General features: G+C 59.5%; 53 protein-coding genes and 1 pseudogene (2 of these 54 cut by a window edge). 20 read left to right on the plus strand and 34 right to left on the minus strand.

Translation table 11 applies throughout. The features are described 5' to 3' along the window. Window positions 1–732, plus strand: partial view of a DeoR/GlpR family DNA-binding transcription regulator gene (locus tag ACF8EF_RS09220; RefSeq protein WP_003253204.1) — the 3' portion only. The gene continues 45 nt to the left of window position 1, outside the view; 732 of the gene's 777 nt are visible here — the last part of the coding sequence; its start codon lies off the left edge, out of view; it ends in the stop codon at window positions 730–732. A 3-nt stretch (window positions 733–735) separates the two neighbouring features. Continuing rightward, window positions 736–2,571 (plus strand): glutamine--fructose-6-phosphate transaminase (isomerizing), encoded by a 1,836-nt coding sequence (gene glmS, locus ACF8EF_RS09225; RefSeq protein WP_010955884.1) that lies wholly within the window; start codon window positions 736–738, stop codon window positions 2,569–2,571. 107 nt (window positions 2,572–2,678) lie between these two features. Here glmS and ACF8EF_RS09230 read toward each other — a convergent pair whose 3' ends face one another. From ACF8EF_RS09230 to ACF8EF_RS09290, 13 genes and pseudogenes are all read right to left on the minus strand, one after another. Continuing rightward, on the minus strand, window positions 2,679–3,302 hold the full coding sequence (locus ACF8EF_RS09230; RefSeq protein ID WP_392461466.1) for a class I SAM-dependent methyltransferase: 624 nt from the start codon (window positions 3,300–3,302) through the stop codon (window positions 2,679–2,681). Window positions 3,303–3,363: 61 nt separating this feature from the next. Further along, window positions 3,364–4,265 (minus strand): annotated as a pseudogene (gene tnpC, locus ACF8EF_RS09235) (IS66 family transposase); the annotation flags it as partial. Window positions 4,266–4,306: 41 nt separating this feature from the next. Further along, a complete protein-coding gene (locus ACF8EF_RS09240; RefSeq protein ID WP_392461468.1) occupies window positions 4,307–4,747 on the minus strand; it encodes a hypothetical protein in 441 nt (146 codons plus the stop codon). Window positions 4,748–4,824: 77 nt separating this feature from the next. Further along, window positions 4,825–6,465: a phytoene desaturase family protein gene (locus ACF8EF_RS09245; protein WP_392461470.1), complete on the minus strand. Its 1,641-nt coding sequence runs from the start codon at window positions 6,463–6,465 to the stop codon at window positions 4,825–4,827. Window positions 6,466–6,486: 21 nt separating this feature from the next. Next, on the minus strand, window positions 6,487–6,858 hold the full coding sequence (fdxA, locus tag ACF8EF_RS09250; RefSeq protein WP_252459809.1) for a ferredoxin FdxA: 372 nt from the start codon (window positions 6,856–6,858) through the stop codon (window positions 6,487–6,489). A 40-nt stretch (window positions 6,859–6,898) separates the two neighbouring features. Continuing rightward, window positions 6,899–8,404, minus strand: coding sequence for an NAD(P)/FAD-dependent oxidoreductase (locus ACF8EF_RS09255; RefSeq protein ID WP_176682950.1), 1,506 nt, complete (start codon window positions 8,402–8,404; stop codon window positions 6,899–6,901). Window positions 8,405–8,447: 43 nt separating this feature from the next. Beyond that, window positions 8,448–9,203, minus strand: a complete 756-nt coding sequence (locus tag ACF8EF_RS09260; RefSeq protein ID WP_176682949.1) for an SDR family NAD(P)-dependent oxidoreductase — start codon at window positions 9,201–9,203, stop codon at window positions 8,448–8,450. A gap of 31 nt (window positions 9,204–9,234) precedes the next feature. After that, a complete protein-coding gene (locus ACF8EF_RS09265; protein ID WP_176682948.1) occupies window positions 9,235–10,074 on the minus strand; it encodes an alpha/beta hydrolase in 840 nt (279 codons plus the stop codon). Continuing rightward, entirely contained in the window at window positions 10,071–11,594 is a 1,524-nt protein-coding gene (locus ACF8EF_RS09270) for an NAD(P)/FAD-dependent oxidoreductase (protein WP_339442812.1), read from the minus strand. The genes ACF8EF_RS09265 and ACF8EF_RS09270 overlap by 4 nt, the downstream gene beginning before the upstream one ends. Continuing rightward, window positions 11,591–12,490, minus strand: coding sequence for a diiron oxygenase (locus ACF8EF_RS09275; RefSeq protein ID WP_176682946.1), 900 nt, complete (start codon window positions 12,488–12,490; stop codon window positions 11,591–11,593). Before ACF8EF_RS09275 ends, ACF8EF_RS09270 begins: the two co-directional genes overlap by 4 nt. Window positions 12,491–12,522: 32 nt before the next feature. Continuing rightward, window positions 12,523–12,789, minus strand: coding sequence for an acyl carrier protein (locus ACF8EF_RS09280; protein ID WP_176682945.1), 267 nt, complete (start codon window positions 12,787–12,789; stop codon window positions 12,523–12,525). Further along, entirely contained in the window at window positions 12,786–13,592 is an 807-nt protein-coding gene (locus ACF8EF_RS09285) for a MaoC/PaaZ C-terminal domain-containing protein (protein WP_209969059.1), read from the minus strand. The genes ACF8EF_RS09280 and ACF8EF_RS09285 overlap by 4 nt, the downstream gene beginning before the upstream one ends. Window positions 13,593–13,594: 2 nt before the next feature. Beyond that, window positions 13,595–14,863: a beta-ketoacyl-[acyl-carrier-protein] synthase family protein gene (locus ACF8EF_RS09290; RefSeq protein WP_176682943.1), complete on the minus strand. Its 1,269-nt coding sequence runs from the start codon at window positions 14,861–14,863 to the stop codon at window positions 13,595–13,597. 364 nt (window positions 14,864–15,227) lie between these two features. On the opposite strand from ACF8EF_RS09290, the gene ACF8EF_RS09295 reads away from it, so the two are divergent. Beyond that, entirely contained in the window at window positions 15,228–15,896 is a 669-nt protein-coding gene (locus ACF8EF_RS09295; RefSeq protein ID WP_176682942.1) for an acyl-homoserine-lactone synthase, read from the plus strand. On the opposite strand, the gene ACF8EF_RS09300 is transcribed toward ACF8EF_RS09295, so the two are convergent. The 3 genes from ACF8EF_RS09300 to lpdA form a co-directional block, all read right to left on the minus strand. After that, window positions 15,897–16,619, minus strand: coding sequence for a LuxR family transcriptional regulator (locus tag ACF8EF_RS09300; protein ID WP_209969062.1), 723 nt, complete (start codon window positions 16,617–16,619; stop codon window positions 15,897–15,899). A 260-nt stretch (window positions 16,620–16,879) separates the two neighbouring features. Further along, window positions 16,880–17,488: a LysE family translocator gene (locus tag ACF8EF_RS09305; protein ID WP_392461472.1), complete on the minus strand. Its 609-nt coding sequence runs from the start codon at window positions 17,486–17,488 to the stop codon at window positions 16,880–16,882. A 268-nt stretch (window positions 17,489–17,756) separates the two neighbouring features. Beyond that, on the minus strand, window positions 17,757–19,157 hold the full coding sequence (lpdA, locus tag ACF8EF_RS09310; protein ID WP_176682939.1) for a dihydrolipoyl dehydrogenase: 1,401 nt from the start codon (window positions 19,155–19,157) through the stop codon (window positions 17,757–17,759). 207 nt (window positions 19,158–19,364) lie between these two features. On the opposite strand from lpdA, the gene cfaB reads away from it, so the two are divergent. Continuing rightward, window positions 19,365–20,549: a C17 cyclopropane fatty acid synthase CfaB gene (gene cfaB / locus ACF8EF_RS09315; protein WP_021785301.1), complete on the plus strand. Its 1,185-nt coding sequence runs from the start codon at window positions 19,365–19,367 to the stop codon at window positions 20,547–20,549. Window positions 20,550–20,632: 83 nt separating this feature from the next. On the opposite strand, the gene cls is transcribed toward cfaB, so the two are convergent. After that, a complete protein-coding gene (cls, locus tag ACF8EF_RS09320; protein ID WP_392461474.1) occupies window positions 20,633–22,072 on the minus strand; it encodes a cardiolipin synthase in 1,440 nt (479 codons plus the stop codon). Between the two features lie 132 nt (window positions 22,073–22,204). Between cls and ACF8EF_RS09325 the strand changes: the two genes are divergently transcribed. After that, on the plus strand, window positions 22,205–22,732 hold the full coding sequence (locus ACF8EF_RS09325; protein WP_176682936.1) for a DUF3617 domain-containing protein: 528 nt from the start codon (window positions 22,205–22,207) through the stop codon (window positions 22,730–22,732). Window positions 22,733–22,944: 212 nt separating this feature from the next. Here the strand turns inward: ACF8EF_RS09325 and ACF8EF_RS09330 are convergent, their stop codons facing one another. Beyond that, window positions 22,945–23,325, minus strand: coding sequence for a glutamine synthetase (locus tag ACF8EF_RS09330; RefSeq protein ID WP_176682935.1), 381 nt, complete (start codon window positions 23,323–23,325; stop codon window positions 22,945–22,947). A gap of 114 nt (window positions 23,326–23,439) precedes the next feature. Here ACF8EF_RS09330 and zigA point away from each other — a divergent pair, with 114 nt between their 5' ends. Genes zigA through ACF8EF_RS09345 form a run of 3 tightly spaced genes read left to right on the plus strand, consistent with a single transcriptional unit; the run spans window position 23,440 to window position 26,283 of the window. Next, a complete protein-coding gene (gene zigA, locus ACF8EF_RS09335) occupies window positions 23,440–24,648 on the plus strand; it encodes a zinc metallochaperone GTPase ZigA (protein WP_176682934.1) in 1,209 nt (402 codons plus the stop codon). Further along, on the plus strand, window positions 24,645–25,271 hold the full coding sequence (locus ACF8EF_RS09340; protein WP_176682933.1) for a DUF1826 domain-containing protein: 627 nt from the start codon (window positions 24,645–24,647) through the stop codon (window positions 25,269–25,271). Before zigA ends, ACF8EF_RS09340 begins: the two co-directional genes overlap by 4 nt. A 40-nt stretch (window positions 25,272–25,311) precedes the next feature. Beyond that, complete coding sequence (locus ACF8EF_RS09345; protein WP_392461476.1) at window positions 25,312–26,283, plus strand: CobW family GTP-binding protein; 972 nt, start codon at window positions 25,312–25,314, stop codon at window positions 26,281–26,283. Here the strand turns inward: ACF8EF_RS09345 and ACF8EF_RS09350 are convergent, their stop codons facing one another. Continuing rightward, complete coding sequence (locus tag ACF8EF_RS09350) at window positions 26,284–26,676, minus strand: DUF3301 domain-containing protein (RefSeq protein WP_176682931.1); 393 nt, start codon at window positions 26,674–26,676, stop codon at window positions 26,284–26,286. A 120-nt stretch (window positions 26,677–26,796) separates the two neighbouring features. Here ACF8EF_RS09350 and pdxY point away from each other — a divergent pair, with 120 nt between their 5' ends. Continuing rightward, the gene (pdxY, locus tag ACF8EF_RS09355; RefSeq protein ID WP_176682930.1) at window positions 26,797–27,669 is read left to right on the plus strand and encodes a pyridoxal kinase PdxY; all 873 of its coding nucleotides are present in this window, start codon (window positions 26,797–26,799) and stop codon (window positions 27,667–27,669) included. Here the strand turns inward: pdxY and ACF8EF_RS09360 are convergent. Beyond that, window positions 27,666–28,151 carry an acyl-CoA thioesterase gene (locus tag ACF8EF_RS09360; RefSeq protein WP_003253263.1) on the minus strand — a complete coding sequence of 162 codons (486 nt, stop codon included), beginning with the start codon at window positions 28,149–28,151 and terminating at the stop codon, window positions 27,666–27,668. The two genes, pdxY and ACF8EF_RS09360, sit on opposite strands and share 4 nt — an antisense overlap. Window positions 28,152–28,488: 337 nt before the next feature. Here ACF8EF_RS09360 and ACF8EF_RS09365 point away from each other — a divergent pair, with 337 nt between their 5' ends. Then, window positions 28,489–30,249 (plus strand): cation:proton antiporter, encoded by a 1,761-nt coding sequence (locus tag ACF8EF_RS09365; protein WP_176682929.1) that lies wholly within the window; start codon window positions 28,489–28,491, stop codon window positions 30,247–30,249. A gap of 161 nt (window positions 30,250–30,410) precedes the next feature. On the opposite strand, the gene ACF8EF_RS09370 is transcribed toward ACF8EF_RS09365, so the two are convergent. From ACF8EF_RS09370 to zwf, 4 genes are all read right to left on the minus strand, one after another. Then, window positions 30,411–30,818 carry an SMI1/KNR4 family protein gene (locus ACF8EF_RS09370; RefSeq protein ID WP_176682928.1) on the minus strand — a complete coding sequence of 136 codons (408 nt, stop codon included), beginning with the start codon at window positions 30,816–30,818 and terminating at the stop codon, window positions 30,411–30,413. 114 nt (window positions 30,819–30,932) lie between these two features. Continuing rightward, entirely contained in the window at window positions 30,933–31,787 is an 855-nt protein-coding gene (locus ACF8EF_RS09375; protein ID WP_176682927.1) for a Tim44 domain-containing protein, read from the minus strand. A gap of 131 nt (window positions 31,788–31,918) precedes the next feature. Beyond that, window positions 31,919–34,105, minus strand: a complete 2,187-nt coding sequence (gene uvrD, locus ACF8EF_RS09380; protein ID WP_176682926.1) for a DNA helicase II — start codon at window positions 34,103–34,105, stop codon at window positions 31,919–31,921. Window positions 34,106–34,319: 214 nt separating this feature from the next. Next, on the minus strand, window positions 34,320–35,762 hold the full coding sequence (gene zwf, locus ACF8EF_RS09385) for a glucose-6-phosphate dehydrogenase (protein ID WP_176682925.1): 1,443 nt from the start codon (window positions 35,760–35,762) through the stop codon (window positions 34,320–34,322). Between the two features lie 103 nt (window positions 35,763–35,865). On the opposite strand from zwf, the gene hexR reads away from it, so the two are divergent. Both hexR and ACF8EF_RS09395 read left to right on the plus strand, forming a co-directional pair. Then, window positions 35,866–36,732, plus strand: a complete 867-nt coding sequence (hexR, locus tag ACF8EF_RS09390; protein ID WP_003253273.1) for a transcriptional regulator HexR — start codon at window positions 35,866–35,868, stop codon at window positions 36,730–36,732. A gap of 211 nt (window positions 36,733–36,943) precedes the next feature. Further along, the gene (locus tag ACF8EF_RS09395; protein WP_061405728.1) at window positions 36,944–37,162 is read left to right on the plus strand and encodes a PA3496 family putative envelope integrity protein; all 219 of its coding nucleotides are present in this window, start codon (window positions 36,944–36,946) and stop codon (window positions 37,160–37,162) included. On the opposite strand, the gene ACF8EF_RS09400 is transcribed toward ACF8EF_RS09395, so the two are convergent. Then, window positions 37,104–38,066, minus strand: coding sequence for a LysR family transcriptional regulator (locus ACF8EF_RS09400; RefSeq protein WP_392461478.1), 963 nt, complete (start codon window positions 38,064–38,066; stop codon window positions 37,104–37,106). The genes ACF8EF_RS09395 and ACF8EF_RS09400 overlap by 59 nt on opposite strands. A gap of 189 nt (window positions 38,067–38,255) precedes the next feature. On the opposite strand from ACF8EF_RS09400, the gene ACF8EF_RS09405 reads away from it, so the two are divergent. Both ACF8EF_RS09405 and oadA read left to right on the plus strand, forming a co-directional pair. After that, entirely contained in the window at window positions 38,256–39,671 is a 1,416-nt protein-coding gene (locus ACF8EF_RS09405) for an acetyl-CoA carboxylase biotin carboxylase subunit (RefSeq protein WP_003253279.1), read from the plus strand. A gap of 11 nt (window positions 39,672–39,682) precedes the next feature. Then, window positions 39,683–41,491 (plus strand): sodium-extruding oxaloacetate decarboxylase subunit alpha, encoded by a 1,809-nt coding sequence (oadA, locus tag ACF8EF_RS09410; RefSeq protein WP_209969087.1) that lies wholly within the window; start codon window positions 39,683–39,685, stop codon window positions 41,489–41,491. A gap of 92 nt (window positions 41,492–41,583) precedes the next feature. On the opposite strand, the gene ACF8EF_RS09415 is transcribed toward oadA, so the two are convergent. Genes ACF8EF_RS09415 through ACF8EF_RS09425 form a run of 3 tightly spaced genes read right to left on the minus strand, consistent with a single transcriptional unit; the run spans window position 41,584 to window position 43,350 of the window. After that, on the minus strand, window positions 41,584–42,255 hold the full coding sequence (locus ACF8EF_RS09415) for a GNAT family N-acetyltransferase (protein ID WP_176682922.1): 672 nt from the start codon (window positions 42,253–42,255) through the stop codon (window positions 41,584–41,586). Between the two features lie 7 nt (window positions 42,256–42,262). Then, the gene (locus ACF8EF_RS09420; RefSeq protein ID WP_003253286.1) at window positions 42,263–42,709 is read right to left on the minus strand and encodes a GNAT family N-acetyltransferase; all 447 of its coding nucleotides are present in this window, start codon (window positions 42,707–42,709) and stop codon (window positions 42,263–42,265) included. A gap of 11 nt (window positions 42,710–42,720) precedes the next feature. Further along, window positions 42,721–43,350, minus strand: coding sequence for an FMN-binding negative transcriptional regulator (locus ACF8EF_RS09425; protein WP_176682921.1), 630 nt, complete (start codon window positions 43,348–43,350; stop codon window positions 42,721–42,723). Between the two features lie 89 nt (window positions 43,351–43,439). Between ACF8EF_RS09425 and ACF8EF_RS09430 the strand changes: the two genes are divergently transcribed. Further along, entirely contained in the window at window positions 43,440–44,969 is a 1,530-nt protein-coding gene (locus tag ACF8EF_RS09430; protein WP_392461479.1) for a PLP-dependent aminotransferase family protein, read from the plus strand. Window positions 44,970–45,000: 31 nt separating this feature from the next. On the opposite strand, the gene ACF8EF_RS09435 is transcribed toward ACF8EF_RS09430, so the two are convergent. The 4 genes from ACF8EF_RS09435 to aspA form a co-directional block, all read right to left on the minus strand. Beyond that, window positions 45,001–46,104: a polyamine ABC transporter substrate-binding protein gene (locus tag ACF8EF_RS09435; protein ID WP_176682919.1), complete on the minus strand. Its 1,104-nt coding sequence runs from the start codon at window positions 46,102–46,104 to the stop codon at window positions 45,001–45,003. Continuing rightward, window positions 46,104–47,147 (minus strand): histone deacetylase family protein, encoded by a 1,044-nt coding sequence (locus ACF8EF_RS09440; protein ID WP_392461481.1) that lies wholly within the window; start codon window positions 47,145–47,147, stop codon window positions 46,104–46,106. Before ACF8EF_RS09440 ends, ACF8EF_RS09435 begins: the two co-directional genes overlap by 1 nt. Window positions 47,148–47,443: 296 nt before the next feature. After that, on the minus strand, window positions 47,444–48,436 hold the full coding sequence (locus tag ACF8EF_RS09445) for an AraC family transcriptional regulator (RefSeq protein ID WP_392461483.1): 993 nt from the start codon (window positions 48,434–48,436) through the stop codon (window positions 47,444–47,446). A 230-nt stretch (window positions 48,437–48,666) separates the two neighbouring features. After that, complete coding sequence (gene aspA, locus ACF8EF_RS09450) at window positions 48,667–50,091, minus strand: aspartate ammonia-lyase (protein ID WP_176682916.1); 1,425 nt, start codon at window positions 50,089–50,091, stop codon at window positions 48,667–48,669. A 182-nt stretch (window positions 50,092–50,273) separates the two neighbouring features. On the opposite strand from aspA, the gene ACF8EF_RS09455 reads away from it, so the two are divergent. The 5 genes from ACF8EF_RS09455 (at window position 50,274) to ACF8EF_RS09475 (ending at window position 54,240) form a co-directional block, all read left to right on the plus strand. Then, entirely contained in the window at window positions 50,274–51,191 is a 918-nt protein-coding gene (locus tag ACF8EF_RS09455) for a LysR substrate-binding domain-containing protein (RefSeq protein ID WP_176682915.1), read from the plus strand. 528 nt (window positions 51,192–51,719) lie between these two features. Then, a complete protein-coding gene (gene purE / locus ACF8EF_RS09460) occupies window positions 51,720–52,211 on the plus strand; it encodes a 5-(carboxyamino)imidazole ribonucleotide mutase (protein ID WP_176682914.1) in 492 nt (163 codons plus the stop codon). A gap of 10 nt (window positions 52,212–52,221) precedes the next feature. After that, on the plus strand, window positions 52,222–53,304 hold the full coding sequence (locus tag ACF8EF_RS09465) for a 5-(carboxyamino)imidazole ribonucleotide synthase (protein ID WP_176682913.1): 1,083 nt from the start codon (window positions 52,222–52,224) through the stop codon (window positions 53,302–53,304). Between the two features lie 108 nt (window positions 53,305–53,412). Beyond that, a complete protein-coding gene (locus tag ACF8EF_RS09470; RefSeq protein WP_176682912.1) occupies window positions 53,413–53,658 on the plus strand; it encodes a GlsB/YeaQ/YmgE family stress response membrane protein in 246 nt (81 codons plus the stop codon). A 48-nt stretch (window positions 53,659–53,706) separates the two neighbouring features. After that, window positions 53,707–54,240, plus strand: a complete 534-nt coding sequence (locus ACF8EF_RS09475; protein ID WP_176682911.1) for a DUF3299 domain-containing protein — start codon at window positions 53,707–53,709, stop codon at window positions 54,238–54,240. A 124-nt stretch (window positions 54,241–54,364) separates the two neighbouring features. Here ACF8EF_RS09475 and ACF8EF_RS09480 read toward each other — a convergent pair whose 3' ends face one another. Both ACF8EF_RS09480 and ACF8EF_RS09485 read right to left on the minus strand, forming a co-directional pair. Beyond that, window positions 54,365–55,261, minus strand: a complete 897-nt coding sequence (locus tag ACF8EF_RS09480) for a D-hexose-6-phosphate mutarotase (RefSeq protein ID WP_176682910.1) — start codon at window positions 55,259–55,261, stop codon at window positions 54,365–54,367. 71 nt (window positions 55,262–55,332) lie between these two features. Then, window positions 55,333–55,542, minus strand: partial view of an acyl-CoA thioesterase gene (locus tag ACF8EF_RS09485; RefSeq protein WP_003253317.1) — the 3' portion only. The gene runs 189 nt beyond the window's last position; only the last 210 of its 399 coding nucleotides appear in the window; its start codon lies off the right edge, out of view; the stop codon is at window positions 55,333–55,335.

The following is a 55,542-nucleotide window of genomic DNA, read 5'->3' on the forward strand; positions in this document are numbered from 1 at the left end:
TTGCTCAGCGAGCAGGGTGAGGTAAGTGTGGACGCGTTGGCCAAGCGTTTCGCCACCTCGGAAGTGACCATTCGCAAAGACCTCGCCGCCTTGGAAACCAACGGCTTGTTGTTACGCCGCTACGGTGGTGCGGTGCCGGTGCCGCAAGAGTTGCTCGGTGAACCGGCACAACCCGTCTCTTCCTATAAAAAGGCCATTGCGCGTGCCGCCGTGGGGCGTATCCGCGAACATGCGCGCATTATCATCGACAGCGGCAGCACCACGGCGGCAATGATCCCCGAACTGGGGCGCCAGCCAGGCCTGGTGGTGATGACCAATTCACTCAATGTGGCCCGTGCAATCTGCGACCTCGAACACGAGCCGGTGCTGCTGATGACCGGTGGCACCTGGGACCCGCATTCCGAATCGTTCCAGGGCCAGGTCGCGGAGCAGGTACTGCGCTCCTACGATTTCGACCAATTATTCATCGGTGCCGACGGCATCGACCTCGGCCGGGGTACCACTACCTTCAACGAACTTCTTGGGCTGAGCCGGGTCATGGCGGAAGTTGCCCGTGAAGTGATCGTGATGGTCGAGTCGGACAAGGTGGGGCGCAAGATCCCTAACCTCGAGCTGCCCTGGGGCAGCGTGCACACCCTTATTACAGATGAACGCCTGCCAGCAGCAGCGCGCGAACAAATTCAAGCCCGCGGCATCAACCTGATCTGCGCCGCGATCAGCCAGGAGCAATAAAACATGTGTGGAATCGTTGGTGCTGTCGCCGAGCGTAATATCACAGCCATCCTGATCGAAGGCCTAAAGCGTCTTGAATACCGCGGTTACGATAGCGCCGGTTTGGCTGTACTCACCCAGAACGGTGAACTGCAGCGCCGCCGCCGCATCGGCAAGGTCAGCGAGCTGGAGGTTGCTGTTGCTGATGACCCATTGGCAGGCCAGCTGGGGATTGCCCACACCCGCTGGGCTACCCACGGCGCGCCAACTGAAGGCAACGCCCACCCGCACTTCTCGGGCAATGACGTGGCCGTGGTGCACAACGGCATCATCGAGAACCACGAGGAACTGCGCGAAGAGCTGAAGGGGCTGGGCTATGTCTTCACTTCGCAGACCGATACCGAAGTCATCGTCCACCTGATCCACCACACCCTGAAGAGCATTCCAGACCTGACCGACGCCCTGAAGGCAGCGGTGAAGCGCCTGCATGGTGCTTACGGCCTGGCGCTGATCAGTGCCAAGCAGCCGGACCGCCTGGTCGCCGCACGCAGTGGCAGCCCGCTGGTAATCGGCCTGGGCCTTGGCGAGAACTTCCTGGCGTCCGATCAACTGGCGCTGCGCCAGGTTACTGACCGCTTCATGTACCTGGAAGAAGGCGATATCGCTGAAATTCGCCGTGATCAGGTCTCCATCTGGGACCAGCAGGGCAACAAGGTCCAGCGCGAAACCGTGCAGTATCATGAAGGTGCCGAGGCTGCCGACAAGGGCGCTTACCGTCACTTCATGCTCAAGGAAATTCACGAGCAGCCAAGCGTTGTTCAGCGCACGCTTGAAGGCCGCCTGGGCAAGGACAACGTGCTGGTGCAGGCCTTTGGCCCGCAAGCTGCCGACTTGTTCGCCAAGGTGCGCAACGTGCAGATCGTTGCCTGTGGCACCAGCTACCACGCCGGTATGGTTGCGCGTTACTGGCTGGAAAGCCTGGCCGGCATCCCTTGCCAGGTGGAAGTGGCTAGCGAGTTCCGTTACCGCAAGGTGGTGGTGCAGCCGGACACGCTGTTCGTCTCCATCTCGCAGTCCGGCGAAACCGCCGATACCTTGGCCGCACTGCGCAACGCCAAGGAGTTGGGTTTCCTTGGCAGCCTGGCGATCTGCAACGTGGGTATCAGCTCGTTGGTACGCGAGTCGGACTTGACCCTGCTGACCTTGGCCGGCCCTGAAATCGGCGTGGCTTCGACCAAAGCGTTCACCACCCAGCTGGTTTCGCTGATGCTGCTGACCCTGGCCCTGGGTCAGGTGCGCGGTACGCTGGAGGCCGGTGTCGAAGCTGAGCTGGTTGAAGAGCTGCGTCGACTGCCAACCCGCCTGGGCGAAGCCCTGGCCATGGATGCCACCGTCGAGAAAATTGCCGAGCTGTTCGCCGACAAGCACCATACCCTGTTCCTCGGCCGTGGCGCGCAGTACCCGGTGGCGATGGAAGGTGCTCTCAAGCTTAAAGAGATCTCCTACATCCACGCCGAAGCTTACCCAGCAGGCGAGCTGAAGCACGGCCCGCTGGCTCTGGTGGACAACGACATGCCGGTGGTTACCGTTGCACCGAACAACGAACTGCTGGAGAAGCTGAAGTCCAACCTGCAGGAAGTGCGTGCCCGTGGTGGCGAGCTGGTAGTGTTCGCCGACGAGCACGCTGGCATGACCAATGGCGAAGGCACCCACGTGATCAAGGTGCCGCACATTGCCGATGCCCTGGCGCCAATCCTGTACACCATTCCGCTGCAATTGCTGTCTTATTACGTGGCCGTGCTAAAGGGGACCGACGTTGACCAGCCGCGTAATTTGGCCAAGTCGGTGACTGTCGAGTAAGGGGTCTGCTCGTGATAAAGCTGTAGATTTAGGGAATTAAACCTGTCGCAGGAGGCGGTGAGTCGACCCCGCCGCCGCCTGCAATGCTCCTGCTCCTTAAAGTTGCCTCACTCGTTCGACGCTGGCTTTTGGGCAATGACGTCAAAGCGATGCCAATGCTTCGTGCCTCGCATGCTGAGCCCATCATATTCATGGATTTTGAACGCCTTCAAGCTAAGGTCTTGGAATAGCACGCGGGCTTCTGACTCAGAGTGAAAGGTCCTCTCCGGGTCGGATGCCCAATCATCCTTGTCACCGAAGAGTTGGCCCACGAACACTCCTCCAGGGAGAAGTGCAGACGTCACAACTGACCAGAATTTTTCAAAGTGATCTGGATGACAAAATGGTAAGGCCATGCCTGCATGGATCAATGACGAGGGTGGCAAAGCCTCGATGCTTTCAAACCATTGGGTAGCTGTTTCTAGCTTTGCAGCAGGGTGATCCAGACCTATGGCGTGTACCATTTCGATTGCGGCCGGCTCTCGGTCGATAGCTAGAACATCCCAGCCAGCTTGAAGCAAAGCGCGAGTCTCATTGCCAGAGCCACAGCCCAGATCCACAGCTTTTCTAGAGTTTGTCTGAGTGCTCGCAAGTCCGATTGCTGTGTGAATAAGCGATGATGCTGGACGGTCTCTGTGGTGCTCGTAATACGTTGTCCACTTGAAAGACCCGCACGCGTCTTTGCATTGCATTCTTGTATCCTTCCCTGAGGTCGTAATCTTGTAAGCGTACGCCCAACTCACTTTGCGTAAGTCAGGCCGATACCCGCTGATGCGGCAGTTGCCCAATCTCACTGGCCCGCTGTGTCGGCAGCCGCGTCAGCACATCTTTGAGACAGGCATACGGATCATGCCCATTCATGCGCGCTGACTGGATCAGACTCATGATTGCAGCAGCTCGTTTGCCACTGCGCAGTGATCCGGCAAACAAGCCGTTCGAGCGACCGAGTACCCATGGCCGTAGCTGCTTCTCGACCTGTTGTTGCCGATGGGTACAGCCCCATCGTCCAGGTAGCGCGTCAGCGCTACCCGGCGTTTCACGCTTTATTCGAGGGTTTTGGTCGTGGCTGATCCGTTGGGTGCCAAGTCGCGTTGGGCCAACATCCAGTCGTGCAGTGTTTTGCTGATCGGTACCGCCATTTCCTGACGTATTCGCCAACGGTCTTCGATGGTCATGTCCCGAGCCTGGCGCTCAACCTCGTAAAAACCGCCAATCGAGTGCAGCGCCTGTTCGGCCAACTGGCTTTTGTTCGCGACATGCAGGTCAAAGAACTTGCGGCGAGCATGAGCCCTGCAGCCGATTTCAGTGATGCCTTGCTCAAAACCGGCTTTGTAGCCGGCGAAGTCATCGCAGACCAACTTGCCGTTCCAGTCACCCAGAAAGTTGCGTGCGTGTTCGCCGGTACGGCTTGGTCTGAAGTCATAGATTACTGCCTTGAGCGCTGAAAACGGCGTCGTGGTGTAAGCCCAGACGTAGGTCCGGTGGGTTTTCTTCTCGCCTGGTGCGAGCATTTGCACGGGTGTTTCATCGGTGTGAATCACACCCTGGTTCAGCACCGCTTCATGCAGTGCATCGACCAGCGGCTGGAGCCGTACACCGGTTTGCCCGACCCACTGGGCCAAGGTCGAGCGAGCAATGGTCAGCCCGGCACAGCCACCTTTTCATGCACTTGCCGATTTGCTCTCGCCAGCCGTAATCAGCCAGTGGGATTGAGCAACTGCCACACTTGAATGAGCCCGACCAGGTGCACAAGGCCATACAACAAGCATATTGCCGAGCTGACCACGATGAAACGGCCACTGCGCCCGGTACCCGCCAGAGCAAAAGGGCCAAGTACGCCGCGTAACAGGTAGATCACGGTGATGGCGATCAGCGCAGGTCGTAACAAGGGCAATGGATCGACCACTCCGGCTCCTGACAAGGCATACAGGCCCCAGGTAGCGAGAACCAGGGCGATGCCCGCCGTTACTACCGCTGGATACCAACGCCCAGCCTGGGCCGCACGCACAAAACGCTCGCCTGCGCCGAACAGGCGATACCACGATGGCCCCACCAGGATTACCCCCACGTGCATGATCGACGCCAGTAGGCTAAGCCCCGCGGCCAGCAGCAAAGCGTTGTTGTAGTCATTCGACATATCATCTCTCCATGATGAATTGCACAGTGCCAGCTGCCTCATGCACGACAGGCCTTACCCCCCGGCGTTGCGTTGACTCAAGCGCTTACCTGGGCCTCAGCACGCGTGCCGACATCCATGATCTGGTAGCGTAGCTTGCGGCCGTCGACAGCGGCAGCGGCTTCGACACCACCCGTCATAGCACCAAATATCCCGTGCCCGGTGCGGGTGGATGCGCCACACAAGAACAGGTTTCGTATTTCGGTTTTGGTACCCGGGCGATTATGCAGGAAGTACTCAGGCGTGAATGCCAGGCCATAAGATGTTCCACCGGCTGAACCGATGAAACGGGTCACCGAGAACGGGGTGGAGACTTCCTGATACACGATATGCTGCGACATACCCGGTATCACGCGTTCAGCCAGTGCAATCAGTTGCCGTGCATACCATTCCTTCTTGGCCAGGTACGTTGGGTTGTTCCGGTAGCTGCCATCCGCTACCTCGGCCTGCGTAACACCCCAGCTTTCCGGGTTCGAAGGAACTGCCGACATCAATTGCAGGTTGTAGATGCCTGGCGGGGCAATGGCCGGATTGTCCGGGTCCTTCATGGTGGCATTACCGATGAACAGATGGGGCTCATCCGGGAACTGTCCGGCGAACACCTCACGGTAGGCACGTTCGTAGTCGCAACCGGGATAGATGCGATAATTGGTGTTCTTCAGCCCCATCGCCTTCAGGTCCATATCGATACCCAGGTAAACCACACCCATAGCCGGCGACATTTCGAAACACTCTGCCTTGGTGACGGTTTTAGCCGTGAGGTGGTCCCGTCCGATCAAGTCCAGCAAGGTGTGTTTGATGTCGGCGTTGCAGATCACCGCGTCTGCCTTGACCGTACGTTTGCCCAGATGCTTGTTACTGAATTCGACACCTACCGCGCGGCCCTTCTCGACCAGGATACGCTCGACCTTGGAACGCAGCAGGATCTTGCCTCCGTTGCGTTCGACAACCGCGCCGAGTTTGTCAGAGAACATCTGCCCCCCTCCCGACGGGTAATATGACCCTTGCAGGAAGTGGTTCACCACCGCAGCGTGGCCAGCCATGGTCGCCCTGCTGGGCGGTTGATGGTAAACGCCCAGCTGCCCGGTCAGGATGGCGCGCAGGCGCTGATCCTGTGTGCAGGTGTCGAGAAACTGGGCGACCGTCGATTTCGAATGACGCATCAGCATCCAGGAACGTGGCAGCACCCATAGCGCCGAGAGCGGCCGGGAGTGAATGCCCATGAAATCCCAGACTTGCTGTAGCATCTTGAAATAACGGTTGATGCCTGATTTTTCCTTGGGAAACGCTTCGATGAGCCTTTCCCGGAAGCGCTCGTATCCGCGCGGCACGGCAAACTGAAAATCGGGGAAACAGAGCGTTTCGAAACCTTCTGGATCCTGCTCGATAAAGTTGATTTCACCATCGTCGATGCCGGCGCCGCGTAAAATACGCGGGATCAACCCTTCCTTGCCACAGTCGCCGATGTAATGAAGACCTACGTCGAACTCGTAATCCTTGCCCTTACGATGAAAGACCGTGGCGCAGCCCCCCATTTCATAGTGCATGTCCAGCACCAATACCTGCTTGCCACGATTGGCGAGGGTAGCGGCTGCGGTCAGTCCACCAATGCCGGCACCCACGACAATCACGTCGAAGGTATCGTTTTCCAGCGTCTTGAATCGGTCATAGCTTTGCATGGGCATCCGTCCGGGTGCACTTCAAGCGTGCAGCAGATGATGGTCGCGGGTCGGGTCGACCGCTTCGGCTTCGCGCACAAGGTGTGCAAGTTTGTTCGGCTGATGACTCCATTTCTGGTAATCGTCCAGCGGTGGAATGCTCTGGAGAATGACGGGCCAATGTTGTGCAAGCTCGGCATTCAACGCCAGGAAGTACCGATTACCGTCATCCAGGCGGTTCTCCGGCAAAATCGCCTCTTCAGGGCATTCCGGCAGGCAGAGACCACAATCGACGCATGCCTCCGGGTTGATCACGATGAAGTTCGGCCCCAGGTGGAACGCGTCTGCAGGGCATATATCCACACAGTTGGTGTGTCGGCACTGGATGCAGTTGTCCGTCACTACATAAGTCATGGTTAGTCTCTCGAGGTCGTATTTGCGGGCACATCACTGGCTAGAAGTAGCGGTCAACCAACAAGCGGGCAGACAACATCGTTCCGATGAAGCCAGCACCAGGGAACGTCCACGCGCCCACCTGGTAAAGCCCCTTTACCGGATACTTCTGCGGGAAACGGTTAAACAGTCCGGACTGCTGAGGCGTTTGTTCGAACCCATAGATCGCACCCTGTGGGTTCTGTGTGAACTTGGTCATCGTGCGCGGTGACCCTGCTTCACAGACTTCGATGTGGTCGCGCAGGCCTGGAATGACGCGCTCGGCATTAGCGATCAACAACTCGGTCAGCGCGGCTTTCTTGCGGCGGTAAGCGAGTTTTTCCAGCGAGTGCCAAACGTCGGGGCCGGTGAGGGTGAACAGGCCAAGGCTGGATTTTCCAGGCGGCACCATGGACGGATCGACATTGGAGAAATAGTTGATCGACCAACTGGTGTTGTCCTGATGCAGTTCGCCGGCCTGGATATGTTCGAATTGCGCGCGTTGCGTTTTCCCGGGTGAAAAGAAGTGGATGTATTCCTCAGGGTCGACACCCAGTTCACTCAGCGGGCAATCCAGGCCCAGATACACCTGGAAGCCGGATACCGAAAACTTCAGCTGGTTCAACCGAGCGAGGTATTTGCTGGAGAAGTGCTCTTTTCCTGCCAAACCCACCACGGCATGCGGCGAAACATTGGCCACGACGTTGCGGGCCTTCACCGGCCCTGATCTGCGCGTGACGACGCCGGTGACCCTGCCTCGGTCGACCATTATCTGCTGGACTCCCGACTCCAGTTCGACACGGCCGCCGTGCGCCTCGATAACTTCGACCAATGCCGAGGAAAGCGCCTGCGAGCCGCCCTTGATCGAGTAGCCGCCGTTTTCCAGATAGTCGATGAAGGGGTACGAGAAATAGCCGAATGCCAAGTCTTTCGCCGGCAGCCCGTAGTAGCTCCACTGTGCCGACAGTACTTCCTTCAGGCGTTCGTTGCGGGTGAACCTGGAAAAGTACTTATCCACCGTTTCATGGCCATAGCGCAGAACCCGGGGATAGGCGAAGGGGGTCGCGACAAATCGCATCCAGAACGGTTTGGGTGAATAGAGGAAGCCGCAAAGGTCCTTATAGTTGCGCTTGGACTCGGCGAACAACCGATTGATGTTGTCGATTTCCTCGGGGAAGCAGCGATACAGGGTCTGTTTGTAACCTTCCAGGTCGCGATGCCCTACGGTGATGTCGATATCGGGTGAACGGTAGCGATAGAGCGTCGGGTGATGGAGAAACTCGATCTTGTCCGCGACACCGCAAGCCTCGATCACCTTGAATGAATGCGCACCGCGGACGACACCATCGAACGAATGCAGGGACACATCGAAGGTGAAGTCTTTACGGCGAAAATTGCTCGCGTAACCACCCGGAATATTGTGCTTTTCCACCACCAGGACTTTTTGACCCCGTTGGGCCATCAGGCTGGCGCTGGCGAGCGCGCCCAGCCCTGCTCCTACAAAAACAGTATCGTATGATTGACTCATGAATGCTCCAGGCATCACCACGCAGCAGATTGCGCAAGGCGAATCAGGCTGTCAGGCCACCGTCGATCAGGAAGGTCTGGCCAGTGATGTAGTCGGCTTGCGGTGACAACAGGAAGCTGGCCAATGCAGCAACTTCCTGTACTTCACCGAAGCGCTTGAGCGGGATGTTGTCGGTGATCGACTTGCGCACATGATCGGGGATCTGATCGATCATGTCCGTGGCGATGTAGCCGGGCGCGATGGCATTGACATTGATCTTGAAGCGCGCCAGTTCCAACGCCATGGTCTTGGTGATACCAATCATCGCGGCCTTGGTCGCGGAATAACCCAATTGGCCCTTGTTCCCCTTTACGCCACTGACGGAGGACATGTGCAAAATCTTGCCTCGCCGTTCACCAGCCATGGCCGGGACCAACGACTTGCTGAAATAAACCGCCGAGTCGAGGTTGGTCGCAACCACGTCGCGATAGCGCTCGACATCGAGGTTGAACAACAGCTGGTCGCCAGTCACGCCCATGTTGTTGATCAAGCCATAGGGGCCGCCAAGATCGTTGACCAACTGTTCGCACAATGAACTGACCGACTGGAAGTCCCGACCGTCACAGGCATGCCCGTGCGCCCGGCCACCGTTGGCGGCTACCTCCTGCTCGAGCTGGCGGGCCGCGTCAGCAGAGGATTGATAGGTGAACGCGACCTCATAACCCTCACGCGCCAGGTGTTGTACAAGTGCGCGCCCTATACCGCGGGTACCGCCGCTGATGAGTATCCACTTGCCTTTGCCCAGCTGTTGGACATCCATGTTCTGTTTCCTTAATTCAAAGAGCCCAGAGTCAGGCCGTTACAACGGGTTTATGAGATTCTGCACGGGCGAAGAACGCGAAGATCTCCTGGAAGTACCGATCCCGGTGCTTCTTATGGTTTTCCAGGTGGCGACACGCTTCGAAGCCGACCACATGCAGGGATGTGCAATCCAGGCTCAGCCTTGTCACACTCGCCTCGGGGATATAGCGGTCACTCAACCCGTAGAAGTAAGCGATTGGCAGGTGGTGAACGCTCTTGAGGGAATGGTCGATCGCACAAGTACCGGTAGGCACTGCCAGACGGCTTCCGCTGATCCAGCGCATGGCAAGGCGTAACGGACCACGCGTGAAATAGCTGCGAACCGAGACAGGCACGCTGTCCAGAACTGCCGAGGTGAAGGGCGAGGCGTCCCGTGCCAAGGCATGTGACAGGTGGTAGCCACCAAATGAGCAGCCCACAAGATGAATCGGCAGGCCTGGGTATTCCCGGGCGATCTTTCGCGCAATGGACAAGACGTCATCGGCGAATGCATGACCACCGATGGTGCTGCGCCCAAAGCCTTTGAAGTTGAAGGCAATGACGTGGTAGCCCTGTTCCAGGAATACCTGATCGATGCCGTTCTCAAAAAAGTAGTGCATGCCATATTTCAAGAACGGATGGCAAAGCAGCACAACACCCTTGGCTTTGGCTGGGTTGGCCAGCAACACCGCACCTTCCAGCTTGCTGCCGTCGCTGGCCGTCTCAACGAAGCCCTCGGCCCGGCTGGGTACGTCGCGCTCCCACCCTTGTACCTGCCTGAACATCACGCGAATGAAAAGTTTGGAAATGGCTATCCCAAACCGGGTGGGGGACTGTTCAACCGCTCTCATGCGCGTCTCCATTGCCTGGCTTTCATCTCGGCATAGCCAAAGGCGGCCTCGTAACTTGGGCCAGCTACCCAAGCGCTGAGAAATTGCACGCCCTGCACCGGGAAGCCGTGATGGAAGACATGCCCTTTGAGGTCGGTACCCACCATCGCCCCGTAGCCAGAGCCATCAGTGTTATTGGTGAAGCGCACATAGGTATGCGGGGTTGCCACTTCCGTATGCAGAATGTGACCACGCAGTTCAGGAATCTGAGCCAGCAGCCGCTCTACCAGCACCTCACACGCGCGTTGCTTTTTCGCGCGATATTGCGCCGTACGCCTTGCAGGCCAATGTGCGATGGAATCAAGCACATTGATACACACGACCTTGCCGCCAGCGGGCGCCAGGGCGTGATAGTTGGTGACCTCGATCGGGGACATGGCCCAGAAGGCCTGTTCACAGAGCTCTGGCTGAAAACCACTGCGCTCGGCGTTGATGCGCAGCTCGGCTGCCAACGCGGGGTCCGCAGCAAACAGCATCGACTCGCTATGCCGCAGCCCCAGCTGTTCGGGTGCTTGATCCGTGGTCAGGTACACCGTGGTGGTCGAGCGTGCCGGCTTCAACGCGGCCAGCTTCTCTCGGGTGCTCGTCAGGTCCACATCCGCCTGGAACAAATGCTCCACAGCATAATGGGGTGAGGTATTGATGAAGACCTGTGGCGCATGAAACTCACCAGCACGGGTGCGTACCCCCGTGACATTGCCTTGGTTGTCGGTGGTCACCTCTTCTACAGGCGTGCTGAGCATGATCTTGCCCCCGGCCTGTTCGATCTGCTGCGCCAGCAAGTCGGACAAGCGTTGGGAAGAGCCTGCGACATAGGCGTTGCCGCGATTGAGCGTGGCATACACCACATGCAGGTAGTACAGGTAGCCCAGATCCTCCGAGTAGCCGCCAACATAAATGCCAGGGGCTGCCAGAATTTCAATCAGGTAGGGGTCATCGAACAACTCATGCAACGCTTCACGCACGGTCTTGTGCTTGAGGTTACGATGGGCCCAGCGCAACTGCGCCATGTCAGGTTCGAAACTGCCATCGAGCATCTGGAACTGGTAGTACCCGTTGCGCCCATAGGTGCGTACCTGAGTAAAAAAGGTAACCAAGGGCTCTGCCTGATGAGGGAACCGTTCGATCAGTTGCCGTTCGACCTGGTCGGCATCGTTAGCCAACGGCAGCGCCGTGCCGTTCTGGTAGGCGCAGAAATAGTCGTTGGGGTAGACCAGGTTCAGTTCATCCTCAAGGCCCAGATCCCGCAGGATGCGGATGAGGTTGCCCCCTTCCGACATGCCGCTGAGCTTGTGCAGGCTGCAATCGAAAATCGCCGATTGCTTGGGCCGGCTGAACGTCGAGGCATAGCCCCCAACCACAATATGCTTGTCGAGCATCAGGACGCGTGCACCGCGATCACGCTTGACCAGCATGGCCGCGCAGGCCAGGCTCGTGATCCCGGTACCCACGAAGACCGCGTCCCAGGTCGAAGAACTCATTGCCGCAGCCCCAACTTGTCGATCCAGGCGTAAATTTCGGCGAAGCGAGCGTCGTTCAGTCGAGCATTGTTCGGTGAGCGCCAAACCTCTTCGATTTTCGCCTTGTCATCCACTGCAATCGGAAACGCGAAGGAAGTGTGCAACGCGATCTCGGGGTTGTAGGTGAACATGTCGATCAGCGCCGGAATGATTTTCCGGCTCATCGCTTTAACCTGGGCGATCGATTCAGCGCTGGCAGTTTCGAAGTAGGACTCGCTGATCCAGCGGCCAAAGGCGATGTGCCGTGCCTCGTCATAGTGATGCTCACGGAACAGGGTACGGGTCATGGGTTCGACCGCAGCGCCTTGGGAGGTGTGCATGGCCCCCATTTCGGCAACCCATTCGATCAACAGCGTGAACAGCACGCCAACCGCCGGCTCCATTTTTGGCAGTGTCTGGGTCAGCAACTCATAGAGCCCGACCGGTGGGTTCCAGATCTGCAGGCCAGCCTTGGCCATGAAGCGCTTGAAGGTGAGGGTATGAACGATCTCTTCCTTGGAAAAGATCATCAGGTATTCCTGCAGGTCCGGCGAAATACGGTCATGGAACTGCGTGATGTAGCCCATGTACAACGGCGGAATGGTCTGCTCGAGCCAGATGAACATGGAAATGTCACGGCCCGTCTCGAGCCAGGCCAGTTCCAGTTTCTGGGCCTCGGTCAAGCCTTCGCAATAGCGTGTTCCATTGATCCACAGATGCTCGGGATCCTTGGGGTAAAGGCTTCGATTGATGTCCTGGTCCCATGGTAGTACGGTCGCGTGGTCCATCGTCTTGTGATGCGACACTTCGCTTAACTTGCGAACCTTCGACTCCCTCGCCGGGGAAATAGCGAGCACACTGTTGGTCAGCGTAGACATTTCCTGCTCCTCCATGAATTGGGCCCAGCGGCTCAGGCCTCGACGGCAGTCGATTCCTTGAGCTCAACAATGAATTCACAGAGCTGGCGCAAAGTGGCGATCTTGCGGGTGACGAACGAATCCGGGTTGATCGCCACGCCGATCTTTTTCTGCACGACCACCTGCATCTCGACGAAGTCCAGGCTGTCGAACTCCATTGCTTCAATGGTGGTATCGAGGGTCACTTCGTTGTCGTCGACATCCTTGAGGTCCAGAATCAGATCACGAACGATGGTGAATACTTGGTCAACGGTGGTCATTGTTTCGCTCCTGTGGGGGTGAGAACGGTTTTAATCATCAAGCCTAGGGTTATGGTCATCACATGGCTGCCGCTGACGACGACACCCAGGTCGAGGGTGCCGACGGCCTTGCCTGGTGTTTCAATCAACAGAATGTTGTCGATCTCGCAGCGGATATCGGATTGCAAACTGCCCAATGAACGCAGTTGCGTGCAGAACGTGATCTGGTGACTGGTCTGGACGACCAGGTGATTGGTGATGTCCTCGATACGCTCGGGAACCTGGTGTTGGGCAAATTGCCCGGACAGGCGCTCGAAGATCACCCCCAGATGGTTGCGGATGAAGTGGGAAAATATCAGCGCATCCAGTGCCACCCAATCATCCAGCCCCTTGCCCAACCCGTCGCGAAACTGGGTAAGCCAAGCCTCTACATATTCCCGGTCAAGCGCGAAGCCTGGGGATTTCGATGTCCACGTTGGCGGCGGAACTTGAGACACATGGCCGAGCACATGCTCGCCTTCACTTTTCTCTGAACGCAGCGTGAATGCAGTGCTTGCACTGCGGGGGCGGGTAGCAAGCGCGACAGGGCAGTTGCGCAGAACCGGCGCCTTCAGTAGCGCCTTGAACTGTACCCAGTCCTCATCGCGGCCCTCGGCAACACGCCCCATTTGATGTTTGATTGGCAGCAGCGCCAGCATGCCGTGCACCACGACATCCGCGGCGTCCATACGCCGCGCTGCTTCCAGGTCAAAATGGATAGGGTTGCGGTCGCCGGAAAGATCAGCCCACGCTTCGATCTGTTCAGGGCCAAATTGCCACTGCATGATCATTGCACCTTACGCAGCATGATGCCGGCATTGGCGCCACCGAACCCGAAGCTGAGGTTCAGCACGTTTTCCAGGTGCTGTCCGTGCAAGTGCTCGTTAGGGACGAAGTTCAGGTCGCACTCAGGATCGGCCTCATCCAGATGGATGGTGGCCGGGATCGTTCCGCGTGCAATGGCTTTGAGGCAGAAGATTGCTTCCATCGAACCTGCTGCACCAATCAGGTGGCCGGTGTACGACTTGGTGCTGGACATCGGAATGCCATGGGCAGCGTCACCCAGCGCCAGTTTGATGGAGCGGGCTTCGTTGACGTCGTTCAGCGGGGTGGAGGTGCCATGCAGGTTGATGTAATCGATGTGCGGCGCATCGACACTGGCTTGCCTGCACACTTCCTGAATCACCCGCACTCGAGCCAGCATGTCCTCGGCCGGGGCCGTCATGTCGAAGGCGTCCGAGTAGTTGGCGTAGCCGGTGATTTCGCCAAGGATCTTGGCGCCGCGGGCCTTGGCCAGCTCATAATCCTCAAGACACAGTACCGCTGCGCCTTCGGACAGGATAAAACCGCTTCGCCCTTTGCTGAACGGACAGCATGCCAGGCGCGGGTTTTCCTGCTCCTTGCTCAACGCCTGGATGACGTCGATCGACCAGACGTTGAACTGCTCTTTCAACGATTCGCTGCCACCGGCGATCATCATTTTCGCTCGACCGGCACGAATCGCTTCATAGGCCTCGCCAATGGCGATGGTGCCAGTTGCGCAGGCTGCCACCGGGCTGTTTTGAACGCCGCGCATGTTCCAGTTCATGGTGATGGCAGCCGTCGCGGCATTGCACATCGACATGACCGTGGCGAACGAGGTGGAAATGCCTTGTTGGCAGTATTCGTTGTTGTTGAAGTTCGCCGTGTCCAACCCTCCCCAACCGGTGCCGAGAACGACACCACGGTCGAACGGTGCGACCACGTCATCCAGTGGTGTGTCGCCATAAGCCATGTGCAATGCTTCATGGGCCGCCACCAAGCTGTACTTGGCGAACAGAGGCAACATCTTGGAAATCTTCTTCGAGAACGGTCGCATGGCCTCGCGGCCAAAGTCATCGATAAAACCGAAGAAGCGCGCATGGATCGTCGGATCATCAAAACGGTGCAGACGATAGCCGATCTGGTAATCCATCATCGCGTCCCAGATAGCATCGGCGTTCTGGCCGAGCGAGCAGATCGCACCGTAACCAGTAACGACGACGCGGCGAGGTGCTGGAGAGGCTGGCTTTTCCATTGTCTTCCCTGATTGATGTGCTGACGTGACAACCCTTGTATGAACAAGGGCGGCATTGAGTGCAGGCGATAACTGCCAGGGCCGAAGGTACGATGGTTTTCGATACCCACCGCAACCGTGCGCCTGGCAAATAGCGTCTTGTAAGTTGTGAAAACTGGCGTCCTACACAACGCCCCGAGAAGTGTGCCCAATTTTGCGATGACGACAACTGTATCTAGGTGCAGGTGTTTGGTATTTGGAGAAATACCGACGGCCTGCATGCACTTAAGTACAGGTTGCTCAGCGCCGTCAGTTGATAGAATCAGCAGGTTGTTATACCAACGCCCACGCGAACGCCATATCTGAGGCAAGGGAACAGCCCAACATGATAACTATCGACTTTCACAAGATTGAATACCGTCGTGACCCGCATCCCTGGGTTGCCGAGTTATACGGCTTACGCAAGCATGTCTTCTGTGATCGCCTTAATTGGAAGGTCGCTGTGAGAAATGGCATTGAATTGGATGAATATGACAACTGGAACACGACTTATCTGGTTGGCACTTGCCAAGGCATACCGTTGGCAGGCCTTCGCCTGATCAATACACTGCACCCTTATATGGTTGAAGGTCCCTTTCGCGATTTCTTCAGTTGCATACCGCCCAAGCGGGCATTGATGGCTGAATCCAGCCGCTTCTTCGTCGACAAGACCCGTTCACGCAAGTTGGGCCTGGCGCACTTGCCATTGACCGAAATGTTGCTTTTCAGCATGCATGACCACGGCGAACTGACCGGCTTGAAATCGATCGTCACCGTGGTCAGCGATGCCATGGCGCGCATCGTTCGACAGGCAGGCTGGCACTACCAGATTCTGGACAGCGGCGAGGCGTCGCCGGGTGAGACGGTGCATTTGCTGGATATGCCGATCAGCTCGTCCAACCGCCTGCGACTGCTTGAAAGCATTGCGCGTAAGCAACCGCTGTCATCCCTGCAGACCCAGCAGTGGCCGTTGAGCCTGCAGTTGCACGATGTATCCGACAACCACATCGCCTGATCAGATGATGCCCTGTCGCTTTGCCTCGTAGACGGCTTGCTTGGCGTTGCCGACCTGCAATTTGCCAGAAATGTTCGACATGTGGAATTTCACTGTGCGCTCTGAAATTCCACAGTCCGTGGCAATTTCGCGGTAGGTTTTGCCGCGCATGACCAGTTGCAGCACGCCCAGTTCGCGGGTGGAAAGCGGCCCATCGGCCGCACTGGAAAACAGCTGATCCGTTGTGCGCGAGGTCATCAGCCAACTATGAAATTCGATCAGTAGCAGTTGCAGCTGGCTTTGCTGCTTGGCCAGACGCCGATCAAAATCTACCTGCGAACCCGCATCGCACACACTCAAGGCACAGAATGTCCCGGAAGCATCGCGCAGGGTGAATGTGGTACCCGAGCAGATTTGATAACGGGTGGCGCGCCTGAAGAAGTCCACGCCTTCGGGACCGCTGTTGGCAAGGGCATCATGCCAGGAGAAGGGGGTGATCTCCTTGAGCCCATGTTTGATGATCGGGTCAATCAGATAGCTCTTGTTATCTTTATAGCTTTTGACCCAACTCGGGGGGTAATTTGAAATGATAATCGGCTCTACGTTGCGATTGTGCGTAGCCGCGTAGTAGGCGTATTTCAAATCCTTCAAACCACACAATTGACGCTGCAACTCGTCGTGCAGGTGTGTGATGGGGTGGTTTTTATCGCATGTCGTGGCTGCGTCCCGGTTTCGACTTTCCATGTCGTCTTCCCTGCCGTTTTTACGGCGCCAATAAACTGGCAGAGCCATTGCGCCGTGCAAACCCTTTTAGAGTTGTTGTTCGAAGAGATCGTGATTCTCGGATTACCGCGCAAGCGTGATGGTCGGAGATATTAAAAAGTAAGTCAATGAGAATGCTGGATCTCTGGTTACCCGTTTTTCGTGGCTATCGAGATTACGTCCAAAGTACGTATCGCATGTTACATATAGATTGCGACTTTCGGATAAGTTCAACGATGGTTCTATTTGCTGGCCGAGGCCATCAGAACCCCAAAACAAAAGAAGGTAATACCGGAGAGCTTGCCGACGATTCGCGCACCACGGTTGGTCGACAACCAACCCCTGGCACCACTGGCCATCAGCGCGTAGCCGGTGTGTACCAGCACGACCAGCAACGCGTAGGAAGAGACCAGCAGGAAGAACTGCCTGTAGTAGTTGGCCTGCGGGCTGATGAACTGTGGAAACACCGCCAGGAAGAAGAATCCAGCCTTGGGATTCAGCAGCTGGATCGACAACGCTTCGACGAAGCGCCGCCAAGGTTGCGTGGCGGTCACGGTGAGCTCCGGGATGAAACGCTGGGTACGCCACATCTTCACCCCCAAGTACAACAGGTACAACGCGCCGACGTACTTGAGTACGGTGAACGCCGTTGCCGAGGTCGCCAGAACCACCCCCACGCTACTGGCCGAGAGCCCAGCGACGATGAAAGCGCCCAGGGCGATACCGAAGATCCCCGTCAGAGCACCGCTCCAACCGTGGCGCAGGGCATTGGAGAGAGTCAGCACCACCCCGGGGCCGGGGCTCAATACGGTAAGGGTCGCGAGGATGAGAAACAGTCCATAACTGGCCATGCAAGGTGCCTCCTGGCAATAAATTCAACAGCTACCGGGTGTCCGCAGTCTGGACTGCTTCAAGTAGCCCCGGTTAACAACGCGCCTGTACCGACCACGTGCAGCGTGGCCCATTGGATCTGCCCCTTCAGCCTGTGACAACCTTTATTATTGAGACACATGAAAAGCCCTCCATCCGGAGGTCTTCTCATTTCTGATATTCAGAAAACGGCCACTCACTCATACGATCCAGATCATGATCATGGCCTGACGCAGCGAGTGGGGCTCATCAGATTTGCATGGCCATGCCATCCACATTCATCGCCGCCTGGCGCAGGGCCTCGGAGCGCGTCGGGTGTGGGTGGCAGGTGAGGGCGATATCTTCTGCCGAGGCCGAGAACTCCATAGCCACGCAGAACTCACCAATCATCTCGCTGACGCTTGGGCCCACCAGGTGCACACCCAGTACTTCATCGGTTTCGGCATCGGCGATGACCTTGGCGAAGCCTTCGGTCTCGTGGTTGATCTTGGCACGGCTGTTGGCGGTGAAGGGGAACTTGCCAACCTTGTAGACACGTCCTTCGGCCTTGAGCTGCTCTTCAGTCTTGCCCACGGTGGCCATCTCCGGGCGGGTATAGATCACGCCAGGGATGAGGTTGTAGTTGACCTCGTGGGGCTTGCCGGCGATGCGTTCGATACAGGCCACCGCTTCGTCTTCGGCCTTGTGCGCCAGCATCGGGCCCGAAGTGACGTCGCCAATCACCCAGACACCCGGCACTGAGGTACGGTGGTGCTCGTTGCCGAGCATGCCGCGCTTGTCGGTTTCCAGGCCCACGCTTTCCAGGTTCAGCCCTTTGGTATAAGGACGGCGGCCGATAGCCACCAACACGTAGTCGGCTTGCAGCGATTCTGCGGTACCACCGGCGGCAGGCTCCAGCGTCAGGCTGACGCCATCGGCACCTGCGGTAGCCTGAGTCACTTTACTGCCCAGCTTGAACATCATGCCTTGCTTGGCGAGAGCCTTCTGCAGGGCCTTGGCGGTTTCCGTGTCAGTGCCTGGGCAGATGCGGTCCAGGTATTCGATGACAGTGACCTGACTACCCAGGCGGCGCCAGACCGAACCCAGCTCAAGACCGATCACGCCAGCACCGATGACGACCAGGTGCTTGGGCACTTGCGGTAGCGACAGCGCGCCGGTCGAGTCAATGATGCGCTGGTTGTCGACGGTCACACCTGGCAGAGGGGTAGGCTCAGAACCGGTGGCAATGACGATGTCCTTGGCCTGCAATGCAGTTTCGCTTCCGTCTTCGGCCTTGACCACGACCTTGCCGATGCCATCCAGGCGGCCCCAGCCTTTGATCCACTCGACCTTGTTCTTGCGAAACAGGTATTCGATGCCCTTGGTCAGGCCTGTCACGCTCTCATCCTTCTGTCTCATCATCTGGGCGAGGTTGAGGGTGGGCTTTACTTCGATACCGAGGTGGGCGAACTCGTCACCGCTGGCCGCTTCGTAAAGCTCCGAAGCATGCAGCAGTGCCTTGGATGGCATGCAGCCGACGTTCAGGCAGGTACCGCCCAAGGTCGAGCGGCCTTCCACGCAGGCAACGCTCAGGCCCAACTGGCCAGCACGGATGGCTGCGTTGTAGCCGCCAGGGCCACCGCCGATGATCACCACGTCATAGGATTTCATGGGTTCAACTCCAGGATGTAGAAGTGCGAGAGGGCACAAGGTTAAGCTGAGACGCACAGATTGTATACAATCTGCTGTGTGGATAAGATCAGTTGGTTCTAGACCATGGTCTTGCTTAGAGGAAACATCCTACAGATGAACTACTCTGATCCGGTGACGTTCGAAATATTAGGCGTCGTGGCCAATTACGGACAGGAGGGGTGTTTCATGCTTGCTCAACTTCCACCTGCATTGCAGAGCTTGCATCTGCCGCTGAGGCTGAAGCTGTGGGACGGCAACCATTTTGATCTTGGGCCTAGTCCTCAGGTCACGATTTTGGTCAAGGAACCACAGCTGATCAGCCAGTTGACCCACCCAAGCATGGACCAGCTAGGCACCGCATTCGTCGAAGGCAAGCTGGAGCTGGAAGGCGATATCGGTGAGGCCATCCGCGTGTGCGACGAGCTGAGCGAAGCGCTGCTGGCGGATGAGGATGAAACGCCGCCGCAACGGTTGTCTCATGACAAGAGCACCGACGCCAAGGCAATCTCCTACCACTATGACGTGTCCAACGCCTTCTACCAGCTTTGGCTGGACCAGGACATGGCCTATTCCTGCGCCTACTTCCGTGAGCCGGACAATACGCTCGACCAGGCGCAGCAGGACAAGTTCGACCACCTGTGCCGCAAGCTGCGCCTGGATGCCGGTGACTACCTGCTCGATGTTGGCTGTGGCTGGGGCGGGCTGGCGCGGTTCGCTGCCCGTGAATATGGCGCCAAGGTGTTCGGCATTACCCTGAGCAAGGAGCAATTGAAGCTCGGCCGCAAGCGTGTGCAAGCCGAAGGGCTTGCCGACAAGGTCGACCTGCAGATTCTCGATTATCGCGATCTGCCTCAGGATGGTCGCTTCGACAAGGTTGTCAGCGTGGGTATGTTCGAGCATGTCGGGCATGCCAACCTGGCGCTGTACTGCCAGAAGCTGTTTGGGGCGGTGAGGGAAGGGGGGCTGGTGATGAACCACGGCATCACAGCCAAGCACGTCGATGGCCGACCGGTCGGGCGCGGGGCGGGTGAGTTCATCGATCGCTATGTATTCCCCCACGGCGAACTGCCGCACCTGTCGATGATCAGCGCCAGTATCTGTGAAGCCGGGCTGGAGGTAGTGGACGTGGAGAGCCTGCGCCTGCACTACGCTAAAACCTTGCACCACTGGAGCGAGAACCTGGAGAACCAGTTGCACAAGGCAGCAGCGCTGGTGCCTGAGAAGACCCTGCGGATCTGGCGTTTGTACTTGGCCGGGTGTGCCTACGCCTTTCAGAAGGGCTGGATCAACCTGCACCAGATACTGGCAGTGAAGCCATACGCCGACGGGCATCATGACCTGCCCTGGACGCGGGAAGACTTGTACCGCTGAAATCGTAAGTGTCTCAGCCCTGATTTGGCTTTGCAGGAGCGGCCTTTAGCGCGAAAAGGCCGCTTTCAACGGGAGTACTCACCCTAAAGAATCGGCGATATCAGCCGCGCAATTCGCATCCCCAATTGCTGCAGTCGATGGGTATCTTGGGTGTCTTCTGCAGTAATTTCCCGCGCTTGTTCGAAGTCTTCCTGGAGCATGTGCTCGACTTGGTCGGCGAAGCCGCGATCGACGGTCAGCAGGGTAATCTCGAAGTTCAGGCGGAACGATCGGTTGTCCAGGTTGGCACTCCCAATGGCGCTGACGTCATCATCCACCAGCACTACCTTTTGATGCAGAAACCCGGGTTGGTAACGGAACATACGTACCCCCGCGCGCACTGCTTCGAAGGCGAACAGGCTGGAGGCGGCGTAGACGATGCGGTGGTCAGGGCGTGACGGGATCAGCACCCGCACATCGACTCCTCGTAGTACCGCCAGCCTCAAGGCGGCGAACACGGCCTCGTCAGGGATGAAGTAGGGGCTTGTGATCCACACCCTGCGGGTGGCCGAATGAATCGCTTCAAGGAAGAACAGCGAGCAGGTTTCCTGTGAGTCTGCCGGGCCGCTGGCCAAGGCCTGACACAGCACGCCGTTGTCCGGGTACGTATCAGGCAGGATCAGCGGCGGTAGCTGGCGCGTGGCCCAGTACCAGTCTTCGGCGAATGACTCTTGCAGGCAGGCCAGTACCGGACCGCTGATCTGTACGTGGGTGTCACGCCAGGGTGAAAGCTGTGGATGTTCACCCAGGTACTCGTCTCCCACGTTGTGACCGCCGAGGAAGCCGAGCAACCCATCCACTACCACAATCTTGCGATGGTTGCGGAAGTTCACCTGGAAGCGGTTGAACCAGCCGCGACGGGTGGCGAATGCATGGATCTGCACACCGCCGTCACGTAGCAACTGGCTGTAGCTGGCCGGCAAGGCGTGGCTGCCGACACGGTCGTACAGCACGAACACCTGCACGCCTTCGGCGGCTTTACGTAGCAAGAGTTGCTGCAGTGCCTTGCCGAGGGTGTCGTCATGAATGATGAAGAACTGCACCAGTACCACATCGCGTGCTTTCTCGATGGCTGCGAAGATCGCATCGAAGGTGGCCTTGCCGTTGATCAACAATTTCACCTGGTTATTTGCCAGGCATGGCATGCGACCTAGCTTGGGCATGGCGCGCAAAGCTGTATAGCTTTCCGACTCGCGGGCGGCAAGGGCTTCTTCAACCCAAGGCCGCCAGTTGAGATTGGCCATGGCCACGTGCATTTCCTGGTTGGCTTGGCGCCGAGCCATGATGTAGGCATAGAACGAGCGGGCGCCGAAAATCAGGTAGGGGATCAAGGTGAGGTAAGGGATGAAGAGCAAGGGCATCGCCCACGCAATGGCACCCTGAGCTGTCCGCACCGTGAACAGCGCATGCAGTGCGGCGACAATACCCAGCAGATGGATCAGGCCGAGTAGGTAACCAAAGAAGTAGGGGCTGTGGTAATCCATATGCATCCTGCTTGCCGAGTACACTTGAGGTAACAGAACACGTTCCCGGTCCGCCTGCAACCCGCAGGCGGATTTGGCGTCTAAGGCTCAGTCCGGCCCGTTTGACCGGCTTTTTTCCAGGAGCGTTCGTCCATGAAGAATCGTCTGCCACTGTTGGCGTTGGCCCTAGGCATGAGCAGTCCGCTGGTGCAAGCCCAGATGCTGCAACCGGGTTTGTGGGAGCTGACCACCAGCAACATGCAGGTCGATGGCAAGCCGCTACCCGACATGGAATTCATGCTCGGCCAGTTGAAGAACCTGCCGCCAGAGCAGCGCGCGATGATGGAAGGAGTGTTGGCCAAGCAAGGGGTAAGTATAGGTGGCAAGGGTGTGCGTTCGTGCCTGACGCCAGAACAGGTGGCAACGAATGACATTCCGCTGCAGGACCCGAAATCGGGCTGCACGCAGAAAATTACTGACCGTACCGGTAACGTGTGGAAATTCCAGTTCAGCTGCCCAAAGGCACAGGGTAGTGGCCAGGCTACATTCCTCAGTGATCGGGAATTCACCACCCAGGTCAGTGGCACGTTCAACGCTTCGGGTGTGCAGCAGCAAGGCAGCATGAACACGCGTGCGGTGTGGTTAGGCAATGATTGCGGGGCGGTCAAACCGCGCAGCTGAAATCCCCACTGGTGAGTGGCAACCGCGTCGTGGGCATGCAGGCTCGGATAGTTCCACGTGGAACATTTCATTTCGAACCTTGCCTCGACGCGGTTATGGCATAGCTTTTCGGTCTGACAAAGGGCTGGTCAAGGCTGGCGTTTTCAGCACGTGCTCGAAGCTGACTTACAAAATAGGCAGCAGAGAAAAAGCGATCAAAATGAAAGGAGGCGTCAACGGCACCCCTCGATCAAGCTGCAATGCAGCTTGAAGCGCTCCCCGCTGGAACTGGATACGCGGTTCAAGGTGGTCCAGCCTACGCGGCGGCTGTAACCCACCCAGGCCTCGCCATCGCTGGCCAGGCCGGTAAAAAAAGTCAATGTGCCATAGCGGCTGTTGGTTTGTGCCCACAGCCGGCGGCTGCTGAAGTCGTAGCCGCGAAGGTAGAACGTGCTGCCTTCAGTACGCACACTGTAGTAACTGCCTTTGCCGTCCTGGCAAGCGAGCAGCGTCGCACTTCGCGTACAAAGGGCCAGTGTTTGGTTTTGTGGCATGGCCAACAGGGAAGCAGGCATGGCGAGTAACAGCAATGCCATGACGCGTGGCAGATTCATTTTTCATCCTCTGTGAGCACTCGTCCGTCGAGAACCACTTGGCGAAAGTGTATTGTTACCTTATAACATTATGCAATGCATCGTTTCGAATGCGTCTGCCTGAAGAGGTTCGCCATGTCCAATCGTCTCCCTGTCACCGTGCTGTCCGGCTTTCTCGGCGCCGGCAAGAGCACGCTGCTCAACCATGTGCTGCGCAACCGCGACAACCTTCGGGTCGCGGTTATCGTCAACGATATGAGTGAAATCAACATCGATGCCAGCGAGGTGCAGCGCAATGTCAGTCTCAACCGCGCTGAAGAGAAACTGGTCGAGATGAGCAACGGCTGCATTTGCTGCACGTTGCGCGAAGACCTGCTTGAGGAGGTTGCGCGGCTGGCCGAAGAGGGGCGTTTCGATTATTTGCTGATCGAGTCCACCGGTATCTCTGAGCCACTGCCAGTGGCTGAGACTTTCACTTTCCGCGACGAGCAGGGTCGCAGTCTGTCCGATATGGCGCGACTGGACACCATGGTCACCGTGGTCGATGGCTTGAACTTCCTGCGCGACTATCAAGCAGCAGACAGCCTGGCCAGCCGCGGCGAAACGTTGGGCGAAGAAGACGAGCGGTCGATCAGTGATTTGTTGATCGAGCAGGTCGAGTTCGCAGATGTGCTGCTGCTGAGCAAGATCGACCTGATCAGCCAACATGAGCGCGAAGAACTCATCGCCATTCTGCGCAGCCTCAATGCCCGGGCGCAGATTGTACCCATGGTCATGGGCCAAGTGCCGCTGGCACGTATCCTCGACACCGGGCTGTTCGACTTCGATCAGGCGGCCCAGGCACCAGGCTGGTTGCAGGAACTGCGCGGTGAGCATGTGCCAGAAACCGAAGAGTACGGTATCGCGGCCATGACCTGGCAGGCTCGACGCCCGCTTCATCCACAGCGCTTTTACGACTTTATCCACAAGGACTGGAGTAACGGAAGGCTGCTGCGTTCCAAAGGCTTTTTCTGGTTGGCCAGCAAATATCAGGAAGCGGGCAGTTGGTCGCAAGCGGGTGGCATGATGCGCCATGGCCTGGCTGGCCGCTGGTGGCGCTTCGTGCCACGCGAGCAGTGGCCGCAGGATGTGGATAACACGAGCGAGATCTTGAAACACTGGACCGCTGAGACCGGTGACTGCCGTCAGGAGTTGGTGTTTATCGGGCAGAATATCGACTTCGAAAAATTATCCACAGCCCTCGATGCATGCCTGTTGACGGATCAAGAAATGGACTTGGGCCACATGGGCTGGTTGCGCCTACCTGACCCATTTGGCCCATGGCATGAGGAGGCGGCAGCATGAACCTGGCGCACCGACCTGTGGATATCTTTCAGGTGTTTGGCGAGACGCCCCAGGTGCTGGCCGAAGTGCTGCAGGATGGCGTAAACCTGGCTGTATGGCGGCGGCGCTTGCCGGCACAACTGGAGGACTTTGCCGCACTGGTGATCAGCCTTGGCCAGCCCTTGGCTGATCAGCGGGTAATTGATGTGGACGAGGAACAGAAGCCGGTATTGCCAGATCTGCTGCGTGAAGCGGCGGATTTGCATGGATATGAAGCTTTCGTTGCTGATGTGACCTGGTTGGTGGCGGCTTATACCTGCCTGGTTGGCGCACGTCGGGTCGGTTTGCGCTTGCGCGTTCTGGACGGTCCCATGTGTCCACGCTTCCATGTGGATAACGTACCGTTGCGCCTGCTCACCACCTACGTCGGCCCAGGTAGCGAATGGTTGCAAGAACGGGATAGCGGTCGTGGTGAGTTACACACAGCTGAACCATCTGTGGATAACATCCAGCAACTGCAAACCGGTGAGGTGGCGATACTCAAAGGTGAAAAATGGCAGGGTAATGAAGGGGCAGGCCTGGTTCATAGGTCGCCTTCGGCACAGCAGGGGCGTTTGCTGCTCAGCCTTGACTGGCTGGCCTGACAGCGCATAGTGAGGCATCACCGCCGCCTGAAGCCACGCCATGTTGCAGAACATTCCCACCCATGTAATTGCTGGCCCGCTGGGTGCTGGCAAGACCACTTTGATCCGTCACTTGCTGGCCCAGCGCCCAGCCAACGAGCACTGGGCGGTATTGATCAACGAGTTCGGCCTGGTCGGCCTGGATGCAGCCTTACTCAGCCGTGACGAAGACGGCATTGCCATCGGCGAGGTCGCAGGTGGCTGCCTGTGCTGCGTCAACGGCATGCCGTTCCAGGTGGGCCTGGGCCGATTGCTACGCAAATCGCGGCCTGACCGGCTGTTTATCGAACCTTCCGGCCTGGGCCATCCGTTGCAGCTGCTGGCTCAGTTGCAACAAGCGCCTTGGGTTGGAGTGCTGACAATTCAGCCACTCTTGATGGTTGTGGATGCCCAGGCCATGGCTCGAAACGAGCCGCTTCCAGAGGCTCAACAGCAGGCTTTCAATGCCTCTGAACACGTGGTTTTCAATAAATCAGAGGCTGTGGATGAACAACATAAGTTGTTGATAACTAATAAATTTAAAGAAAGGAACATTGTGTGGACCGTGCAAGGGCAACTGCCTCTGTCCGGCCTTCCGACGGCCCCCGAACAGATTGTTGACAGCTCATTACTGAAAAACCAGATTGTCGACAATCCTGGAATCGCTCCCGCATTACTGTGGACAGACCCCCGTCAGCCGATCTGCCTTGCCCAGCAAGGGGAGGGCGGTTGGAGTATTGGCTGGCGCTGGCACCCTGGCCAACAGTTTTATCCACAGCGGCTAAAAGCTTTCTTGTGTGCTTTGCCATGGCGACGGGCCAAGGGAGTTATCCACAGCATGGAGGGCTGGTGGTCATTCAATGGGCTGAATGGGGATATGCCCGCTTGGCAGCCCAGCGACTGGCGCAGGGATAGCCGTATCGAGCTGATTTTCGATCAGCCGCAACCGCAACCCGCGTTGCAAGCCGGGTTGAATGAATGTCGCGTCAGTTGATCAGTTGCGCCAGCGGTTGTGCTCCTGGCGCCATTGCTGCATCTCTATGACGTTGTCGGTGCGTGGTGGGGTCTTGATTTCGAACGGGTAGGGCGCCAGTTCGATCTGCACGCTGTGGGCGCCGAACTGGGTCGCGGTGCCGGGGTGACGTTGCTCACCCGTGACGGTGAATTCGAAGGCATAGACGCGTGCCAGGCGCTTGCGGCCATTGGCATCCCGGACAAAGGCGATGCGCTTGAGCGCTACGGCATCATCAAGCAACTCCAGGTCGAGTTTGGCGCAATGCTGTTTGACCCGTTCCAAGGCCTTTTCACGCAACCCATGGTTGTGCCACAACCAGGCGCCTGCCGTGGCTACCAGCATCAGGACGAAGAGGTTCTCCAGGGTCAACATTTGCATATGCTCCAAACAGGTAGATCCAGCTTAACTGCGTTCCTGGCCTGTCGTACAGGTGGCAATCGAGTTCATACTGCGCTGCGCACAATCCTTGAAACAGCTTTGGAAACCTCCCGCATGAAACGTACCCCGCACCTGCTCGCCATTCAGTCCCACGTGGTGTTCGGCCACGCCGGCAACAGCGCCGCGGTATTCCCCATGCAGCGTATCGGGGTCAATGCCTGGCCGCTCAATACCGTGCAGTTCTCCAATCACACACAGTATGGCCAGTGGGCGGGTGAAGTGCTTGCCCCAGCGCAAATTCCTGCGTTGGTGGAAGGCATTTCCAACATCGGCGAGCTGGGCCACTGCGATGCGGTGCTTTCCGGCTACCTGGGCAGCGCCGAACAAGGGCGAGCGATCCTGGCTGGCGTCGAGCGGATCAAGACCGTGAACCCAAAGGCCTTGTACCTGTGCGACCCGGTCATGGGGCACCCGGAGAAGGGCTGCATCGTGCCGCCGGAAGTCAGTGAGTTCCTGCTTGACGAGGCGGCAGCCACGGCGGACATCCTGTGCCCCAACCAGCTGGAGCTGGACAGCTTCTGTGGGCGCCGCGCCCAGTCGCTGGAGGATTGCGTGAACATGGCGCGCAGCCTTCTGCAGCGTGGGCCGCAGGTTGTACTGGTCAAGCACCTGGTTTATCCCGGGCGGGCCGAAGATCAGTTTGAAATGCTGCTGGTGACTGCCGAGCATTGTTGGCACCTGCGCCGCCCGCTGCTGGCGTTTCCGCGTCAGCCGGTGGGGGTGGGTGACCTGACCTCAGGCCTGTTCCTGGCGCGGGTGCTGCTCGGCGACAGCTGGGTGCAGGCATTCGAATTCACGGCTGCGGCAGTGCATGAAGTGCTGCTGGAAACCCAGGCCTGCGCCAGCTATGAATTGCAGTTGGTACGGGCCCAGGACCGCATTGCGCACCCCCGGGTGCGCTTCGAGGCGCAGCTGCTCGCGCTTTAAATGGCGTCGGTTTTCAGGTCCTGGTAGCGCTTTTCCAGCTCCTGGCGGATCTGCCGGCGCTGCTGGCCTTGCAGGAAGCGGCGCTTTTCTTCGCTGCTGTGGGGCTGGCGTGGTGGCACTGGCACCGGGCGGCGGTTGTCATCGACCGCGACCATGGTGAAGAAGCAGCTGTTGGAATGGCGCACCGAGCGCTCGCGAATGTTCTCGGTCACGACTTTGATGCCAACTTCCATTGAAGTGTTGCCGGTGTAGTTGACCGACGCCAGGAAGGTCACCAGTTCACCCACGTGTACGGGTTCACGGAAGATCACCTGGTCGACCGACAGGGTCACCACATAACTGCCGGCATAACGGCTGGCGCATGCATAAGCCACTTCATCGAGGTACTTGAGCAGGGTGCCGCCATGTACGTTGCCAGAGAAGTTGGCCATGTCCGGGGTCATCAGGACGGTCATGCTCAGCTGGGCGTTTCCAGGTTCCATAGTGTGCTCACGGTGAGGTTGCGCTGAATCGGGCGAATGGAGGGCGTTATCTGCTGACACTGTTGTTCCCCTCTCTGAATTTGCCTTGCTGATACGGGACGTTGGCTGGCGCGCTGTCGTCACGCTGATCATGCCATCGCGAGCGCTTTTCCAGCCGATCTGTTTCTGCATATTGCACCGACTTTTAGCGGCGGGGTGCGATGTTAACCTGAGTACGCCCATGCAACATGGGCGTCTCTGCATTCAATACAGTATGTACTTGCTGCTCGCTCGGTTTTGCCTCGACAGGGGGTCTGCCCAGGCATTCATAAGAAGACGAGATAAGGAGTATCACGCCATGCATGCCATCAGCTTCATCCAGGACCTGGCAGTCATCATGCTGATCGCTGGCGTCGTCACCATTCTTTTTCACCGCCTCAAGCAGCCGGTGGTGCTGGGCTACATTGTCGCCGGCTTCATCATTGGCCCGCACACCCCGCCGTTCGGCCTGATTCATGATGAGGAAACCATCAAGATCCTCGCTGAACTGGGTGTGATATTCCTCATGTTCTGTCTGGGGCTCGAGTTCAGCCTACGCAAGCTGTTCAAGGTCGGCGCCACGGCATTCATCGCAGCGTTCCTGGAAATCGTGCTGATGATCTGGATCGGCTTCGAGATTGGCCGTTGGTTTGGCTGGAGCACCATGGATTCACTGTTCCTGGGTGCCATCCTGGCCATTTCCTCCACAACCATCATCGTCAAGGCGCTCAACGACTTGAAGATGAAGAACGAGCGCTTTGCCCAGCTGATTTTTGGCGTGTTGATCGTCGAGGACATACTTGGCATCGGTATCATTGCCCTGCTGTCAGGCATCGCGGTCAGCGGCACGGTCAGCTCGGGCGAGGTGTTCTCCACTGTCGGCAAGCTGTCGCTGTTCATGATCGTCGCTCTGGTCATCGGTATTTTGCTGGTGCCGCGGTTATTGGCCTATGTCGCCAGGTTCGAAAGCAACGAAATGTTGCTGATCACCGTTCTGGGCCTGTGTTTCGGCTTCTGCCTGCTGGTTGTGAAGCTGGAATACAGCATGGTACTGGGCGCTTTCCTGATTGGCGCGATCATGGCCGAATCACGCCAGTTATTGAAGATTGAACGGCTGATCGAGCCCGTACGTGACCTGTTCAGTGCCATCTTCTTCGTCGCCATCGGTCTGCTGATTGACCCTCAGGTGCTCCTCGACTATGCCTGGCCGATCGTGGTCATCACCTTGGCGGTGGTACTGGGCAAGATGCTGTCTTGTGGTATGGGGGCGTTCATTGCCGGTAATGACGGGCGCACGTCACTGCGTGTGGGCATGGGTCTTTCGCAGATCGGCGAGTTCTCCTTCATCATTGCCGCGCTGGGTATGACCTTGCAGGTGACCAGCGATTTCCTGTACCCGGTGGCGGTGGCGGTATCGGCAATCACCACGCTGTTGACACCGTACCTGATCCGCGCGGCCGACCCGTTGTCGCAAAAGTTGGGCAATATGGTGCCTGCTCGCCTGGCACGGGTGCTTTCGTTGTATGGCGAGTGGTTGCGCAACATCCAGCCGCAGGGCGAGAGTGCCATGCTGGTTGCGATGATCCGGCGCATCCTGTTACAGGTGGGGGTGAACCTGGCGCTGGTGATCGCCATCTTTTTCAGCGGGGGCTACTTTGCAGCGCGTATCGGCAACTGGCTCAGCGAGTGGGTAAGCGATGTTAGTCTGCAGAAGGCGTTGATCTGGGGCGCAGCGTTGTTGCTGTCGCTGCCATTCCTGATCGCCGCCTACCGCAAGCTCAAGGCGCTGTCGATGCTGCTTGCAGAAATGGGCGTCAAGCCAGAAATGGCCGGGCGGCATACCCAGCGTGTGCGTCGCGTGATCGCTGAGGTGATCCCGCTATTGTCGCTGCTGGTAATTTTCCTGCTGCTGTCGGCATTGTCGGCGAGTATTTTGCCGACTAGCGAGTTACTGCTGGTGATTGCTGTCGTAGCTGCAGTGGTGGTGGCGTTGTTGTGGCGCTGGTTCATCCGCGTGCATACGCGTATGCAGATTGCCTTGCTAGAGACGCTGGAGAACAGTCGCGAGAACTCGCAATGAGGGGAACACGCCCTGTGCAGTATTTCACCGTCGCCCAAGGGAATGGGGGCGATATCCCTGTCGCCAGGCGCAGAAAGCCTGGCGACTTTAACTACATTGATGGCCTCAGCCGTCTTTTTTCCAGCCTGGAATCGCGTGGATTTCTCTACAGGCGCTAGAAATCAGCTCTCCAGCCAAACATCTCGCGCCCAATGCCACACCGATTCCCAACTGTCTTCGCCGACACCTTCCTCTTCGGCATCCCATAGCACCACGGTGCCGTCTTCTTCCACGCAATAGTAATTGTCGCCGTCCTGGCACAGTGGAATCAGGTCGCGCGGTACGCCGGCATCCCAGGCGTTGGAGGCCACATCTGGCAGGTAGGTGTGCGACTGCGGATCAGTGACGGTAACAGGCTCAAGGGAGCCGTAAACCACATCACTTACGGTCAGCAGAAACTCTTTGAACACGAATGGAATATTGATGAACAGCTGCTCTTCGATCTCTACCAGCTGGTCTTCGTCGGGAAGCTCCAGGGGCACCGGTACCGGCTCATTCGCTTCACGGAGTTGTTCGATCACTTCTTCCACGGTTCACTTCCTCTGACCTAGATGACAACGCTGCGCCTTATACCCTAGTAGCCCACTTTGGCAAAAGCAAAAAACCCCGGGCAAGCCCGGGGTTCTCTGTTTAGCACGCAGCGATTAGCCGTTTTGACGGATACCGGCTACCAGCCAAGGCTGGTTCTCGCCTTGGGCGCGAACCATGTGCCAGCTTTCGCTGAACACTTCGCCCTGGTCGAAGCGCGAATTCTTCGATACGCCACGGAAGGTCAGGGTAGCGTCGGTGCGGTCGGCGCGGTCATCGACACCGTCCAGTTGCACTTCCAGGTTATCGATGTAGGTAGATTGGAAGCCATCGCCCAGTTCAGCACGCTCACGCTTGAGGAACTCGAGCATTTGCGGGGTAACGAACTCGCTGATCTTGTCCATTTCGTTGGCGTCCCAGTGCTGCTGCAGCGACTGGAAATGGCTACGGGCTGCTGCCAGGAAGCTCTGCTCGTTGAACCAGGCCGGCGCGTTGATCACCGGGGCGGCTGCGGCAGCGGGTGCGGCTGAACCACCGAAAATCGACGGCTGCGAAGGCTGAGCGTGAGCCTCACGCTGCATCGGCGCATGGCCCGGCATGGCCATTTGTGGCTGCTGCTGGCGGCGACGCGCGGCGATGAAGCGGAACACGAGGAAGGCGATAAGCGCCACGATCAGGAAGTCCATGATCTGGAAGCCTTCGAAACCGTCGCCCATGAACATGGAAGCCAGCAGGCCACCGGCGGCGAGGCCAGCCAGTGGGCCCAACCAGCGCGAAGCACCGCTGGCGGCAGCCGGTGCACGGCCAGGTGCGGTCGGCGCGGCAGCAGGCGTGGTTGGCGTAGCCTGGCGGGTCTGGTGGATAGGCGCGGAGCCCGAGCTCTTGCCGCCGCCGAAACGCTTGGCGCTGGCGTCCAGGCTCAGCGTCAGGCCGACGCAGAGCGCCAGTGCGATGCTAAGAAAACGTTGCATAAGTGGGATATCCCCTGTGGTGGATTGCACGCGCGTCATGGTGCACAGGTTCCCGGGCACATGACCAGCGACATAATGTTTCGAGCTTTTGCCTGAATGTTACAAAGCTGGGGGCCCGACCCTTGTGGGCTTTAGATAGCCTCGAGCTTGGCATACCCCAGCATCAGCCATTTACTACCTTCGGCAAAATTCACCTGCACCCGCGCCTGAGCGCCAGAACCTTCGAAATTGAGGATTACGCCTTCGCCGAATACCGCATGCTGCACACGCTGGCCAAGGTTGAACGCGGTCTGCGGAATGCTGGCATTGGCGAACAGGTTGCTGTTGGTGGCCGTCTTGGCCCCGCCGAACGGGCGGCTGACGCTGTTGGACAGGCGTACTTCCTGAACCAGGCCTGCCGGAATTTCACGCACGAAACGCGACACCTTGTTGTAAGTCTCGCTGCCATAAAGGCGGCGTGTTTCGGCGTAGGTCATGACCAACTGGCGCATGGCGCGGGTGATGCCTACATAAGCCAGGCGTCGTTCCTCTTCCAGGCGGCCGGGTTCTTCCAGGCTCATCTTGTGCGGGAACAAGCCTTCTTCCATGCCCACCAGGAACACATAGGGGAATTCCAGGCCTTTGGCGCTGTGCAGGGTCATCAGCTGGATGCTGTCTTCATGCTCGTCAGCCTGAGTATCGCCAGCTTCGAGTGAGGCGTGGCCAAGGAAGGCCGAGAGCGGGGACAGGTCGGCGTCTTCGTCGGTGGACTCGAAGTTGCGTGCCGCACTGACCAGTTCCTCAAGGTTTTCTACCCGTGCCTGGCCCTTTTCACCTTTTTCTTCCTGGTGATAGGTGATCAGGCCGGACTGTTCGATGGTGGTCTGGGTCATGGTATGCAGCGGCATGTCCACGACCTTGGCGGCCAGCCCCTCGATCAGCTCGATAAAGGCCCCCAGGGCACTGGCAGCGCGGCCTTTCAGGGCCTTGGCGGCGAGCAGCTGGCACATGGCCTCCCACATGGACAGCTGGCTGTGGCGGGCGTGCTCGCGGATGGCTTCGACGGTTTTTTCGCCAATACCGCGCGGCGGCACGTTGATCACCCGCTCCAGAGCGGCATCGTTGCCACGCCCTTCGATCAGGCGCAGGTAAGCCATGGCATTCTTGATTTCGGCGCGCTCGAAGAAGCGCTGGCCGCCATAGATGCGGTAGGGGATGCGCTCGCGCAGCAGGGCTTCTTCCAGCACTCGCGACTGGGCGTTGGAGCGGTACAGGATGGCGATCTCGTTGCGCGCATTACCCTGCTTGACCAGGCTCTCGATGGTTTCCACGACATAGCGCGCTTCATCGTGCTCGTTGTAGGCCGCGTACAGGGTCAGTGGTTCGCCTTCGCCCATGTCGGTCCACAGTTCCTTGCCCAGGCGCCCGCTGTTGTTGGCGATCAGCGCGTTGGCCGCCTTGAGGATGCCGCCGGTGGAGCGGTAGTTCTGCTCCAGGCGGATCATTTCGGCGTCGGGGAAGTCGGCGGTGTACTGGTGAATGTTTTCGATCTTGGCGCCGCGCCAGCCGTAGATCGACTGGTCGTCATCGCCTACCGCCATCAGGCTGTCGCCGCCGCGTGCCAGCAGGCGCAACCAGGCGTACTGCACGGCGTTGGTATCCTGGAACTCGTCCACCAGCACGTGGCGGAAGCGTCGCTGATAGTGTTCCAGCAGGCCCGGGTGGTCACGCCACAGGTCCAGGGCGCGAAGCAGCAGCTCGGAGAAATCGATGACACCGGCGCGCTCGCACGCCTGCTCGTAGGCCGTATAGACCTCGCGCATGGTCGCCAGGAACAGGTCGCCCCCCGCCTGGATATGCTGCGGGCGCAGGCCTTCGTCTTTCTGCCCGTTGATGAACCACTGGGCCTGGCGTGCCGGCCACTTCTGCTCGTCCAGGCCCAACTCGCGCATCACCCGCTTGATCAGGCGCTGCTGGTCGTCGCTGTCGAGGATCTGGAAGTTCTGCACCAGCCGCGCTTCCTGCCAGTGGGCCCGCAACAGGCGATGGGCCAGGCCGTGGAAGGTACCGACCCACATGCCTGCCGGGTTGATGCCCAGCAGTTGCTCGATCCGCTGGCGCATTTCTGCCGCGGCCTTGTTGGTGAACGTCACCGACAGGATCGAGTGCGGCGACGCCTGCTCGACCTGGATCAGCCAGGCGATGCGGTGTACCAGCACGCGGGTTTTACCGGAACCGGCGCCGGCAAGCACCAGTTGACGCCCGAGCGTGGCCGCTACGGCCTGGCGTTGGGCATCGTTGAGGGAATTCAGCAGGAGAGAGAGGTCGTCTGTGCGCATCGGGCCATTCTAGGGCGATGCCGGGTAAGGGGCAAATATCTACTGTATGAATATTCACCTGGCTGCATCCCGCTCATCGGCCCGAGGCCAGGTCACGGCCTGCGCAAGCTGGCGGAGGCATGGTCAGTCGATGGCCTTCACGTTATGGATTTCGCACCTTCGAACTTCATCTGCTGCTGTTTCAGATTAAAGGTCGCGCCATCGCGCAGGTCATTCAGCCATGCCAGCGCCTGCCATGCCTGGCGAGCAGGCTGTTGGCTTGCTCGGGCCCGAAACTGCCAGCCGGGTAGGGGCGGGGTGCCTGGAAGTGTTCTTCACAGCCCTTGATGATTGGATCTACCCAGGCCCAGGCTGCTTCCACTTCATCGCGGCGCATGAACAGTGTCGAATCACCTTCGAGCACATCCAGCAGCAGACGCTCGTAGGCTTCCCAGCGGCGAGTCTGGCTGAACACCTGGGCCAGATTAAGGTCCAGCTCCACGGGCTCCAGGCGCATGCCCTTGCCTGGGCTCTTGGTCATCATGCGCAGGCTGATGCGTTCGTCCGGTTGCAGCTGTATCAGTAGCTGGTTGACCTGGCCGCCGCTGAACAGTTCGTGAGGCACTGGCTTGAACTGGATGACGATCTGCGAAGCGCGCCGCGCCATGCGTTTGCCGGTGCGCAGATAGAAAGGCACGCCCGCCCAGCGCCAGTTGTCGATGTGCGCCTCGATGGCCACGAAAGTCTCGGTATCGCTGTCGTTGTCGACATCCTTTTCAAAGTAGTAGGCCGGCACTTCCTGGCCGCCGATACGTCCGGCGCCATATTGGCCGCGTACTGTCTTGTCCTGTACATCCTGGCCAGTGATCGGCTTGAGGGCGCGCAGGATTTTCACCTTTTCGTCGCGTACCGCTTCGGCCTCGAACTGCGCGGGTGGCTCCATGGCCACCAGGCACAGCAGTTGCAGCAGGTGGTTCTGCAGCATGTCGCGAATAGCCCCGGCGCGGTCGTAGTAGGCACCGCGGTTTTCTACGCCCAGCGTCTCGCAAACGCTGATCTGGACATGGTCGACCTGGTTGTTGCGCCACACTGGCTCCAGCAGGGCATTGGCAAAACGCAGGGCCATCAGGTTCTGCACGGTTTCCTTGCCCAGATAGTGGTCGATGCGAAACACCTGGCTTTCCTCGAACACCGTGCCAATCGCTTCATTGATGGCAGTGGCTGATTCCAGCGAATGGCCGATCGGCTTTTCCAGCACGATGCGCGCTTCGGTGTCGGCCAGTCCGGCAATGCGCAGGTGGTTGGCAATCGGTACGAACAGGTTGGGGGCGGTGGCCAGGTAGAAGATGCGCGTCAGCCCACCGGGTTCGCCCAGGTAGCGTGCCAGGCGGCCGAAGTCGGCGCTCTGTGAAGCATCCATCGGGAAGTAGTCGACACGTGCGGAAAACCGCTGCCACACCTCTTCGTCGAAGTCACTGCGGGCAATCTGCGCCCGACAATGGCGTTCGGCGAGCTTCAGATAGTCGATGCGTGGCAGGTTGCGCCTGGCCAGTGCGATGACCCGCACGGCAGGGTTCAGACGGGCCTCGCGAAACAGGTGGTAGAGCGCCGGAAGCAATTTGTGCAGGGCCAGATCGCCGGTGCCGCCGAAGACCAGAATGTCGCAAGGAATAGTCAAACCACCACTCTCCACGTTCGTTTAACTGGGCGGGTTGGCGTCCATGTAGTATAACTACAAGAAAGCTACAACCCGGCAAGCCGATCATAACCGAGTCCAGCCTGTGAATCTGTTGCAACATATCGCCCAATCGCGCCACCTGCTGCGCAAATCGGAACTGAAAGTGGCCGACCACGTGCTGCTCGACCCGGCTGCCGTCATGCACAGCTCCATGGCCGACTTGGCGCACAGCGTGGGTATCAGTGAGCCGACCATCGTGCGTTTCTGCCGGGCCATCGGCTGCTCGGGCTTCCAGGACCTGAAGCTGAAGCTGGCGCAAAGCCTGGCTGCCGGGGCCAGCTTCGGTCAGTTCGCCATCCACGAAGATGACTCGGTCGCCGACTACAGTCTGAAGATCTTCGACACCACCCTCCACACCCTGATGGAAGTGCGCGAGCACCTTGATCCGCAGGCGCTGCAACAAGCAGTGAGCGCCATGGCCCAGGCGCAGCGGGTAGAGTTCTATGGCTTTGGCGCGTCCGGTGCGGTTGCAGCCGATGCCCAGCACAAGTTCTTCCGCCTGCTGCTCAGCGCGGCAGCGTATTCCGACCCGCACATGCAAGCGATGTCGGCGGTTACCCTGAAACCGGGTGATGTGGCGGTGTGTATTTCCCAGTCGGGCCGTTCCAAGGACCTGCTGATCACTGCCAACCTGGTGCGTGAGAGCGGCGCCAACCTGATTACCCTGTGCCCCAGCCAGACGCCGCTGGCCGAGCTGTCGACGGTCAACCTGGCGATCGACGTGCATGAGGACACCGAGATCTACACCCCTCTGACCTCGCGTATTGCCCATCTGGTGGTGATCGACGTGCTGGCCATGGGCGTTGCCATGGCGCGCGGGCCAAGCCTGGTCAACCACCTGAAGAGCGTGAAGCGCAGCTTGCGCAGCTTGCGTCTGTCGCCCAAATCGATCAAGGCTACAGACGACTGAATTCAACCTGTATTGGCCTCTTCGCGGGCTTGCCCGCTCCCACAGGTACTGTGCACCTGTATAAATCGGTGCCATTCCTGTGGGAGCGGGCAAGCCCGCGAAGAGGCCGGTACAGGCAGTGAAAATTCACGATTCTGTCACCATTCCACCGCAAAACGGTAAACCATCAAGGCCAGTCTGAAACTCCCGCATCCTATCTGGGAGACAGGCAATGGCTCGTGACTTCGACGGTACGTACCAACCCAACGCCAAGGCTCGCAAGCAGCAGGAAAAGGATCAGCGCCGTATGGAATACCGCCGCGCGATCGAGAGCTATTGCGACCAACGTCAACTGCTCCGCGACCTGGCGGACTACCCTGAGCTGCAAGCACTCACGGTATGGCAGTCGTCGGCGGCAACTTCCCCGAAAAACGTTCAACAAGCGCGCTGATCAGCGCACGTTCGCCGCGGATGAATGCCAGAAATGCCAAGGCCACCGGCGACTGTCGCTTGGCCTTGGCCTGCACCACGCACCAGCTACGGTACAGCGGCAGTTCCTCGACCGGCAATTCCTTCAGCACCCCGGTGGCCAGTTCCAGGTTGACTGCATGGCGGGTCAGCAGGGCGATCCCCAAGCCGGCGATCACGCATTCGCGTTGGGCATCGGCCGAGGCTACTTCAAGCGTTTGGGCGAAATGCACGCGCTTGTCCTTGAAGTACTCTTCGCACGCCTTGCGTGTTCCCGAACCTTGCTCGCGGATTAACAGGGTATGAGGCTCCAGGTCCTGCATGCGCAAATGCTCCAGCTTGCACAGCGGGTGCTGCGGCGGGGCCACCGCAACGATCGGATTGTTGAGGAACGGCAGAAACTCCAGGCCCATGTCTTGCGGCACCATCGACATGATGATCAGGTCGTCGCGGTTATCGGAAAGGCGGCGGATGGCTTGGGCGCGGTTGACTACCGTCAGGGTCAGGTTGACCTCCGGGTGACGCTGCTTGAAGGCGGCGAACAGGTGTGGCACGAAGTACTTGGCACTGGACTCGATCGCCAGTTTCAACTGGCCCTGCAATGAGCCCTGCATGTCCGACAGCTGCATGTCCAGGCTTTCCAGGCGCCCGAAGATATCGTGGCTGGCGCGCTGAAGGGCCTCGGCCGCCTCAGTCAGGTAGAGCTTCTTGCCCACGTACTCGAACAGCGGCTGGCCGATCAGCTCTTCAAGCTGGCGGATCTGTAGACTAACGGCGGGTTGCGTCAGCGCCATCTCCTCCGCAGCACGGCTGTACGAGCGCAAATCGCACACCTCATTGAAGATCTGGAGTTGACGCAATGTCATACGCATCAATGACTTACGCATTTTAATCGGCTCCTCGGCAACACCCTGTTACCCAACTATAAGCTTTTACTAATACAGCCTCTAACAAATATTGATTTTTGTTTATCGACCTACAGCGCTAGGGTGATTACGCGACTGGCCAGCAACGTCTGGTCACGCGCCGACCGGTAGAACCGGCTCGACTGTTCCTACGGCTTTGGGAAGACTCCAGTGATAAAAAAAATCCTGATCGCCAACCGAGGTGAAATCGCAGTTCGGATCGTGCGTGCTTGCGCCGAGATGGGCATTCGCTCGGTAGCGATCTTTTCCGACGCCGACCGGCATGCCTTGCACGTCAAGCGCGCTGACGAAGCCCACAGCATCGGTGCCGAGCCGCTGGCCGGTTACCTGAACCCGCGCAAGCTGGTGAACCTGGCTGTGGAAACCGGCTGTGATGCCTTGCACCCGGGCTATGGTTTCCTTTCGGAAAACGCCGAACTGGCAGAGATTTGCGCCGAGCGCGGGATCAAGTTCATTGGCCCGGCCGCCGACGTGATCCGCCGTATGGGCGACAAGACCGAAGCGCGCCGCACCATGATCGCCGCCGGTGTGCCGGTAACCCCGGGCACCGAAGGCAACGTTGCCGATATTCATGAAGCCCTGAGCGAAGGTGACCGCATCGGTTATCCGGTGATGCTCAAGGCCACCTCCGGTGGTGGCGGTCGCGGTATTCGCCGTTGCAATAGCCGTGAAGAACTGGAACAGAATTTCCCGCGGGTCATTTCCGAGGCGACCAAGGCCTTTGGTTCGGCCGAAGTGTTCCTGGAGAAGTGCATCGTCAACCCGAAGCACATCGAGGCGCAAATTCTCGGTGACAGCTTCGGCAACGTAGTGCACCTGTTCGAGCGCGACTGCTCTATCCAGCGCCGTAACCAGAAGCTCATCGAAATTGCCCCCAGCCCACAGCTCACTCCCGAACAGCGTGCCTACATCGGTGACCTGGCGGTACGTGCGGCCAAAGCGGTGAATTACGAGAACGCCGGTACCGTGGAGTTCCTGCTCGCCGATGGCGAAGTGTACTTCATGGAAATGAACACCCGGGTGCAGGTGGAACACACCATCACCGAGGAAATCACCGGGATCGACATCGTTCGTGAGCAGATCCGCATTGCCTCGGGGCTGCCACTGTCGGTCAAGCAGGAAGATATTCAGCACCGTGGCTACGCCTTGCAGTTCCGTATCAATGCTGAAGACCCGAAAAACAACTTCCTGCCCAGCTTCGGCAAGATCACCCGTTACTACGCCCCCGGCGGCCCGGGCGTGCGTACCGACACGGCGATCTACACCGGCTATACCATTCCGCCGTTCTACGACTCCATGTGCCTGAAACTGGTGGTGTGGGCGTTGACCTGGGAAGAAGCCATGGACCGCGGCCTGCGGGCCCTGGACGACATGCGCGTGCAAGGGGTGAAGACCACCGCCGCGTACTACCAGGAAATCCTGCGCAATCCGGAATTCCGTAGCGGCCAGTTCAATACCAGCTTCGTCGAAAGCCACCCTGAATTGACCAACTACTCGATCAAGCGCAAACCCGAAGAGCTGGCCCTGGCCATCGCTGCCGCCATCGCCGCCCACGCAGGCCTGTGAGGAACCCCATAATGTCCAAGAAAATTCACGTAACCGACACGATCCTGCGCGACGCCCACCAGTCCCTGCTGGCCACCCGCATGCGTACCGAAGACATGCTGCCGATCTGTGACAAGCTCGACAAGGTCGGCTACTGGTCGCTGGAAGTCTGGGGTGGTGCCACCTTCGACGCCTGCGTGCGCTTCCTCAAGGAAGACCCGTGGGAGCGCCTGCGCAAGCTGCGCGCGGCGCTGCCCAACACCCGCCTGCAAATGCTGCTTCGCGGTCAGAACCTGCTGGGCTACCGCCACTACAGCGACGACGTGGTCAAGGCCTTCGTCGCCAAGGCTGCGGTCAACGGCATCGATGTGTTCCGCATTTTCGACGCCATGAACGACGTGCGTAACCTGCGCGTGGCCATCGAAGCGGTCAAGGCCGCCGGCAAGCACGCCCAGGGCACCATCGCTTACACCACCAGCCCGGTACACACCATCGAAGCCTTCGTGAAGCAGGCCAAGCAGATGGAAGCCATGGGTTGCGACTCGGTGGCGATCAAGGACATGGCTGGCCTGCTGACCCCGTTCGCCACTGGCGAACTGGTCAAGGCGCTGAAGGCTGAACAGTCGCTGCCGGTGTTCATCCACTCCCACGATACCGCCGGCCTGGCTGCCATGTGCCAGCTCAAGGCAGTGGAAAATGGCGCCGACCACATCGACACTGCCATCTCCAGCTTCGCCTGGGGCACCAGCCATCCAGGTACCGAGTCGATGGTTGCTGCACTCAAGGGCAGCGAGTTCGACACCGGCCTGGACCTGGAGCTTCTGCAGGAAATCGGCTTGTACTTCTACGCCGTGCGCAAGAAGTACCACCAGTTCGAAAGCGAGTTCACAACGGTGGACACCCGCGTGCAGGTCAACCAGGTACCGGGCGGCATGATTTCCAACCTGGCCAACCAGCTCAAGGAGCAGGGCGCCCTCAACCGCATGAACGAAGTGCTGGCCGAGATCCCGCGTGTGCGTGAAGACCTCGGCTTCCCACCGCTGGTCACCCCGACCTCGCAGATCGTCGGCACCCAGGCGTTCTTCAACGTGCTGGCTGGTGAGCGCTACAAGACCATCACCAACGAGGTGAAGTTGTACCTGCAAGGTGGTTATGGCAAGGCACCGGGTGTGGTCAACGAGCAACTGCGTCGCCAGGCTATCGGCAGCGAAGACGTGATCGATGTGCGCCCGGCTGATCTGCTGAAGCCGGAAATGGCCAAGCTGCGTAGCGACATCGGTACCTTGGCCCGTTGCGAAGAAGACGTGCTGACCTTCGCCATGTTCCCTGACATTGGCCGCAAGTTCCTCGAAGAACGCGAAGCTGGCACGCTGACGCCTGAAGTTCTGCTGCCGATTCCGGAAGCCGGTGCCGTGGCTGCGCCCGGTGGTGAAGGCGTGCCGACCGAGTTCGTCATCGACGTTCACGGCGAAACCTACCGCGTTGACATCACCGGTGTGGGCGTGAAAGCCGAAGGCAAGCGTCACTTCTACCTGTCGATCGACGGCATGCCGGAAGAAGTGGTCTTCGAGCCACTCAACGAGTTCGTCAGCGGTGGCGGCAGCAAGCGCAAGCAAGCGACTGACCCTGGCCACGTAAGCACCACCATGCCAGGGAACATCGTTGATGTGCTGGTCAAGGAAGGTGACATGGTCAAGGCCGGCCAGGCCGTCTTGATCACCGAAGCCATGAAGATGGAAACCGAAGTGCAGGCGGCCATCGCCGGTAAGGTCGTGGCCATCCATGTGGCCAAGGGTGATCGCGTGACGCCAGGTGAGATCCTGATCGAGATCGAGGGCTGATTTAAGCCCTCATCTACAAGTGGTTAACCTCTGGGGAGCGGATGCTCCCCTTTTTTGTGCTGGATTCACTAGCCTCTGATTCAGCACACCGTTCAACCTTTACGGCACACCTCAAGGCTTTCCACCTGGCCACCCGGTTGCTGGTTCTCTTCACTCAGCCACCGCTCAAACCCGGCAGCCACCGCCGGCCATTCATCATCGGTAATCGAGTACCAAGCCGTGTCGCGGTTATGGTCCTTGACCACCAGGTGCTTGCGGAACACCCCTTCGTAGACGAAGCCGAATCGTTCTGCCGCGCGTTTGGAACGGGCATTGGCGTTATTGCACTTCCACTCCAGCCGTCGATTACCCAGCTCGAAGCCCAGCTTGCCCAGCAGGTACACCGCCTCGGTACCCTTGGGCGTGCGCTGCATGGCGGCGCCGAAGGCGATGTGGCCGATCTCGATTCGGCCGTGGTCAGGCACGATCGACATCAGGCTGAGAATGCCTTGGGCCTGGCCACTGGCGCGGTCGATGACGGTGTAGAAAAGCGGGTCGCGGCCAGCTGCGTTGCCTTCCAGCCAGCGGTCAAAGGCGGCACGTTCGGCGAACGGACCGTAGGGCAGGTAGTCCCACAGCACCGGATCGGAGGCCGGCCCCTGCAGCACCTCCCAGAGGTCTTCGCCATGGTGCCCTGGATCGAGCTTTTCCAGGCGAATAAAGCGGCCTTCAATGGGCTCAGCCTTGGGGGTTGCGGCGGGTTTCCAGTTCAATACGTCTGTCATGTTCGACCTACAAGCCTTTGCGGAATTGGATGAAACCCGAGCGCTCGGCAACCTGCTGGTACAGGCTGATGGCGGTGGCGTTGGTTTCGTGGGTCAGCCAGTGCACCTTGATGCAGTTGTCGGCCTTGGCGGTGGTGTAGACGTGCTCGATCAACTGTCGACCAATGCCCAGGCCACGTTGCGTGCTGTCCACATACAGGTCCTGCAGGTAGCAGGAATTCTCGATGCTCCAGTTGGAGCGATGGTAGATGAAGTTGACCATCCCCACCGCCTTGCCGTCGACCCAGGCCAGTGCCGAATGGGTTGGCTCGCTGGGGTCGAGCAGGCGTTGCCAGGTGCTCAGGCTGACGGCATCGGCCAGCTCGGTCTCGTAGAAGTGCAGGTAGGCCTGCCACAGGGCGTGCCAGGCTGCGTGATCTTGGGCCGTGACAGGGCGCAGGGTAAGGTTGGGCATGGGCTATTCCTTCAGAGTTGGCGCATGTGCGCCGCGAGTTGATTGTCCAGTTGATCGGGACTGGCGCTCAGGCCTTCGCGCACGCCTTCGATGTCGTGCCCGGAGCGGTTCTGGCTGAGCTTGCGCGCACCTTGCAGGCGCGCAATGGGTAGGCGAATGCCGACGATGGCGCGGAGCATGCCGTCGATGTAGTCGGCAGGGGCGTCGGTGACTTTCCATGGTTCGCTGCGACCCTGTTCGTGACGGTCGGTCAGGCGGCTAACGATAGCCAGTAGCGGCTCGGCCTCATGGATGACTTCGGCCGAGCCGTAAGCGTGCACCGCCAGGTAGTTCCAGGTCGGCACCACCTTGGGGTTATCGGCCTTGCTTGGGTAATAGCTGGGGCTGACATAGGCATCGGCGCCGGGGAATACCAGCAGCGCTTCGCCGCCTTGCTGCAGGTCTTGCCATTGGCGGTTGGCCCGGGCCAGGTGAGCATACACAGTGCCGAAATCACCCTCGGCGGTATCGACCAGCACCGGCAGGTGTGTGGCCAGAAGGCCCTGTTCGCCCTGACTGACCAGAACGGCCAGGCGGGTGTCTAGCATGTGCTGGTGCAGGCGGGTGAGGTCGTGTTCCTGGTGAGGCTTACTGTTGTACATGGCGGGATCCTTGTCGAATGGCTCCATCCTAGGCAGGCTATTGGTTCTGGGTAAGAGCCATTACTGCCTGTTTTGATAGGTCCAATACCATGAGCGAGTCCCCCCTCATACTGCCTTTCGACCCTGCCGGGATCGCCCTTGATCGCCGCCGCGGGCTTAGCCAGCAGCTATATCAGGCGTTGCGAGCGCGGGTACTGGATGGACGCCTGAGCAGTGGTACGCGGCTGCCGGCCACGCGCGACCTGGCTGCCATGTTGGCGCTTTCACGCAACAGCGTGGTGCGCGCCTACGATCAACTGTATGCCGAGGGCTTCATCGAAAGCCGCGTCGGGGATGGCACTTACGTCAGCCGACTGCCAAAACTGTCCACACAAGTATCCACAGGGTTATCCCGGGGTTTATCAACAGGTTTATCCACATTTTGCGAAGAGAGTACTGAGGATTTATCCAGCGGAAGACTTCTTAGTGAGCCTCTGCAGCGCCTGAAAAGCAACCATTTGCCACCGCCCAGAAGCGGTGCGCCGCGTGCTTTTCGTGTTGGTATTCCGGCATTCGACCTGTTCCCGTTTGACGTCTGGGCCAAGCTACAGGCGGGTTTCTGGCGCAACCCGTGCCCTGCGCAACTGGGCTATGGTGATCCGGCAGGCGAGCCGGCTTTGCGCGATCTGATTGCGGCCTACCTACGACGCTCGCGGGGCCTGAACTGCACGGCTGAACAAATTGTGATCACTAGCGGTGCGCAGCAGGCCATCAGCCTTTGTGCACAGTTACTGCTGCAACCGGGCGACGGTGTGGCTGTGGAAAACCCAGGCTATCGGGCGGCCGCTCATGCCTTCACGCTCGCGGGTGGCCGGGTGGTTGGCGTGCCTGTGGATGAAGACGGACTGGACTGCAGCCGGCTGGAACAGTTGACGAATTGCCGACTGACCTATGTCACGCCTGCGCACCAATACCCGACCGGGGTGACCATGAGCCTTGCACGTCGCCTGGCATTGCTGGCCTGGGCTGAACGCACTGACGGCTGGATCATCGAGGACGACTATGACGGTGAGTACCGCTACAGCGGTGCGCCGCTGGCCCCGCTGGCAGCGCTCGACCGGCACGGGCGAGTGTTGTATGTCGGCACCTTCGGCAAGATAGCCTTCCCGGCCTTGCGTCTGGGCTACCTGGTGCTTCCGTCGAAGCTGGTGCAGGCGTTCAGCCAGGGCAGAGCGTTGGCAGTGCGGCATTCGGAAGTCAGCAGTCAGTGCGTGATGGCCGAGTTCATGGCGCGCGGGCATTTTCAGCGGCATATCCGCCGTATGCGCAAGGCGGCGTTGAAGCGGCGCGATGTGCTCAAGGCCGGTTGGCCTGTGGATATTCCGGGCTTGGGCGCAATGCCGGAAGTGGCCGCTGGGCTGCATGTGAAGGTGGGTGTGGATAACTTTACTCGGGAACAGGAGCTGGTGGCCAAAGCCGAGGCGGTGGGGGTGGAGGTGACGCCACTGAGCAGTTTCTGGTTGACGGACAGTGAGGCGTCTGTGGATAAACGGGCAGGACTGGTACTGGGCTTTGCGGCGGTGCCAGAGGGCGAGATAGCCGAGGCCTTGATGAAACTACGCAAAGTCTGGAGAAAATGAAGGGGGCTGCAAAGCAGCCCCAGGTTCAACATCAGGTACCGGACTTTATCCGCGTCCAGGCGCGGGTCCTGGCCCGTTCGGCATTTCGCGTCAAGGGCTTGAGCGTATAGAGTTTGGCCATCGCCTCTGCCGTCGGATACAGGTTGGGGTTGTTGCGAATCGTCGGATTCACCTTGTCGGTCGCATCCTTGTTCGGGTTCGGATACCCGACGAAGTCGCTGATCGGCGCAATCACTTCTGGCCGCAGCAGGTAGTTGATGAACGTATGCGCATCCTCCGGGTTGGCTGCGCCCTTTGGAATCGCCAGCATGTCGAACCAGATCGGCGCGCCTTCCTTGGGCAGGCGCATGTCCACCACCACGCCGTTGTTCGCCTCACGGGCGCGGTTGGCAGCCTGCGAGAAGCTGCCGCTGTAGCCCACCGCCACGCAGATGTCGCCATTGGCGATGTCTGCCATGTACTTCGAGGAGTGGAAGTAGGTGATATGCGGACGAATCTTCAGCATCAGCGCCTCGGCCTTCTTGTAGTCGGCCGGCTTGTCGCTGTTCGGCGGCAAGCCCAGGTACTGCAGGGCCACCGGTAGAATCTCCGACGGCGAGTCGAGCAGGGCTACGCCGCACTGCTTGAGCTTGGCGATGTTCTCTTCCTTGAAAATCAGGTCCCAGCTGTCCACCGGCGCGTTGTCGCCGAGTGCAGCCTTGACCTTGGCCGGGTTGAAGCCGATCAGCACGGTGCCGTACATATACGGCACGGCAAACTTGTTGCCCGGGTCATTGGCTTCGATCAGCTTCATCAGCGCCGGGTCCAGGTGTTGCCAGTTCGGCAGCTTGCTGCGATCCAGCGGCTGGAACACCCCAGCTTCGATCTGCTTGGCGAGGAACACGTTGGACGGTACTACCACGTCATAACCGGAGTTGCCGGTTAGCAGCTTGGCCTCCAGCGCCTCGTTGGTGTCGAAGATGTCGTACACCAGCTTCACGCCGCTGTCCTTCTGGAAGGCAGTCAAGGTCTGCGGGGTGATGTAATCGAACCAGTTATATACACGCAGGGTACGCTGCTCAGCTTGCGCATGCAGGGCGCCCGCGAACAGGGTGGCAGCGATGAACGGGGCGAGCAGACGCTTGAGTCGGACCATTATCGGGCTCCTGGCTGGGCGCGCTGGAAACCTTCCAGCACATTGACCGCGTTGATGCCGATTTCTTCCACAGCGTAGCCGCCTTCCATCACGAACAGGGTCGGCTTGCCGAGTTGGCCGATGCGCTTGCCCATTTCCAGGTAGTCCGGGCTGTCCAGCTTGAACTGTGAGATGGGGTCGTCCTTGAAGGTGTCCACACCCAGGGAGATGACCAGCACGTCGGCGTCATAGCTGGCGATGCGCTTGCAGGCATCCTCCAGGGCTGCGCTCCAGGCGGCCCAGTCGCTACCGGCGGGCAAGGGGTAGTTGATGTTGTAGCCCTGGCCTGCGCCTTCGCCGGTTTCATCGGCATAGCCGAGGAAGAACGGGAATTCGTCCTGCGGGTCGCCGTGGATCGAAGCGAAGAACACGTCGTCGCGGCTGTAGAAGATGTCTTGGGTGCCGTTGCCGTGGTGGTAGTCGACGTCAAGGATGGCGACCTTGCTTCGGCCTTGATCGAGGAAGGCCTGGGCGGCGATGGCGGCGTTATTCAGGTAGCAGTAGCCGCCCATCACTTCACCGGCAGCGTGGTGCCCTGGCGGACGGCACAGGGCGAACGCCGCATGGGCGCCTTGCTGAATCGCTGCCTGGGCGGTCAGGGCAACTTGTGCAGCACTATAGGCAGCCTGCCAGGTACCCGCGGTGATGGGGGCGCCGGCATCGAAGCTGTAGTAACCCAGTTCGCCATGTAGGCCGGTCGGTTTGACCTGGCGCAGTGTGCGGGCCGGCCAGGTGAAGGGCAGCAGGTCACCCTCGTGGCCCAGTGCAGCCCAGCGGGCCCAGGCGCCTTCGAAGAAATCCAGGTAATCGGCGCTGTGGACGCGCAGTAACGGCGCACGGCCGAAGTCGGTCGGGCCCTGGATGTCGCCGAGGTTGCGTTTTTTCACCTGGTCGAGCACATGGTCGGCGCGCGAAGGCATTTCGAAACAGGGCATCAGCTTGCCATCGATCAGCTCGCAGCGGCCGTGGTGCAGGCGGTGGTCATCGGAATAGATCGTCAGCATTGTTGTTCTCCGGTGGGACTGGCGTGGGTCCATTGTCATGGGCTGATCGGCAGGGGAGAACGACGCAAACGGCCAAAAGGGGATCGATATGGCCAAGGTCTATGGCCAGATGGGTGGTGACCTATCCCAGCCTCGTCGCGGGTAAGGCAGTGGCGGCAACGGTGAACGGCCTTTGGACATTAGCCGGCAGGCCCTGCCCTTTCGCGGGTGAACCCGCTCCTACAATGGCCACCAGGGCGTCAGAGGTTGTGACGCCCCTGTAGGAGCGGGTTTACCCGCGAAGAGGCCAGGACAGGTCAACCACGAAAATGGCTCGGCGCCACGCCGCTCCAGCGCTGGAAGGCATGCCGAAAACTGGCCGTCTCACTGAACCCCAAAGTCTCTGCAATCCGGTAGATCGGCATCTGTTCATCGGCCAGCAACTGCTTGGCCCGCTCGAACCTCAGCTCGTCCAGCAGCTGTTGATAACTGCAGCCCAGTGCCTGCAAATGCCGGCGCAGGGTGCGCGACGAGCAGTTCATTTGCCGCGCAAGCCCTTCCAGTCCAGGGGCTGCGTCCAGTTGCTGCGCCAGCAGCTGGCGAATCCGTCCCAGCCATGCCTGGCGACCGGTGAACTCAAGGTTCAGGCGCCGGCAGCGCTCACTCATGGCTTTGTGAGTAATCGGGTCGGCCAGCGGCAGCGGCATATCCAGCCATCGCCGTTCGAAGGCAAAGGCATTGTCCTCGGCGGCGAAACCGATCGGGCATTGAAACGCTCCGGCATAGAGCGCGTGGTAACCAGGGCGAGGGTGCTCAAAGCGTGCGCCAAGCAGCGGCAACGGACGGCCAAGCAGGTCGTCGCAGGTGACTTTCAGCGACACCAGGCAGAACTCGGCGTTGAAAGCGCTCAGCGCCGGGCTGTCCTGGTAATCGCTGGCGCTGAACCAGACACGTTGGCCGTCGTCGAGCAAGCGCAGCTTGAAGACTGTTCCCAGCAGTGCCGGATACTGCAGCGCCAGGCGTAATGCGTCACCCAAAGTGGCACTGGAGAGCAGTGCGTAACCGAGCATGCCGTAGCACGACACATGCATGCGCTGGCCCAGCTCCAGGCCAATGTCCTCGCGTCGGGCCACGGCATTGGCGCAAACCTGCAACTCCTGCTGGGTGGTGATGCGCGCATCGGCATGCCCCAGGTCTGCCGGGCCAATGCCGCTGCCGGCCAGCAGCGCTGAAGCCTCGCAACCGTCTGCCTGGAAGACGTTGAGAATCAGCGAAACTGCGTTGAGGGTGGTCAGGTGGCTGTGCAGCATGCTGGGTAATCCCGTGGGGCTGGGACGCATTATGGAGCAAGTTGTGTGCCGATATCGGGGCTGCAGGTAAACCACATACTCTGCAGGCGCGGTCTGGTGTCGCGAAGGCCCGCAAAAGCGGCCCCCAAAACCTTCAGGCAAAAAAAAGGCCCGAAGCAAGCGCTCGGGCCTTGGAAAGGTTGAGAGGTGTCTAGTCCCTCGACCTGGTGAGACTGTTTACAGCGGCCTGATTACGCCTTCAGCGGAACCAGACGTGGAGCGATCATGTTTTCCGGACGCAGGATGTCGTTGAGCATTGCGTCGTCCAGCAGCTTCTCTTCGCGCACCAGTTCCAGTACACCGCGGCCGCTTTCCAGGGCAACGCGGGCGATACGGGTGGCGTTCTCGTAGCCGATGTACGGGTTCAGTGCGGTAACCAGGCCGATCGAGTGCTCGACCAGTTCACGGCAGCGCTGTTCGTTGGCGGTGATGCCGACGATGCAGTGCTCGCGCAGCATGTCCATGGCACGTTGCAGCAGGCGGATCGAGTCGAAGATCTTGTAGGCGATCAGCGGTTCCATCACGTTCAACTGCAGCTGGCCACCTTCGGCGGCGACGGTCAGGGCCAGGTCGTTGCCCATGATGGCGAAGGCCACCTGGTTTACAGCTTCTGGAATAACCGGGTTGACCTTGCCTGGCATGATCGAGCTGCCTGGCTGACGCGCTGGCAGGTTGATCTCGTTGATGCCGGTGCGCGGGCCGCTGGACAGCAGGCGCAGGTCGTTACAGATCTTCGACAGCTTGACCGCAGTGCGTTTGAGCATGCCGGAGAACAGCACGAAGGCGCCCATGTCGGAGGTGGCTTCGATCAGGTCGGCAGCCGGTACCAGCGGATGGCCGCTGATGGTGGCCAGGCGCTGTACGGCCAAGGCCTGGTAGCCAGGGTCGGCGTTGATGCCAGTACCGATGGCGGTACCGCCCAGGTTGATTTCGGTCAGCAGTTCCGGAGCCAGCGAGCGCAGGCGCTGCAGGTCTTCGTTCATGGTGGTGGCGAAGGCTCGGAATTCCTGGCCCAGGGTCATCGGTACGGCGTCCTGCAGCTGGGTACGGCCCATCTTCAGTACGTGGTCGAATTCTTTACCCTTGGCAGCGAAGGCCTGGATCAGGCTATCAAGGCTGGCCAGCAGCGCGTCGTGACCCAGCAGCAGGCCCAGGCGAATTGCGGTCGGGTAGGCGTCGTTGGTCGACTGCGCCATGTTCACGTCGTTGTTGGGGTGCAGGTACTGGTACTCACCCTTCTGGTGGCCCATGGCCTCCAGCGCAACGTTGGCAATGACTTCGTTGGCGTTCATGTTGGTAGAAGTACCAGCGCCGCCCTGGATCATGTCAACCACGAACTGGTCGTGGTAATCGCCTTTGATCAGGCGGGCGCAGGCTGCGGAAATGGCAGCGTGCTTGGCATCGCTCAGGTGACCCAGCTCACGGTTGGCGTCGGCAGCGGCCTGCTTGACCATGGCCAGGGCCACGACCAGCTTCGGGTAATGCGACAGCGGAACACCAGAGAGGTGGAAGTTGTTGGCAGCGCGCAGGGTCTGGATGCCGTAGTAGGCATCTGCAGGAACTTCAAGGGTACCCAACAAGTCTTTTTCGACGCGGAACGATGCAGCAGAGGACATGATGTATATCATCTCGATTTTGACCCGGCACCTGCCGGAATGGCGCCAATCCTAGGCCTGAAGGTGTTTTTGCGGCCAATGCTATTGCACGCTAACCTATGCACAAACGGCATAGTGTTTCATGTGACGCCAATTGATATTCGAGCGTGTTCCATTTTGGTGCACGCCGGGAGATGTGCTTTGTGAACCTTGAAAGCAAATGGCTGGAAGACTTCAGCGCTCTGGCCGCTACCCGCAGTTTTTCCCAGGCGGCAGAGCGGCGTTTCGTTACTCAACCGGCCTTCAGCCGGCGCATTCGCAGCCTTGAGGCGGCGTTGGGCTTGCAACTGGTTAACCGCTCTCGCACACCCATCGAGCTGACCGAGGCCGGACAGCTATTTCTCGTCACGGCGCGTACTGTTGTCGACCAGTTGAGCGAAATTCTCCGCCATTTGCATCATCTTGAAGGCGGGCAGGGCGAAGTGGTGCAGGTAGCTGCGGCACACTCCTTGGCGTCGGGCTTCTTCCCCCGTTGGGTGGCCCAGTTGCGCAACGACGGTTTGAACATCGCCACCCGCCTGGTTGCGACTAACGTCGGAGATGCCGTACACGCACTGCGCGAAGGCGGTTGCGACCTGATGCTGGCTTTCTACGACCCGGACGCGGCCTTGCAGATGGATGCCGAAATCTTCCCGTCGCTGCACATGGGCACCACTGAAATGCTGCCGGTATGCGCCGTGGATGCCGATGGCAAGCCATTGTTCGACCTGGAAGGCGAGGGCAGCGTGCCATTGCTAGCCTATACCGCCGGCGCGTTCCTCGGCCGCTCGGTCAATTTACTGCTGCGCCAGCGCAACCTGCGTTATACCACCGTCTATGAAACCGCCATGGCCGACAGCCTCAAGAGCATGGCCCTGGAAGGGATGGGCATCGCTTGGGTGCCGCGTCTGTCGATGCGTGGCGAGCTCGAACGCGGTGAGTTGGCGATCTGCGGTGGTAGCCAATGGCATGTGCCGCTGGAAATCCGCCTGTATCGCTGCGCTTTGGTGCGTAAGGCTAACGTCCGCTTGCTATGGCGCAAGCTGGAGTCGTCTGGAGCACAAGGTGAAGCGTCACGTTGAGTTGCCTTTCAGGTAATCAGTGATATTTGCACGATTCCTGCCGCTGTAGCGGTAGCAGTTGGATCGTGTCGGTACACGGGGGCGTGTACGTTTCACACACCCAGCCATTGAACTTCAGTTCGGCGTCTTCATGCGTGGCACCTGGCAGATGGCCAATTTCATGAGCTGGGCACGGTGAGCGAGCGGGCTGCGGAAGCGCTTGGCAATTGCATGCCGAGTACCAGGCCAAACGAAAGTGCGAAGAAGCATGGAGCGTTCATGTAGACGTACCAAAATGCTCGAGTAAGGATGCAGGCTTACAGCACTCGTCGACCCCGAGGCGGCGGGAAAAAGTTGTCCCACGAGACAGCTTGCCCTTTGATCCGACATGTGCTTGTAGGGGTGGGCGGCCAGCCTTTAAATACGTTACAATCCCGCGCCTTCGGCCGACCTGGTCGATTCAGAATCCGTATGACAAGCCACGCCGGCCCACCTGCGTGGCTTGTTGCTTTTAGCGCGCCAGAAGGCGCTTGCAGGAGAGGCTCGACGATGAGTGCACTGGTTGGCGTGATCATGGGCTCCAAGTCCGATTGGTCCACCCTTAGCCACACCGCCGAAATGCTGGAAAAACTCGGCATTCCCTACGAAGTGAAGGTGGTCTCCGCCCACCGCACCCCGGATCTGCTGTTCCAGTATGCCGAGGAGGCTGAGGGCCGTGGCATCGAGGTGATCATCGCCGGTGCCGGTGGCGCAGCCCACCTGCCAGGCATGTGCGCCGCCAAGACCCACCTGCCGGTGCTGGGCGTGCCGGTGCAGTCGTCGATGCTGTCGGGCGTCGATTCGCTGCTGTCGATCGTGCAGATGCCAGCCGGCGTGCCGGTTGCCACCCTGGCCATCGGCCGTGCCGGTGCGGTCAACGCTGCCTTGTTGTCGGCCAGCATCCTGGGCGCCAAGTACCCGCAGTACCACGCGGCGTTGAAGCAGTTCCGCACGGAACAGACCGACACCGTGCTGGACAACCCAGACCCGCGCCAGGCTTGAGGCTCAACCCATGAAGATCGGTGTAATCGGTGGCGGCCAGCTCGGCCGCATGCTGGCCTTGGCGGGTACCCCGCTGGGCATGAACTTCGCCTTCCTCGACCCGGCCCCGGACGCCTGCGCTGCCCCCTTGGGCGAGCACCTGCGTGCCGACTACGGCGACCAGGATCACCTGCGCCAGCTGGCCGACGAAGTCGACCTGGTCACCTTCGAGTTCGAAAGCGTCCCGGCCGAGACCGTGGCCTTCCTCTCGCAGTTCGTGCCGGTGTACCCCAGCGCCGAATCGCTGCGCATCGCCCGTGACCGCCTGTTCGAAAAGAGCATGTTCCGCGACCTGGGCATTCCCACCCCGGCCTTTGCCGACATCCTCTCGCAGGCAGATCTGGACGCCGCAGTGGCCAGCATCGGCCTGCCGGCCGTGCTGAAAACCCGCACCCTGGGTTACGACGGCAAGGGCCAGAAGGTGCTGCGCACGCCAGAAGACGTGGTTGGTACGTTCGCCGAGCTGGGCAGCGTGCCATGCCTGCTGGAAGGCTTCGTGCCGTTCACCGGCGAAGTGTCGCTGGTGGCCGTGCGTGGCCGCGATGGCGAAACCCGCTTCTATCCGCTGGTGCACAACACCCACGAGAGCGGCATCCTGCGCTTGTCGGTAGCCAGCCAGGCACACCCGCTGCAGGCTTTGGCCGAAGATTACGTCGGCCGCGTGTTGCAGAAGCTGGATTACGTTGGCGTGATGGCCTTCGAGTTCTTCGAGGTTGACGGTGGCCTTAAGGCCAACGAAATCGCCCCGCGCGTGCACAACTCCGGGCACTGGACTATCGAAGGCGCCGAGTGCAGCCAGTTCGAGAACCATCTGCGTGCCGTTGCCGGCCTGCCACTTGGCTCGACCGCCAAGGTGGGTGAGAGCGCGATGCTCAACTTCATCGGTGAAGTGCCGGCCGTGGACAAGGTTGTCGCCATCGGGGACTGCCACCTGCACCACTACGGCAAAGCCTTCAAGGTTGGCCGCAAGGTAGGACACGCCACCCTGCGCTGCGCTGACATGGCTACCCTCGAGCGCAAGATTGCTGAAGTAGAGGCGCTGATCAGCAACTGATCGGGCTTCGAATCGAACTTCTGCAAGCGGCATGCCCTCTGAATATGGCAACAAGTCGAAGCCCGTCTAGGCTTTGGCTTGTTCCAACTTCACTGCAGAGGGATTGCCATGGGTATCATTGGAACCATCTTCATCGGCCTCATCGTCGGCCTGCTGGCCCGCTTCATCAAGCCGGGCGATGACAGCATGGGCTGGATCATGACCATCCTGCTGGGTATTGCCGGCTCCTTGGTGGCTACCTATGGCGGCCAGGCGCTGGGTATATACCAGGCTGGGCAAGCGGCGGGCTTCCTTGGCGCGCTGGTCGGTGCCGTGGTGCTGCTGGTGATCTACGGATTCATCAAGAAGCGCTGATTACTGGTTAGAATGCTCGGCAATTCATTCGAGTTGCCGAGCATTTTCATGCGTGCCTTTTTCCTCATCCCCTTGCTGTTGGCCAGTACCCTGGCCCATGCCGAACTGCCCGAAACCGACTGGCTGGAGCTGATGCCCAAGTCGGACCAGAAGGCACTCGAACAAATGCCTGAAATCGACCACAACTCGCCGGAAGCCATGGGCACTTTTACCGCCAAGGGTGGCCTCAAGCAGAGCAAGGGGCTGCCTGCGGTGATGTATTCGACCAAGACCGTGGCGGCCATGAATGGCAAGGACATCCGCCTAGGTGGCTACCCTGTGCCGCTGGAGAGTGACGCCAAGGGCAACAGCACGTTGTTCTTCCTGGTGCCGTACCCGGGTGCGTGCATCCATGTGCCGCCACCGCCGCCCAACCAGTTGGTACTGGTGCGCTACCCGAAAGGCCTGAAGATCGATGACATTTACACCCCGCTGTGGGTCAGCGGCAAGCTGAAGGTGGAAAAGGTCAGCAATGACCTGGCCGATGCGGCCTATGCACTGGATGCGGGGAAGGTGAGGGTGGTGGAGGATGCTGATCTCTGAACGGCTGTGCCGGCCTCTTCGCGGGTAAACCCGCTCCTACGGAACCTCCACAGGCCTTGCATGCCGCGAGGTATCTGTAGGAGCGGGTTTACCCGCGAAGAGGCCGGCACAGGCACTGTAAAACTCAGATCATTTCGCTGACAATCCTGACCCCCAGCGAACTGCTGCGCCCAGGCTCCAACTCCACCAGGTCATCCCACACATTCGCCGTCTCGATGCACAACATCCGCTGCCAGCCATCGTCAGCCATGTCTGCCAGCTCCTTGGCCCGCTCGGTCCAAGGGTTCCAGATCACCGCCGAGCGCGAGCCGCTGCTGGTCAAGGTAATCCGCCGATTCCAATGCGGGTCGACGATGCTCAGGGTCTGCGGGGTGTTCAGGTAGATCCGGTCAGTTTCCCCGGCAAACATCAGGGCCCCTTGCTGCTGGCGCTGTTCCCAGTCCGCCAGGGTCTCGATGTAACCCAGCCCGTCGACACCCTCGACTCGTGCCTGGCGCACATCGCTCACTGCGAAGTAGCTATGCAGGGCCTGGCTGATGGTCACGGGGGTATTGCCCATGTTGCGGCTGGTCAGGCTCAGTTTCAGGTCTGCGCCCATCTCCACCACCAGTTTCAGCTCGACATCATGGGGCCAACCGGGCAGGTCGCCCTGTGCTTCAGGCAGTTCGAACTCGATCCGCAGGGTCTCCTCCACGTCCTCGATACCCAGCAATTGCCAGTCACGCGTGCGCGCAAGCCCGTGGGCAGGCGCCTGTGCTCCGTGGTACATGGCCTGGACGGCCTGAGGGTTACGCTGCAGGTTGCCAAACCATGGCCAGCACACCGGTACCCCGGCGCGTACCGACTTGCCCTGGCGGAAGAGGGCCTGGTCGCTCAGCCACAGCAGTGGCGGTTCGCCTACCTGCTGGTAGCTGAGGACCTGTGCGCCTTGCTGGGCGATCAGGAGTTCGGCGCGGTCACTGCTGATACGCCAGCAGTTGAGTTCGCCATGTTGCTCGGTTACGACCTGAAAGGTAGCCATTGCGTTCTTCTCATTGATTGCCAGTGGGCCTTGGACCCGGGCAGATGCAATGAGTTTACCGCCAGCGTGGCTCAGCGACGAGGCACCGAGCGGGTACGACCACTGCCGTCGATGGCGACGAAGACGAATACCGCTTCGGTGACCTTGCGCCATTCGCTGGACAGCGGGTCGTCGCTCCACACCTCGACCATCATCTGGATCGAGCTGCGGCCGATTTCCAGGGTCTGGGTATAGAAAGACAGCTGTGCGCCGACCGCGACGGGCACCAGGAAGGCCATGCG

The sequence above is a fragment of the Pseudomonas sp. zjy_15 genome (assembly GCF_043101865.1).
GTDB lineage: Bacteria > Pseudomonadota > Gammaproteobacteria > Pseudomonadales > Pseudomonadaceae > Aquipseudomonas > Aquipseudomonas putida_Y.

Bases quoted from the DNA above. Each gene is read 5' to 3' on its own strand.
- glmS (WP_010955884.1), top strand. From the start codon at position 736: ATGTGTGGAATCGTTGGTGCTGTCGCCGAGCGTAATATCACAGCCATC.
- ACF8EF_RS09230 (WP_392461466.1), bottom strand. From the start codon at position 3,302: ATGCAATGCAAAGACGCGTGCGGGTCTTTCAAGTGGACAACGTATTAC.
- ACF8EF_RS09240 (WP_392461468.1), bottom strand. From the start codon at position 4,747: ATGTCGAATGACTACAACAACGCTTTGCTGCTGGCCGCGGGGCTTAGC.
- ACF8EF_RS09245 (WP_392461470.1), bottom strand. From the start codon at position 6,465: ATGCAAAGCTATGACCGATTCAAGACGCTGGAAAACGATACCTTCGAC.
- fdxA (WP_252459809.1), bottom strand. From the start codon at position 6,858: ATGACTTATGTAGTGACGGACAACTGCATCCAGTGCCGACACACCAAC.
- ACF8EF_RS09255 (WP_176682950.1), bottom strand. From the start codon at position 8,404: ATGAGTCAATCATACGATACTGTTTTTGTAGGAGCAGGGCTGGGCGCG.
- ACF8EF_RS09260 (WP_176682949.1), bottom strand. From the start codon at position 9,203: ATGGATGTCCAACAGCTGGGCAAAGGCAAGTGGATACTCATCAGCGGC.
- ACF8EF_RS09265 (WP_176682948.1), bottom strand. From the start codon at position 10,074: ATGAGAGCGGTTGAACAGTCCCCCACCCGGTTTGGGATAGCCATTTCC.
- ACF8EF_RS09270 (WP_339442812.1), bottom strand. From the start codon at position 11,594: ATGAGTTCTTCGACCTGGGACGCGGTCTTCGTGGGTACCGGGATCACG.
- ACF8EF_RS09275 (WP_176682946.1), bottom strand. From the start codon at position 12,490: ATGTCTACGCTGACCAACAGTGTGCTCGCTATTTCCCCGGCGAGGGAG.
- ACF8EF_RS09280 (WP_176682945.1), bottom strand. From the start codon at position 12,789: ATGACCACCGTTGACCAAGTATTCACCATCGTTCGTGATCTGATTCTG.
- ACF8EF_RS09285 (WP_209969059.1), bottom strand. From the start codon at position 13,592: ATGCAGTGGCAATTTGGCCCTGAACAGATCGAAGCGTGGGCTGATCTT.
- ACF8EF_RS09290 (WP_176682943.1), bottom strand. From the start codon at position 14,863: ATGGAAAAGCCAGCCTCTCCAGCACCTCGCCGCGTCGTCGTTACTGGT.
- ACF8EF_RS09295 (WP_176682942.1), top strand. From the start codon at position 15,228: ATGATAACTATCGACTTTCACAAGATTGAATACCGTCGTGACCCGCAT.
- ACF8EF_RS09300 (WP_209969062.1), bottom strand. From the start codon at position 16,619: ATGGAAAGTCGAAACCGGGACGCAGCCACGACATGCGATAAAAACCAC.
- ACF8EF_RS09305 (WP_392461472.1), bottom strand. From the start codon at position 17,488: ATGGCCAGTTATGGACTGTTTCTCATCCTCGCGACCCTTACCGTATTG.
- lpdA (WP_176682939.1), bottom strand. From the start codon at position 19,157: ATGAAATCCTATGACGTGGTGATCATCGGCGGTGGCCCTGGCGGCTAC.
- cfaB (WP_021785301.1), top strand. From the start codon at position 19,365: ATGCTTGCTCAACTTCCACCTGCATTGCAGAGCTTGCATCTGCCGCTG.
- cls (WP_392461474.1), bottom strand. From the start codon at position 22,072: ATGGATTACCACAGCCCCTACTTCTTTGGTTACCTACTCGGCCTGATC.
- ACF8EF_RS09325 (WP_176682936.1), top strand. From the start codon at position 22,205: ATGAAGAATCGTCTGCCACTGTTGGCGTTGGCCCTAGGCATGAGCAGT.
- ACF8EF_RS09330 (WP_176682935.1), bottom strand. From the start codon at position 23,325: ATGAATCTGCCACGCGTCATGGCATTGCTGTTACTCGCCATGCCTGCT.
- zigA (WP_176682934.1), top strand. From the start codon at position 23,440: ATGTCCAATCGTCTCCCTGTCACCGTGCTGTCCGGCTTTCTCGGCGCC.
- ACF8EF_RS09340 (WP_176682933.1), top strand. From the start codon at position 24,645: ATGAACCTGGCGCACCGACCTGTGGATATCTTTCAGGTGTTTGGCGAG.
- ACF8EF_RS09345 (WP_392461476.1), top strand. From the start codon at position 25,312: ATGTTGCAGAACATTCCCACCCATGTAATTGCTGGCCCGCTGGGTGCT.
- ACF8EF_RS09350 (WP_176682931.1), bottom strand. From the start codon at position 26,676: ATGTTGACCCTGGAGAACCTCTTCGTCCTGATGCTGGTAGCCACGGCA.
- pdxY (WP_176682930.1), top strand. From the start codon at position 26,797: ATGAAACGTACCCCGCACCTGCTCGCCATTCAGTCCCACGTGGTGTTC.
- ACF8EF_RS09360 (WP_003253263.1), bottom strand. From the start codon at position 28,151: ATGGAACCTGGAAACGCCCAGCTGAGCATGACCGTCCTGATGACCCCG.
- ACF8EF_RS09365 (WP_176682929.1), top strand. From the start codon at position 28,489: ATGCATGCCATCAGCTTCATCCAGGACCTGGCAGTCATCATGCTGATC.
- ACF8EF_RS09375 (WP_176682927.1), bottom strand. From the start codon at position 31,787: ATGCAACGTTTTCTTAGCATCGCACTGGCGCTCTGCGTCGGCCTGACG.
- uvrD (WP_176682926.1), bottom strand. From the start codon at position 34,105: ATGCGCACAGACGACCTCTCTCTCCTGCTGAATTCCCTCAACGATGCC.
- ACF8EF_RS09395 (WP_061405728.1), top strand. From the start codon at position 36,944: ATGGCTCGTGACTTCGACGGTACGTACCAACCCAACGCCAAGGCTCGC.
- ACF8EF_RS09400 (WP_392461478.1), bottom strand. From the start codon at position 38,066: ATGCGTAAGTCATTGATGCGTATGACATTGCGTCAACTCCAGATCTTC.
- oadA (WP_209969087.1), top strand. From the start codon at position 39,683: ATGTCCAAGAAAATTCACGTAACCGACACGATCCTGCGCGACGCCCAC.
- ACF8EF_RS09415 (WP_176682922.1), bottom strand. From the start codon at position 42,255: ATGACAGACGTATTGAACTGGAAACCCGCCGCAACCCCCAAGGCTGAG.
- ACF8EF_RS09420 (WP_003253286.1), bottom strand. From the start codon at position 42,709: ATGCCCAACCTTACCCTGCGCCCTGTCACGGCCCAAGATCACGCAGCC.
- ACF8EF_RS09425 (WP_176682921.1), bottom strand. From the start codon at position 43,350: ATGTACAACAGTAAGCCTCACCAGGAACACGACCTCACCCGCCTGCAC.
- ACF8EF_RS09430 (WP_392461479.1), top strand. From the start codon at position 43,440: ATGAGCGAGTCCCCCCTCATACTGCCTTTCGACCCTGCCGGGATCGCC.
- ACF8EF_RS09435 (WP_176682919.1), bottom strand. From the start codon at position 46,104: ATGGTCCGACTCAAGCGTCTGCTCGCCCCGTTCATCGCTGCCACCCTG.
- ACF8EF_RS09440 (WP_392461481.1), bottom strand. From the start codon at position 47,147: ATGCTGACGATCTATTCCGATGACCACCGCCTGCACCACGGCCGCTGC.
- ACF8EF_RS09445 (WP_392461483.1), bottom strand. From the start codon at position 48,436: ATGCTGCACAGCCACCTGACCACCCTCAACGCAGTTTCGCTGATTCTC.
- aspA (WP_176682916.1), bottom strand. From the start codon at position 50,091: ATGTCCTCTGCTGCATCGTTCCGCGTCGAAAAAGACTTGTTGGGTACC.
- purE (WP_176682914.1), top strand. From the start codon at position 51,720: ATGAGTGCACTGGTTGGCGTGATCATGGGCTCCAAGTCCGATTGGTCC.
- ACF8EF_RS09465 (WP_176682913.1), top strand. From the start codon at position 52,222: ATGAAGATCGGTGTAATCGGTGGCGGCCAGCTCGGCCGCATGCTGGCC.
- ACF8EF_RS09470 (WP_176682912.1), top strand. From the start codon at position 53,413: ATGGGTATCATTGGAACCATCTTCATCGGCCTCATCGTCGGCCTGCTG.
- ACF8EF_RS09475 (WP_176682911.1), top strand. From the start codon at position 53,707: ATGCGTGCCTTTTTCCTCATCCCCTTGCTGTTGGCCAGTACCCTGGCC.
- ACF8EF_RS09480 (WP_176682910.1), bottom strand. From the start codon at position 55,261: ATGGCTACCTTTCAGGTCGTAACCGAGCAACATGGCGAACTCAACTGC.